This window comes from Gimesia sp. (assembly GCF_048262075.1).
Classification (GTDB): Bacteria; Planctomycetota; Planctomycetia; order Planctomycetales; family Planctomycetaceae; genus Gimesia.
This window is the reverse complement of sequence record NZ_JBLXFK010000002.1, coordinates 634,385-692,055: the sequence shown is the minus strand read 5'-3', so window position 1 is coordinate 692,055 and position 57,671 is coordinate 634,385. Positions and strand designations below refer to the sequence as shown.

Here is a 57,671-nt window from a genome sequence, read left to right as displayed (position 1 = left end):
AAAACAGCGATTGTGAGTTGTTTAAGTCATCGAATTCCTTCGTCCAGAGCGGTGTGGAGATGTCTCCATCCAGTTGCAGCAGCGAGACTCCATGGATCTTACGCTTACTGCCGAGTGGAATGAAATGACCAACGCGGGTATTTTGCGAATGGTAGGGGTAGGAAATGCGGTCCGAAACTTCGATCTTTCCAATCGTCTGACCAGCGTGCTTATTGATTACATGTAACTGCACCCCGGACTTCAACAGTAACTGAGAGATTTCCGGGGGAGGGAGAAACTTCCGTTCATAATTTTTGTATGTATTTTTGGTTTCCGGCGGAGGAGTTCCCAGGTCACACTGCCTGATGATCAGATGCGAAACTTCATGTTCCAGAGGCTGCATGGCTTGAAAGATGGTCCATGTCTGGGCCCCTCGATCAAAGCGGTTGACATACTGCTTGCCCGTGATTCCGGTATCCAGGGAAACTTGAGCATATTTTTTATCAAGTTCACCGAGTAAAGCGGCTGCTTCATGTGGCAGCCCCGCGGTCTGCCAGAGTTCCAGCAGTTCGTAAGTAGCGTTTGCTGCGATCTGTTCGTCGGGATGGCTGCGGTTAAGCATCAGCAGGAATTCTGCCTGTTGGATCTGACCCTGTTCCGTCAGACGGGCTGCCAGTGTACTGCTGACTTCGACTGCCTGAGGCCAACTGCCGTACGTGTCGAGGAATGCCTGCAACACTGGGATGGTGCCTTCTTTGAGTGCAGCCTGCTGATCCTCGGTGATTTTTGCATCAAGTGTTTCACGGTCGGCCCGATTTGCTTTCGCAGTCACTTTTTCCATCAGCCCAGCGACCAGACTTTTGGTGGTGACGAGGTGGTCGGTATCTCCCGCCATCGCCAGGGGAAAGTTGACATCTAGTTTCTTAAATTCGTCGGCGACTTCCATTAAATCCTGGTAGTTTTCCTGCTCAAGCAGATACCGGGATTTTCGTGAAAGATAGCGGCCCCGTTCCTGGGGAGTGGTGGCAAGTCGTTCCAGTTTAGCAAGTATCTGAAATTCATCCTGAGTTGATTGGTTCAGTTCGGCATACAGCAGTTCTCTTAAGAGGGATTCAGAACGTGTCTTTACGTTAGCTGTTGTGGGAATGGAGAGTAGCGTTTCCAGTCTGTGTTGCGCACTGCTTAAATTGCCCAGTGCCAGTTCCAACTCTGCTTTTAATAGATGGTCACTTTGATTTTGGGAGGAATTCAGACTCTCCTGATCGATGAGAGGCAAACTCGTCAGCATGGCATCTGCCTGTGGGAAAGCATCAATCTGCCAGAGCCCCAGTGAGATCACCTTGCCCTGATGGGCGATGAGATTTCCGGGGTACCAGTTATGCTGGGGGGGCTTATTGTTTGATTGCTGATTAAGATTCCGATAGGCATACGCTGCGCCCTGACGCAGTTTCTGTTTGAAGTGCCGGTTCAGAATTTCTGCGATCTGGGTGGTGTTGCTTAAGGTAAAACCCGATTCTTTTCCCGTGGGGACATGAATGCTGAGCACACTTCCTGATTTGATAGGCAGCAGATAGTTTTGCTGTGACAGGAATCCTTTGCCGGTTACGGGGCCTACGTGCAGATGCCAGAGTTCTCTCCCATCTTCGATGTGTCGGCCGCGACAATAGTCCGAACCGACAATCAGCACTGTGTCATCAACAACAGCGGCGACATATTCTGCATCTTCCCGGTGAACTTCTTCCCAGAGCGGGAGACCGGTGTTTAAGTTGACGCAATGAATATAAGGGGAACCAGTGGGGAGATAAAATACACGATGCTGATCAATTAAAGGGGCATTCGACAGGCCGGGATGACCGAAGGAGACAGGACGATAGTACCGCTTCTGTGAAATTCGACGGTGCTGGTGATCTCCGTCTCCATAGTAATAATTCCAGAGCAGATCGCCATTCGTTGCATCAATGGCAACCAGCGTATCCATCTGGGTTGTGCAGACCAGAACCCCCTGGCTGCTGGTCAGCGGGCAATGCATATAAGCGCGCGTCCGATCTGTAAAAATCGGTTGATTGACGAACGCGATTCCCTGTTTCCAGTGAATCGCTCCGTTTTGCGGGTTGATACACAACACGGAGAGTTGACTGTGATGTTCGGCAATGGCGTAAATAAAATTTCCCAGAGGCAATGGTGCACCTAGAAAATAGTAGCCTTCAATACTCCACGTGGGTCTGGTCTGTATTGCAGCCGTTTCGCTCGCTGCAGGCGACGCTGTATTTACAGTATTCTGGCTGTCTGCAGCAGGCTTCCTGTTTAAAGGGAGTGCCACAAGCCGGTTTCCTTTCTGCGAGACCAGTGGGAAATGGGACGTCGATCGGCGCAGTCCCACGTTGATCTGTGCAGGCGGCTGTGTATCTGGCAAATAGTCAATCGCAAATACATATTGACCATTACTGCTGAGCGAGCCATAAATTGAATTGTAGTTATAAAATTTTTCCAGTGGCAAATTCTGGGAATAAGTTGAGTGAGACTTTGTATGTTCTTCTAACTCATCAATCAACTGGCCAAGGCTGCCTGCACTCTGAAACAGCCAGGATGTTTGGCCGGAATCCAGGTTAACCGCACGGACCCCCTTGAAATCTCGATAAATAATCAGATCATCCACGGCGATGGGCTGGTTCACAACAGCGGTCGAGAGGTTTTCCCGAAACTGTTTGGTCTCCCAGTTTCGTAGGGTTTCGAGTGGACGGTCCTTGTCTGTCAATCCAATTGGATGGCTCCAGATCGGGTTGAGATAGGGCAGACTGGCGTTGACGGACTGGTTGCGTTTTGCATTACCCTGGGAAACAGGCCAGTCCGCTTTCTTTGGCGAGGAAGAACCAGTGACTGAAGTATCTAGAATCTGGAGCGCCTGATCGAGCGGGAGCGTTTTACCGGACACGATGACCTTTGCTGCCCCGTATGCTTCCAGAATCTGTATGGTTTTTTCGTGTTGTTGTGACTGCTGATAGGTCAGCGCGGCTTTCAGTAAATGAACCGGTTCCAGACGCGACTGTTGCAAACGGCTCTCAAGTAGCAGGTCCCAGTAGCGTGCAGCGAAATCGAAGTTTCCCAGTTCCATATAATGGGTGGCTAAATAGTTCAGAGCTTCAAAACCGGCTTGAAGGGGAAAAAATCGTAACGCCAGCAGTTCGTACATCCGCAAATCATTCGTTTCTCGTGCCTGTTGCAATAACTGGTTTGCCTGAGGTCCTGAGATCCGTTCATAGTCTGCCAGCGAGCGTGGCGAAAACTGCGAATACAGTTGACGGGTGCGTTCCCGGAAATTCACGGGGCGTGCCTGGTCATCGGACCAGAAGAAGTAATCTTCCTGGTGATCGAGAAGTTTTTCGAGTTGCAGCGCTCCTTCTGTGAACTCGCGATCCTGAAACTTCTGTTCCGCCCGATCAAACTGAGTCTGCAGATTCCGGTTTCTATAGATACGGTGGATTAACGCTTCGCGTTCTTCTGAGATCGACTGATCCGGCTCACTCTGGTCTGGTACTTCTTTTTGAGCTGGCGGGTCCAGGAATGCCAGCAGAGGGCGACTGTTCTGTTTTTCACCTGAGAGTAAATAGAAACAGGGATAAAACAGAACCACACCCAGGCAGAGCAAGATTCTGGTTGAGGCACTCTTCGGGAACTTCCATCCCGAGAATGGAGGAAATAATCGATTCATCCTGCGGATTCTCCTCGGATCAGAAACAGGTGCCTGCCATCAAGCGCGTCACCGAATACAGGCGGTAGCATTATAGCACAATCCAGGGGGACACAGACAGGCTAGTTTAAAAAGGAGGCCTATCGCTGTAATAAATTAAATCACTGCATGCCTTGTACAGGAAATAAGTTAGTGTTGTTTATTGTTGAATTGACATAAGTCATGTGAATCATCGACAATAGGAGAATAAGACTCTGGACAGATAATGGATAGCATTGAATCCTTCACTGAAGACTGTACAGTCGGGAGAGACAGATCCGCATGCCTTGCTTCACTCACTGCAGAATCAGACACAGATTCCTTTCTCAAGCTGTTTACGGTTTACTTGTGGGGGTTGGTCTGTCATTGACCACAGTGAGTATCGCTGAAACGAACAAGATTCCTGCCAACCAGGACGGGAAAACGCCTGTTGATTTCACGCAGGAAATTCAACCCCTGCTGGCGAAGCATTGTTACTCCTGCCATGGCCCTGATGTCCAGGAAGGGGGATTACGCCTGGACCAGCGCGAACAGGCATTCAAGAAACTGGAATCAGAGGCGACAGCCGTCGTACCCAATCATCCGGGGCAGAGCGAACTGATCGCGCGAATAATATCAAAAGACGAAGGTTTGCAGATGCCTCCCGAGGGGGAGCGACTCAAGCCGGAACAGGTTGCGGTCCTTAAACGCTGGATTCAGCAGGGAGCGGAATGGAAAAAACACTGGGCATTCCAGCCACATCAGCAGAAGACTCCACCTGAAACGAATCAGAGTCAGTGGGTCAAGAATCCGATTGATGCATTTATCCTGGCCGGGCTGGAAAAAAAGGGACTGACGCCTGCTCCTTCCGCTGATCGTGTGGCTTTGATCCGCCGCGTCTATTTTGATCTGACAGGACTGCCCCCTGCTCCGGAGGAAGTCGATCAGTTTGTGAATGATGCCTCTCCTGATGCTTATGAGAAGCTGGTAGATCGCCTGCTGGCTTCCCCCCGGTATGGAGAACGCTGGGCGCGTCACTGGCTGGACCTGGTACGTTATGCTGACACGAACAGTTTCGAACGGGATGGTGCCAAGCCCAACGCCTGGCGTTTTCGTGATTATGTCATCCGATCATTCAATGAAGATAAACCTTACAGTCAGTTCATCAAAGAACAACTGGCCGGGGATGAACTGGAACAGGTGACGAACGACACGATTATTGCGACCGGTTATTACCGTCTTGGTCTGTGGGATGACGAGCCGGCTGATAAATTGTTGAGTTACTACAATGAGTTGGACGATATCGTTTCCACTACCAGTCAGGTTTTTCTGGGGCTGACCTTGAACTGTGCCCGCTGCCACGAACATAAAATCGACCCTGTTCCTCACGAAGACTATTATCGATTTATGGCCTTTTTTCATGGTTTGAATTCATATGGAACGCGTGGAGATCAACTTTCATTCAACCAGACGGACATTACCACTCCGGAACTGGCGGCGAAGTATGCTAAATACGATCAGCAGAAAAACCAGCTGAAGAAACAGATGCATGCGATCGAAGAGGCCGCGATTAAAAAGATGCCCGGGGTAGATCAGCGGCGTTCGGAAACCCGTGAACGTGGAAAACTGCTCAAAGAAAAGCTGGCTGAATATCTGGAACCGGAACAAGATCAGATCTATCAGGGATTGAAGGACCAATTAAATCAGCTGGAAGTCGAACGCAAAAAACTACCGCCCCGCAAAGCAGCACTCAGCGTCAGGCGGAGTCGGAAAGAGCCTCGCGAAACTTTTGTACTACTGCGCGGTAATCCTCATGTGCGCGGTGACAAGGTGGAACCGGGTTTTCCGGAACTGTTTGGAGAAACCGCAGTGACAATCCCAGTGCCCGGGAAAGACCAGCTGACTTCAGGCAGACGTCGCGTGCTGGCGGAGTGGATCGCTGACGGGAACAATATGCTGACGTCACGCGTCATTGTGAATCGGATCTGGCAGCATCATTTTGGTCGGGGAATTGTACAATCACCGAATAACTTCGGGCAACTGGGCGTGCCTCCCACACATCCGGAACTACTGGACTGGCTGGCGCTCGAGTTTGTAAGAGGCGGGCAGCGATTCAAATCATTTCATAAGCTGATTCTCATGTCAAATACCTATCAGATGTCATCCCGATACTCAGAAGAGGCTGCTGCCGTCGATCCGGCCAATGACCTGTTCTGGAGATTTGATATGCGGCGTCTGAGTGCAGAAGAAGTGCGCGATTCCATCCTGGCGGTGAATGGCCGCCTGAATCTGAAAATGTATGGCCCTGGTATTTATCCATTGATTTCTCAGGAAGTGTTACAGGGACAATCTCAGCCGGGCAAAGGCTGGGGAGATTCGTCGGAAGAAGAGCGGGCCCGACGGAGTGTTTATATTTTTGTGAAGCGCTCACTGGTGACACCCCTGCTCTTCAACTTTGACTTTGCCGATACAGACAGCAGCTGTGCGGTTCGCTTTGTCACCACGCAACCGGCTCAGGCTTTGGGAATGATCAACGGCCATTTTGTCAACCGACAGGCGGAACTGTTCGCAGATCGACTGATTGAGGAAGTGGGAACAGAGTACCCCCAATTTGTGACACGGGCCATTCGTCTGGCCTATGGACGTGCACCCCAACCCGCTGAAGTGGATGACGGTGTGCAGTTGGTCAAGAGATTGATGGAAAAGCATTCCCTGGAAGAAAAACAGGCGCTGGATTATTTCTGTCTGACCGTGCTGAATCGGAATGAATTTGTCTATCTGGATTAAATAACCTGCGGATAAAAATACATCGTCCGTATGAGACTTAATTATATTTGAAGAGGACCTAGGATGGCTATAGAGCAATCAGCTAATCAGCAGAGCGGACATGCCCAGTTTTGTCGTCGCACACGTCGGGAATTTCTGTGGGAAGCCGGCGGTGGTTTTGCGTCAGTCGCCTTAACCGGGATGATGTCAGCAGATGGCTTTCTGAACTCACAGGCGCTCGCCGCCGACGGGGTGAGTCAGTTTCAGAATCCACTGGCTCCCAAAGATCCTCACTTCAAGCCGAAAGCCAAGAGTGTAATCTTTCTGTTTATGTATGGTGGTCCGAGTCATGTCGATACGTTCGACCATAAACCCAAACTGTATGGTCTGGACGGCAAAACCGTTTCCGTAAAAACAAAGGGGCGTGGCGGTGAAAAAAATGAAGGCCGCGTGGTGGGCCCCAAGTGGAAGTTCAAGCAATATGGTGAATCAGGTCAGTGGGTTTCGGAATTGTTTCCTCATCTGGCGACCTGTGTCGACGACATTGCTTTTCTGAAATCGATGACCGCGGATTCACCCATTCATGGTTCGGCGATGTTGATGATGAATTCCGGTCGCATCCTGAGCGGTTTTCCCAGTCTCGGTTCGTGGCTCAATTATGGTCTGGGGACTGAGAATGAGAACCTGCCTGGTTATGTGGTCATGCTGGATCCAACGGGAGGCCCGATTAGTGGCGCCAAAAACTGGTCGAGCGGATTTATGCCGGCAACTTATCAGGGAACTACCATGCGTTCCAAAGGCGCGCCGCTGATTGATCTGCGGCGGCCAGAAGGCATGTCTAAAGCGGTACAGCGGGAATTGCTGGATACCTTGAAAGCGGAAAATGAAAAACATCAGGCTACTCGAGCCGGGAATTCGGAACTGGCGGCACGTATTGCCAGTTATGAGCTGGCTTTCAAAATGCAGCAACATGCACCCGAAGCAGCTGACCTGGCTACGGAGACTCAGCAGACCCAGGAAATGTATGGGTTGAATAATCCCCGCACGGCTGATTTCGGCAGTCGCTGCCTGCTGGCACGCAGACTGGTGGAACGGGGAGTCCGTTTCATTCAACTCTACTCGGGGGGAAACCATAACGATGCGAACTGGGATGCGCATGGTGACCTTGTGAAAAACCACAGTTTTCACGCGGGCAATACGGATCAGCCTATTGCCGCGTTGATTAAGGATTTAAAAGCCCGTGGGTTGTTTGATGATACCATCGTTGTCTGGGGAGGCGAATTTGGCAGGCAGCCGACTGCTGAATATGCGAAAGGGACCGGGCGCGATCACAACTCTGCCGGGTTCACGATGTGGACGGCCGGAGGTGGGATTAAAGGCGGTCTCTCTGTCGGCGCGACCGATGAGTTGGGATCGGCAGCGGTCGAGAAACCATTTCATGTCAAACGCCTGCATGCGACAATTCTCAATCAGATGGGGCTTGACCCTAATCGACTCTCCTACTTTTATGGCGGTCTGGATCAGAAGCTGGTGGGAGTAGAACATACGGAACCCATTCACGAGATTATCTGATAATATTGTTAGTCTCGAGACCGCATCCCAATGATCCAAAACGTCTTTCGCCAGTATGCATCACATTTCAGTATTGCATTTCTCAATTTAATAGACTCGGGCCAAACAGACCTGGAGACGCTACAGTAAAACGGGACACAGTCTAGAATTCCTGTTTCCTGTGAACTGTAGAGGAATCGAGATCCTGGTTACAGGTTAACAGGAACGCTGTAACCCAGGAAATTCAACGATGACTTTGATGGCACCGTCTCGTCGATCCCGAAACAGTTCAAACGCCTGTTGGATTTCTGCCAGCGGGAACCGGTGGGTGATGATCGGCGTGACATCGATACGACCTTCTGAGAGCCATTGCATCGCCAGCGGGAAATCGAGGTTGAAATCCGGGTTCATGCTGGAATAGATGGTGATGTTTTTGAAGACCAGGTCGCGCAGACGCACCTGGTCGATCGTTTCCGGCGGGACTCCAAACACGAGAATACTGCCTGCCTGTCGGCAAAGGTCGATGCAGAGGTTCAACTGCTGGTCAGCATGACCGACGGCTTCGATGACAATGTCGGGTAGTTCTCCTTTCAAAATTTCTTTGACCGCTGGGATCGGATCTATATGCTGATTGCAGATGGTGGCGGTCGCTCCCATGGAGGGGCTGATCTGCAGCCGAGATTCGAGCAGATCAATGCCGATGATCTCTCGTGCTCCCATATTACTGAGGGCAGCATTCATTAATTGACCCATCGGTCCCTGCCCGACGACGGCGACCGTTTTATCCAGCAGGTTGGGAAGTTTTTTGAGAGCAAACAGCGCCGTTCCCAGTGGTTGTGCCATTAATGCATGTTCTTCGGGAATATTGGTGGCGATGGGAATGGTTCGAGTTTCATCCAGAATGAAACGTTCCCGCAACCCCTGCTGCATTACGGGAACAGCCAGGACTCGGTCACCTGTTTTCCAACGTTGACCGTTGGTCGCTGTGACTGTGCCGATCATTTCATGGAGCGAGTGACCGATTTCAATTTCCCATTCATCGCTACCTGTGAAGTAAGGTAAATCAGAACCGCAGAGACAGGTTGTTTCCGGTTGGAAGATGATTTCACCTTGACCAGTTTCGGCGCTGGTCGCAGGTGACAGTACGGGTTCGGGGACTTCGATGAGTTCGATTTTTCCGGGAGCGACAAGGTGGCTTGCTAACAATGAACTGATCCTGAAAAATGAGATGCCATGAATGTTCCTGAAAAATAAGCCAATTCTGGAAGCTGTCATGTGGAATGGGTATAGTAATATAAAATATACAAAATAGCTTCAATTGCAATGTTGAGCCGTTGCGACGCTGTAGCAAAGCATCAGTTGATTAAGGGAGCCAACGAATGGAGAGGCATATTACGGTAGCTGTGCTGACGAATGAGACGGGAGCACATTTAAGTGCTTACTTTGCAGCATTGAAGGAGATTAAGGCGGTTAAAGAAGTGGTTTTATCGGATCCCGGGCAGACTCAGGTAGAAGCGGCGCGAAGTCAGCTGGGTTCAAAACTGACTGCCGTATTTGATCAACCTGAAACATTATTTCAGCAGGAAAAGCCAGATCTGGTTTTAGTGACGATGCAAGCCAGGCAGGCCCCGCGGGCCATTAATCTGGCATTAGACAATGGCTGTCATGTGTTTTCGGAGAAGCCGGCATGTCTGAGTGTGCAACAGTTTGAGCCTCTGGTTCAGAAGGCCGAAAGCAAACATCTGCATTTATCACTGGCACTGGCGAATCGAACGAATCCGGAGATCCAGTTTGCCCGGTCTTTGATTCAGGGAGGTTCACTGGGAAAGATCTACGGTGTGGAAATGACACTTCTGGCAGATCAGACACGGCTGACAAATCCCGCATATCACAAGAGCTGGTATGCTCATCAGGATCAGGCAGGCGGTGGTTTTTTATCGTGGCTGGGAATTCACTGGCTTGATCTGTCGATGTATCTAACGGAGTCTTCCATTACGGATGTTGCAGGTTTTACTGCATTGGTGGGCGGACAACCGATTGACGTGGAAGACTCTGCAGCACTCTCATTTCGCTATGCTGCAGGTTTTCTGGGAACATTGACAGCCGGTTATTATTTGAAACAAGGCTATCAATCGATGATTAAAATCTGGGGGAGTAAAGGCTGGCTGGAGATGCTGCCTTTTGAAGAACGGCCTTTAGAATGGACGCTGAATCACAACGGTAAAACGTTAAAATTTGAAAAATCGACTGAGCCACGTGGCTATACTCCTGCTGTCGAGAAAGCGGTTTCAGCTGTCACAAATGATCAACCTCCACTGCTGACTACTCGCGAAAGTTTAAGAATCATCAGAACGATTTATGCCTTTTATGAAGCAGCTCGAACCGGTAAGTCTCAGGCGATTCCGCAAAACTGAAAGGCGTTGCTACTTAAATGTATTCGTCGTCGTCTTTCAGATCTTTTTCTGTGATGATGCGATGTCCCTGCTCTGATAAGGTTCTAATCCCCAGATCGATATCATCAACGCATAAGGCGATCGCACCTCTACCATGTCTGCGATAGAGCAGCGGATAGGTATAATCGATGTTGACCTCAGCCTGCAGCAGCGAAAGACAGATGCGCATATAAGGCTGTGTGTCGTCGGGAAGTTCAACACCGATCAGGTCTTTTTCGAAGAAGGTATAATTTGAAAGTTCGAATATCTCTCGGGCGTGCTCGTAATTGTCGAGCACGATGCGACTCATTGCCACATCGACCGAATCGACCGTACTTAAAGCAATGATTCTGAGGTCAAATTTTTCCAGCAGTTTTAAGAGTTGATGGAGATACCCGACCCGGTTTTCCATAAACACACAAAATTGTCGCAGGCAGGGCCACTCTTTGCCTGGTTCCCCGGTAGGGTAGGAAGATTGATCTTCGAATTCCATCTATTATTCTCTCCACGATGTGAACAAATCAGGATTGAAAGACGGCACAGATCATCATTCGAACCTGAACTTGCAGTGTGACAGGAACCAGAACAATCGGCTCTCATCAAGTTCTTATCTACCGGCAATTTAAGAAAATAACCCGATAGCGTCAATAAGAGGTCTATTCTCCTGTTCCCTGACTGTGTAAATAAGTCTCCACGAGCAAAACTCCTCTGGTATGAAGCAAGGAGATACTTATGATTTGCAGAAGCAATAGATCATCTCCCCGCCCGATCCTTAATAATCAGTCCAAATTCAGGAGTCACTGTGTTAATACGTACTTTTCTGTTCGATATGGGAAATGTACTCGCTTTTTTTTCACATGACAAGATGTGTGGACAAATGGGCGCTCTTTGCGGCAGGTCTCGGGCAGAAATTCAGAATCTGTTGATAGAATCCGGGATCCAGTGGGAATACGAGCGTGGTAAGCTATCTCCTGCTGAATTTCACAACTGGTTCGAACAGGCTGTAGAAAAAACAGTCGATTTTGATGCGTTGCAGACTGCAGGTTCGGACATTTTTGAGCTGAATAGTACCATCGTCCCCGTGCTGGATTCTTTAAAATCTCAGGGCTATCGACTGGTTCTCCTGTCGAATACCTGTGTATCTCACTTTGAGTTTATCTGGAAGGAATACGAGGTTCTGCAGCGATTTGATGACTACGTGACTTCTTATACTACCGGTGCAATCAAACCGGAACCCGCCATATTCGAATGTGCTTTGGAGAAGATCCAGTGCGCTCCGGAGGAAGCCTTCTATACAGATGATATCCCTGAGTATATCAGTCTCGCTCGTCGGCTGGGCCTTCAGGCAGAAGTATTTACAGACACCGAGACATTGATTGAACATCTGGCACAACGGGAGATCCAAATCTGAGAGAATCTGATCCGAAGGCGGAAAAGGTTCTCTCAGTGATGAAAGATCTTACATCGTGTTTTACAGAACGTTCAGAATTCTTATCTGCCTCCCCCTTTTTGTCTCAGGTTCTACGCGGTCGCTTCCATTCTTTGGAACGTTGTTTGCGGTATGATTCCGCAATCATCCGAGGTGCGCCCCCTGTTTCCTCGATTTTCAACGTTTATTTAGACTGTGTCCCGTTTTACTGTAGCATCTCCAGGGCAGTTTGACCCGAGTATATTAGATTGAGAGACGCTATCGTTAAATGTGATGCGTTCAGAACTTATCGTTCGTTACAAATAGTGGAAAGCATTATGTCGGTCGATTCTTTTCCAGAGACACTGGAGTCACAACATCCAGGCAGTGAGCAGCGGTCTTACCGTGAATTATTCTCGATGGGATGGCCTCAGGTAGTAACCTGTCTCTGGTTTGCATTGCTTTTTTTCTACTTTGGTAACGTACATATTTTTTATTCCGACATCTGGGGACATGTTTCCTACGGGGAATGGATTGTCGCTCATCAGAGTCTGCCCGTGTACGACCCTTTTCTTTCTCTGGCAGAAGGGGTCAAAAGTATTGATGCAGCCTGGCTCTCACAGGTTTTCTTTGCCAAAGTTTATGAATCATTCGGTGTACGGGGTTTGTCGCATATTTTTGCACTAACCGTATTCACAACCCATGTTCTATTCTGGCTGGCGTTTTATCTGAAAACCGGTCGAGCAGGCGTCAGTACCCTGGCGTCGTTTCTGCTGGTAGTCATTTCTTCAAGCCGTATCGCAATCATACGTCCAGAAATATTTGGAACATTGTGCGTTGCGCTGATGTTGGTGATTATGGCCTGGTCAGAGAAATATGATGCCTGGGATCGAAGAGCCAATCCAGGTAATGGTGCTCCGAACTCTGAAAAAAAAGCACCTTTGCCTTTGCTTTTGGCTCTCTATCTGGGAGTTCCGCTCATTTTTCTGGCATGGGCAAACCTGCATGGATCCTTTGTTGTCGGGCTGGCTATCCTGGGGCTGCAATTTCTAGGCAGGGTACTGGAAGTGGGCTGGCGAACAAGAAGCCTGGTTCAGGTCTGTAGTGATCCCTGGGTCAGACGCTGGCTGGTGGTAACCGAATTATCAGTCTGCGGGGCACTGCTCAATCCCTACCATATGGATCTGTTTCTGAATTCTCTGACGTTTCCACGGAATCCGAACCTGAAAGACGTACTGGAGTGGGAGCCACTCGAGTTCAGGGATGCCGAAGGAATCTGGTTCTGTACTTCCTGGGTGCTGATGCTGGGGCTATACCGCCACAGTCGGGCGACTATCAGAACAGCAGATGTCCTGCGGGTGGGACTGCTGTCTCTGGCTGTGATTGTGGGAGTCAGAATGATTGGCTGGTTTTCTGTTGTTTTTGTCTATGCCATGGTTCCTCATCTGGCAAATGTGATCCCACGGAAAGAGTTACTGGTTCCTGAATTGAATGCGGATTCAGAACAGTCCCTTTCCTTCTGGTCTCGAAAAACACCTGTTATTACAGCGGTTTGCGTATTGATCGTCTGGTTTGGATTTGCATTCTCCAATGTTGCGACCCCTTTATTTGGTGGAACGCCTCGTGCGCTGGATAAAATTTACAGTGAGGGAACTCCCCGTCAGTTGACGGAGTTTTTAAAAGAACATCCTCCCCAGGGGCAGGTGTGGAATCCTCAGTGGTGGGGAGACTGGCTGGTCTGGGATGGTCCCGAGGGAATGAACGTATTTATGACAACCAATGCCGTACACCTTACTCCGCCTCGGGTCTGGAAAGATTACCTGGGGATTGCCAGGGCCAATCGAGGCTGGCAATCGGTTGCGGAAAAGTATGCTGTCACCACTTTCATCGTCCATAAGGAAAAGCAGGTTCAGCTGAACAAGCAGGTGCGCAAGCTGGCAGGGTTTAAAGTGGTTTATGAGGATGATCTGAGTCTAGTAGTGTCACGAGAACCGGATTTAATAGCTGCTGCCAGACAGGATAAAACAAAGGATACGGACCAGTCAGCGAACGAAAAACAGGAGGTGCAACCATGAGTCCTCAGGTCATGTCGCTCAAATCCAAACTGAAAATAGCAGGGTTTCTGTGTTTCCATCTGTTACTGGTTGGTGCTGTGATCACGTGGGGAGCGATTCGATTCCAAAGTTGGGAACAGCAGAAGCAGTTGCCGGAAATACGATTAATTCCTTTGGCAGTGACCCCTCAATATAACCGGCCCGAGATTGTCGCCGACGAGGATCTCGTGAAGGTGCTGAATCGACTTAAACCTCAATTCAGAAGCAAGTCGCCGCGAATAAATCATGTCGATCATGCGCTGCGTTTCTGGGGAATTGAAGCTGAATTTGATGACCCTCAGTCACTTTCTGGTATCGAAATGAGGGATATCTTGCTTGATCATCGCCGGTTTGGAGATGTCTGGGGGGAAAAGACCGATCCACTCTTGGTTTATAACCAGTATGGAGTCAGGCCCCGCGTGCAGGAGGGGTTAGCAACATCGAGTCATGAAGATCATACACTCGCTACCCTGGCAGAAGTCGGCACCCCCGTCGATTATCCGGTTGTCACCTCTGAAGGAGAGACGACGCTGGCGGCCATGATCGAGGAGACAATGCGGTCATTCACGCTGAATCAGGTAGAATACGAATGGTCTGCTGTGGTCTTTGCTCTGTATTTGAATTCCTCTCGGGACTGGATGACAACTGAGGGACAATACATCAATTTCGATCTGATCTCAGAGCGGATCATGCGGCAGCCTCCAGTCAAAGGGGTCTGTTATGGGAATCATCGATTACATGCCCTTGTAATTTTGCTCAGAGTGGATGAGCAGGCTCCCATCCTGACAGAAGCTGGTCGTGAAAAAATAGTAAAATATCTTCAGGGGATAACCAGCCTGCTGGTCAAAAACCAGACAGAGGAAGGATTCTGGGATAAAAACTGGGATGGTCAACCTCTGGATCAGGCTTCAGAAAAGAAATTTGCTCCTGTCGCTCGCCGCGTTCTGGCAACCGGTCATGCCATGGAATGGTGGTCACTGGCTCCTCCTGAGGTATTACCTCCGGAGCAAACCCTGCAGAAAGCCGGTCACTGGCTCGTGAAGACCATCCAGCAGATGCCTGAATCTGAGATTCAAAGCAGCTATACCTTCCTGTCTCATGCAGGACGCGCTCTGGCGCTTTGGCGGGGGAAATTTCCCTACCAGGTTGATTTGTCAGGTCAGAGCGCCCAAGACCTTTGATCGTGTTTTCTCGCGATCTGAAGGCAGGCTCTCGCTTCTTATTCCCTGCTTTACTTGAGATGAGCATCTATTTAACTCAGCTTGTGCATCATGGGTAACACTTTGTTTCAGAGTGTTAACTATTGGAAACATGGATGCGTCGTAACATTCTCTGGTGAATGGTCAACTCAAATTTTATCGGAATTAGCACATAAACCGATGGTTGAGGATTTTACCGGTGATGATGTTATTTCCAGTTATTGTGAGAAGGCGCAAGATGCAATGTGGAGTGGAAATGCGAAAAATATGTATTGTGGGTCAAAATGGCACATCGTCTGCTGTATTTTTGCAACGTCTGCGCAGGGCGTGTGCAGGCGAGTTAATTTACTCGGATGTTGAGAACTGCATTTGCTTGCGGTGCATCGAGTAGGCATTAACCATTTGATCTATGTGAGGAGTACGAATGAAGATGTTTCAGCAGTTTTGGAATGATGAAAATGGTTTCGTCGTTTCAACAGAATTAGTGCTGATCGCTACTGTATTGGTTCTTGGCATGATTGTCGGACTGACTACATTGCGCGATCAGGTAATCGCGGAACTTGCAGACGTTGCCGCTGCATTTTCTAACAGTAACCAGAGCTATTCCTTCTCAGGAATCACAGGTCACTCTTCCAGCACCTCGGGTTCGTTTTTCAACGATAACACAGACTTCTGTGATCTTGATGCACAAACCGGTGGTAGTTTTGCTCACTGTATTCTCATTATCGATGCTGAGCCAGAAGGTACTTAAGTTTAGGACCTTTTCCAGGGGTGATTGCTCACTCCAAACTTAGCGAATCTACTACCAATGTTTAATGTGGGATTCGTTGAGACTGATGTTTCAATTTTCTTTCAAAATGTTCAATTGAACTGTTAAATCAGTTCACAAAATAATGAGGAGTTAGAATGAACATGCTTTCTAAGTTCTGGAATGATGAGGCCGGTTTTGTTGTCTCGTCTGAACTCGTACTGATCGGCACAATCCTGGTTCTGGGCGTTGTCGTTGGTCTGGCTACCGTTCGTGATCAGGTTGTTCAGGAATTGGGTGACCTTGCATTAGCTATTTCAAACATTAATCAGAGTTACAGTTTTTCAGGTGTAACCGGACACACATCCAGCACTGCTGGTTCAATGTTCAGTGACCTGACCGACTTCTGCGATACCAACGTTGATGGCGCTGGTACAGAACCTGAGTGTATAAACGTACAGATCGATGCTGTCGAAGGTGAAGGTTAAGCCTTAGCTGCTTGAAATTCTATTATCTGTTTCCGGAGACGCCCCTCCGGAAACAGATGATTTCTAAAGTGATTCGACTTTGGCACATAAGATGCCTGAAGAGTAAGTGGTTATTAAATTTCAATCTCGATTTTATTCAGACGGGATTCGTGCAGGAATGAGAATTGCTTGTCAATTATGGAAGGAAGAAGGGGGGAGTGTTTCTCCTTTTGCGACAGTTTTGTTGATGACAATTCTGCTTTTGGGCCTTCTGCCTGGTGTTGTAACTCTGCGAGATCAGATTGTTCAGGAGTTTGGTGATGTAGCCGTTGCGCTTGAGAGCTTCGATCAGTCTTACAGTTATTCTTTCAACGGTGTTACCAGCGAATACATTGACTCCAGTAGTGTGAGTGATCCAGTGGATGAAGCACCTGCCGGGCTCGATCTTACAATATCAGCAACAGGCGAATAAGCAGAAAAGCCAGATACTGTTTTTAGAATGAAACAGTACTTAAACATAGAGTGTATTTCATCTGAAGTCTGGTGAAGGCCGACGACAGTTGATATCAAACAAAAAAATCAAAAACCGAAGATTTCAGGGAAGTTAGCGTGGCAAAAATTAGTCCAGGAACGATGACGGCAGCGATTTTCGCAATCCTACTAGGTCTAGGTGCAGCTTATACTGTGAGACAGTTTCTGCATGAGAAGCCAAAACCTTTCGTACTGGCAGAAGATCCACCAGCAGGACCCAGGAAGATACAACTTCCGATTGCTTCACGTGACCTGCTTCCGGGGCAGACACTCTCTCTCGACGATATTTCCATTCTGCAAATCTCTCCCGAGCTGCTTGCGAAAGATTATGATACTAATGGAAAACAAAGGATTATGACCACCCAGTATATTACTGGGCGAACACTCAAGACGGCGATTAAAGCAGGTCAGCCTTTCCATACGATTGAATTGTTTGCCAATGGAATGGGGCCCGGAATTTCAGAAATATTGGAACCTGGCAACCGTGCTGTTACGGTGGCAATACACAAAATTGGTAATGTGGCTGGTTTTTCTCGTCCGGGAACTGTTGTTGATGTACTGTTTCGTTCCAATGCAACGGAAGGTATTCCAGAAACTACAATCACTCTTCTGGAAAAGGTACGCGTTTTAGCTGTGGGAGATCTGGCTGTACCCGGACACAAAGTAGGAGGCGGGGCAAACGCTGACTATCCTGTGACACTTGAGGTTTCTCCTGAACAGGGCAAAGTACTTAAGGTGGTTGAAGATCATGGCGTATTAAGTCTGGCTTTACGGCACCCCAATGAAAATACAGAAGTCGTTTCAGCTGGTCGTGCCAGTGATCGACTGACGCTTTCAAATATTCTTGGCTTCATTCCGAACCAGCGCATTTCCAGCATGGATATCTATCGTGGGGGTAGCCTGAATACAGTGCATTTCAAAGGTAATCGTGCATTCAAAAGTCAGAGTTGGATTGATGCAATTGAGACACCTGTAGCTTCAGAAGTGATCCCCTCCGGCAAAACAACGACTACGATGAAACCATCCGTAAACAAAACTTCAGAGATTTCGACACCTGTCAGTGGGTTGTAATATCTGACAGGGTTGTCTGTAATTCTCGACTCGACATCGGATGATCGTAGGTAGCGGCTTTGGTAGATTAAGTTTCAGCTTAGCTCCATGTAACAGTCAGGGTGCGCATCGACTTCAAGGACTGCAGAGTCAATTGATATGGAATTCGATCCAGGCGATTGGTTTTCAGTCTGGATAACAAATCTTCAGACATTTAGGTTTTAGCATGGAATCACTTGGTACAAAAAAACTTTTTGTGGAACCGATCAGTTACATTCCTGAAAACAGGGAAGCTGAACTTCGATTTCAGAAACAAAAAGTACTCATCCATCAGGAACTGGTTGATTCCCTTGATCTGTCCATGCTGGCCCAGATCTCTGAGAAAGAACTTTCCGGAGAAGTGCGTGCCGTCGCAATGGAAATCTGTGATGATCATGCTTCAGTGCTTGAAGGGATCGACCGCGAGCGGCTTCTGGGTGAATTGTTAAGCGAGGTTTTCGGGCTGGGACCACTTGATAAACTCATGCAGGATCCTGATGTAAGCGATATCCTGGTCAATCATGCTTATGAAATACATATTGAAAAAGGGGGGCAACTTCAGGAGTCGGATGTCATTTTTGCTGATAACCAGCACCTGATGCGAATTATCCAGAGAATTGTGTCACGCGTTGGACGCAGGATTGACGAGGTCAATCCGATGGTTGATGCCCGGCTCCCTGATGGCTCCCGTATCAATGCCATTATCCCTCCACTGGCTTTAAATGGGCCATCGTTATCGATTCGACGATTTGGAGCAAAGCCTCTTCAGATCGATGATCTGATAGAAAAAGAATCTGTCACACCGGAGATCGTTGACTTCCTGGCTGCTGTGGTTGATTCCCGGATCAGTATGTTGATTTCAGGTGGTACCGGCAGTGGTAAAACAACAATGTTGAATGCCCTGTCAAACTTTATTCCGCGTGAAGAACGACTGATTACAATCGAGGATTCCGCTGAGTTGTTGTTGCAGCATAAACACGTTGTTCGGCTGGAAACCAAAGTCGATAATACCGAAGGAGTGGGAGAAATCTCCCAGAGGCAACTGGTAAAAAACAGTTTGCGTATGCGTCCTGATCGAATCATTATTGGTGAGGTAAGAGGTGCTGAAGCGTTGGATATGCTTCAGGCGATGAATACAGGTCATGAAGGTTCTCTGACTACCGTCCACGCCAATGATACCCGTGATGCACTGGCCCGACTGGAGATGATGGTGGCCATGAGTGGGTTTGAACTGCCTTTGCCTGTGATCAGACAATATATTGCAAATGGTATTGGAATTATCCTGCACGTATCTCGTCTGAAAGGTGGACAGCGTTGTGTGACGAAAGTATCTGAGATCGTCTCACTGAACAGCCAGGGAGACTACAAAGTAGAAGATATTTTTGGCTTTGAACAAACGGGAATTGATGACCAGGGGAAGGCACAGGGTAAATTTTATGCCACCGGTTATCGCCCAGAATGTCTCAAACGTATGGAAGCATCCGGAATCAAATTAAGCCAGCAGATCTTTGAGAAAAGATAAGAAATAACACTCGGGGACTTTTGCCCCTTGTTTGTGTATTGTGTTTTAAAAGTAAGTGGAGAACTCCGGAAGTGGACAGTTCATCGATCGCATTGATTTGTTTTGCTGCAGTAACAGTTGCTGTACTGGCAGCTTTTCTGTTTATCCGTGATTTGTCTGGAGTGGCCGGTTCCAAAGGTGAGACTTTTTCAAAACGGCCTCGGCTGCGTAGAATTCATAATGTGTTTGATCAACAGCCAGCGACCAGCCTGCTGGGAAAATTCGATCAGAGTTTTGATCGGCTGGTGCTTGAGAACGGCTCAGATTTTACACCATTCAGTGCTTTTCTCCTGTTGATTGCCTGCGGTCTGGTGATTGGTGGCAGCGTTTTCATTTACTCGAACCAACCTCTGGCCGGGATTGCCGGGATGATTGGGGGCATGATTGCCGTATTGATCGTTCTGCACCTTCGCCGAAAAAAACGCATGCAGACCATTCAGGAAGAACTTCCGGAAATGATCGATTTACTGGCTCGATCGACGCACGCCGGAGCCAGTCTCGAACAGGCGATTTCGATTGTTGGAGAAGAAACGAAAGGTCCATTGAGTTTTGAATTCAGACGCTGTGCACGTCAGCTCGATATGAATTTGTCTGTTCCCGCTGTGATGAAGTCACTTTCCAGCCGAATTCAGTTGATTGATCTGAAAATATTAACGTCCACGCTGATGCTGTATCGTAAAACGGGTGGTAATCTGCCAGCCAACCTGGAACGAATGGCGGATGTGATTCGCGATCGTATTAACTATCGCCGTCAGATGAAAGCTTCTACAGGGGCCGGTCGTGCCTCAGCTCTATTGATGACGATAGTGGCTCCCGTGGCATTTGTTGTGTTACTGGTCGCGTTCCCTGATCATGTTTCTAATCTCTATACTGATCCCATTGGAAATATTCTGCTACTGATTGCAATTGTTCTGGAAGTAATTGGGGTCCTCTGGGTTTCGACACTCTTAAGAACAGATTATTAAGTGTTGATTCGAACTTTCTCAAGCTGGTTGACTGTCAAAATGATGCTGGTTTTTAATTAAAGAGACATCCATGTTTATTGAAATTGTCACTGTTGCCACTTTCCTGCTAGTCTGTTTTGTAATCTTCCTGATCGGAGATGCCATTTCAGCGGGGCACCGGGCAGGCAGAAACAGGAATAAGAATTCAAACTTCGATGAGCGAGGGGCCAGTTATTATAAAACATCAAAAGTTGGTGTTTTCAGCCGTGCGCTTTCTGGAGTGATTCCACAATCCAGCGAGGAAATCAGTAAAATTGAACTCGATTTGAAACGGGCTGGTTACTATCGCTCAACAGCACTGGTGGAATATCTGGCAACCCGAAATATGCTGGTTGTCATCGTGTTAATCGGGACGGGAATTGGTTGCGTATTAGCCGACCCAGGTTCGAATGTTCCGGAAATTATTCTGGTAGCAGGATTACTTATTGCCGGCGCAGGTTATGGCCTGCCTCGTATTGTCCTGCATAACCAGGCCAGTCGTCGTGTGCACCGGATTCAGAGAGGTTTGCCTGATGCACTTGACCTGGTGATGATGTGCCTGACAGGTGGAGTGCCTTTACGAACGGCACTAGAGCGTGTCACCGATGAAGTCCGTTTTTCTCATCCGGACATTGCCGTCGAGTTCGAAATAATTCGCAGGCATGCGGATGCAAATTCGATGGCAGATGCTTTAAAGCAGTTTGCTAAACGTATCGATGCTCCTGATGTGAACACCTTGTCTTTAATGGTTTCTCAGACAGAACGGCTGGGAACGAATGTCTCAACGGCTTTAATTGACTTTGCAGATGGAGTACGAAGAAAATACCGGCAGCGGGCTGAAGAGAACTCCAGCAAAACGAGTATCAAGCTGTTGTTCCCCATCATCTTTTGCATGGCGCCACCCATTTATATTTTGTTCTTCGGACCGGCAGTTCTAGAACTGCGTAACTTTTTGATCCGTGAACATCAACCGGGGGGGATTCTTGAACCAAATACTTATGGGGACTCCATCAGTACTACATCTGAATCAGTCCGTCGGCAGTCTGAAAATGGCAGTCTGTAAAATAAGAATTTATTAAATTCAAGAGCACATCATATTTAACCATGGCGTCTTTCAATCTAATATACTCGGGCCAAACAGCCTTGAAGACGCTATAGTCAAACTGGACACAGTTTAGTGCGGGATCAGAGAAGTTGAGTGGAGTGCGTTTTCAGAAAACACACTACTCCAAACCCGTTTTAATTCTCGGCCTGAATTTTCTTCATTGAAGAAGTTTTTGATTGTTCCAGCATTCCATACTTGCGCATTTTCTTATAGAGACCTACTCGGCTGATCCCCAACGCTTTCGCAGTAGCTGTTTTTCGGTATCCATTCTCCGAGAGCGATTTCTGAAGTAAATGTTTCTCGCTGATGGCTACCTGATCTGCCAGAGATTTGCTCTCCATGTCCTGGTGCAGTTCTTTCTGGCTACAGCTGCTGACTTCTTCAATAATATTAGGAGAAAATTCATCAGAGGTCAGTTCACCGTGATTTGAAAACAGGACTGCTCGTTGAATCTGGTTCTTTAATTCACGCAGGTTTCCTGGCCATTGGTATCGTTTGAGCATGTCTGGCACACTGCGATGTATTTTTGTAATCGTGATTCCATGTTGCTCACAGCATTCTGTAATAAACTGAACAGTGAGCGGGATGATATCATGCGGTCGCTCGCGGAGGGCTGGCAGCCGAAACTGGAGTACATTCAGTCGATAGTATAAGTCAGAGCGAAATTTGTTATTACGAGTCAGTTCATCCAGTTCTACATTTGCAGCAACAATTAAACGTGCTTCAGAGATACGGGACTCTGTGGATCCAACAGGCTCAAACTGACCCGTCTCAATGACTTTTAGTAACTTAGCCTGGTCTTTGGATGAGAGAATATCAATTTCGTCCAGAAGCAGAGTCCCCTTCCCTGCAGCTTCGAACCGACCGATTTTGGAACGATCAGCGCCTGTAAACGAACCTCTCAAGTGGCCGAAAAGTTCGCTCTCAATTAATTCGGAAGGGAGTGCACCACAGGCGATGTTCTGGAAAGGTTCTGAGCTTCTTGGTGAGAGTTCGTGAATCATTGATGCCAGAGTCGTTTTACCAGTACCTGTTTCACCAACCAGAAGTAACGTAACATTGTGTCGAGCAATTTTTGTGATCTGATCAAGAATTGGGATCATTGCCGCGGTGTAGGTTGTAACATGCTTATTTTGATCAAAAATATGACGCGATTCAGGCAAGTGAGATGATTTTACCACTGGATCGATGGCATCCAGATCTTCTGAAAGTATCCGGATTTCATCGGAAACAGGTGGGTATTCCAGGTAGCTGTCTGTCAGAAAATGGGCTGACTCCAGTAATTCGAGGGGAATAAACTGATCAATGATTGAAACGACCTTAACAGGGGTTTCGCATTGATTGCGTAGGTATAGCAGGACTGATTTCCGATCCTCAATTTCAGGAATGGACTGATCAGCACGCAAGTCAATGAATAATACAGTCTGACTTGATTCCTGAAGTGCATGTTTCAGATCCTCGTGACAGGAAACTGTTGTTAGCTTTAGATTGATTTCATCCAACTGCTTACTGAGTTTCAAACCAATCTGGGAGTCCGACGTATAGAGAATTCCAAGAGGGTGCATCACGGATCCTTTTTTACTCAATCAATCAAGCGATGAGCCAAAACCAACTGTCTAAATAACCTGTTCATTCAGTACGCGATCTGAGAATGACTAAAATCAATCAAATGAAAAAATGAGTCGAATAGGGTGAATGTAGTGGTTAAGAGGACGGCGTTACGATAACAAATGTTATCACTAGAAGCAAATATGTAACCAAGGGTAAATAGGATGCTGTAGACAATTGCTTTTATGGTAAAGATTCAGACTGATCTAAAGCCAGAACGAAAATAAAAAAAGCACTGATTGATTCAATTTGACATGTGTATAAATGTTAACTTTCCGGAGCTGGTATACCATAGGGGGGGCCTTATAAGTGTGATTTTCAGGAAGGCCTAAACAAACTACTACAGAATGGGTTTTGAGAGCTATACTTCAGTGTATCGCATCGCTGGTCCAATTAATCCATTCGTACCAGTTCGTCGATCACTGACAGAAATACATCTCGTTTGTATTACAACGCTGCTAGAAGTTTTTGAAATCTATCACTTAGATTCTGTCGACTTAGTAAAACAGGAAGTTCGAGAATCAAACAGCATGGATCGCTCTATCGAAGTCCAGAGGTTCTTTTCCTGGACCTTATCCATTCTGGTAATTAAGTATCCTCATGAGCGATCGAATTCATTTCTGTATCAGTTGTTTTGTGCTGCTGTTCATGGTGGGACTAGTCATCGCTCCGTCCGGTTCACAGTCACCATTAACCGAACCGCCATTGGATGCTCACACCAATTTTAAGCCTCAACAGACAGTTCAAAAATTTCTGGATGAGGAATCCGAGCAGACAGTACTTGTGAGTATCAATGATGACCTGCCGGAGAATAAACACAGGGATATCAAGCATTTCATTCCATTAAATGTCGTACCTCAGATTATGGCGGGTAAAACAGAGCAACAGTCACCCGTGAATGCACCCAAGCCGAAGAATCAGCTTCAATATCAAAAACAGCTTACAACTCAGTCAGCATCGCGTGTGCTGCGACGGAAGCTGGAACAGACAGTTACGACAGCTAATAATTTAATCAACCAGACTGAGAATTCTTTTTCACGGGGATTGCTTCCTCTGGCAGACTACAATCTGGCATTGAATCTTGCTTACGCTACGAAGATCAAGGTAGCTGAGGTACAGAATCAGGATCGTGCCAAATTACAATTATTAAATGAGAAGCGAAACCTGATTCAGATAGCAGTCGAAAAGTTACACGCCTTTAATCAGCCCGCCGCTCAAGGTTGGTACGGAGATCTGGTACATGCCAGGCTGATTCTGGCTCAGAATGATTATGAAATAGCTGGTGTCTCACGAAACCGCGATGGTCAACAATCTGCCCTGAGGCAGATAACTCAGCTCTCTGATGAATATTATTCCGTTCGCGAAGATGAATTTGGAGTGGGAGAAGCGGGGCTCACAGAATATCGGCGTGCTTCTCGTGCTGTAAATCTTGCGAGACAGGAACAGAATATCTTCCATGGAGTGAAAAAAGATGCAACGAGTCTGATGGATTATGCACAGGACCTCCGTCAAATTGAGTCTACTGTAGAGTGGTTTTCTTCAAAGGGGGCAGGTTTGGGTAGAGCAGATCTGGTGGATTTATCGAAAGCGCATTTTAATTATGTTCAGGGAAAATTCTATCAAAATCAGAATCAGGAATCAGAGAGTCAGAAGTTTTTCAAAGACAGCTTACAACAGTCGAAAGCTGCCTGGGAGTTGAGGATTGATCAGTATTATCCTCGGGGAACAGCGAGTCTGCATGATATCACCACATCCTGGTTGTTGTGGAATGCTTCTGGTTCTGAGCTTACAGAGCTAAAATCCAGCGAGTCTGTTATGATCAAGCAGACATTGACTGCAGGTCTGGATCGGATGGTCAATACCGCAGATCAGATCACGGATCGCAGGGGAAGAATGGCCGGCGATATCAGTATGGTTCATTGTCTGAAAAACTCGGAATTTCTGGTCGAACTTGAAAACAGCCAGAAAAAATAAATTGTAGCCGAAAGTGTCAGCGCAAACAAAAACAGCATCCTTGAGGATGCTGTTTTTTATTTGAAGAGGCGCCGCCCGGATTCGAACCGGGGAATAACGGATTTGCAATCCGCCGCCTTAGACCACTTGGCTACGGCGCCTGGAATTTTCTGTTTCTCACTACAATAAGCTCTTATCTATCCAGAGTTTATTGTGTTGAAATTAGTTAATCAACAGAAGTGATACAGACATTATTCGACTCTTCTTCGTCTGGATTTGACCGAATCCTAATAACCGATCGAAGTTAGGTCAAGCATTCAGCCACTGATCGGTAAGATTTTTGTAAGCTTCCCAGGTTAACAACTGGGTGATCAGTGATGTCTTGAGCAGTTTACAATACTTTTGCTTGCAGGAAATAGGCGAATATGGCTTCTGGTTGAGTAACTGTTCCGCTTTGGTGGTATTCCACGCCAAATCCGTGTAGCATCGAGCCTAGATCTGCCCTGCACTTTTCAAGAGTCGTTTCAGTGGCGATGGTTCATAATTTCTCTTCTCAGTTTTCAAAAAAGCAAATGGATTGAGGAGAGCTTTTTCGTTTCCAGAATAGACCAGTAGAAATATTATGATTGATCATACAGATACAACAGCAAAAATGACGGAAGAACAATTAATTGATCGTGCCCGGGAAGCCTTGAGCGACAGTAGCTGGGTGATTGGCGAATGTGCTGCACAATGGACAAAAAAATATGCCAAGGGAAGAACCGATGCTGATTTTGGCGCAATGGTCGGATTGAGTGGCGATCAGATTTATCAGCGGCGAAGGGTCTGGGAAACATTCGGGGATGTTCGGGAACAATATCAGCATCTCAAGTGGTCACACTACTATATTGCATTGACCTGGGATGATGCTCCGGAATGTCTACAGTGGGCGGAAGAGAATCAGGCGACTGTGGCCGAGTTGAAAGCGTGGCGACGTGCTGTGAATGGAGAAGATCTTTCTATCTCCGAACCGTTTGAAGAATATCCCGTCGATTCCGAAGTAACATTTGTCTCAGATGAACCGATCTCGGTTAAAGATCCCTCTGAGTATGATCAGCTGGAGCGGGGAGAATCAGGTTCCCGCGAGCAGGCTGACTCCCCTGCTACGGTGGGGGCTCATGCACGAGACGTTGGTGGTTCCGGCACCGACTATAGTCCTTTCCGTTCTGGAGCTGGTGCACCCGCGCCTCAAGGTTCGAGCTCAGAAGTGGCTGTCGTGGCGAAACCTGAAATCACTCCGGAGCAGGCAATCAAGCGGATCTGTTCTGCTGTGGAACGCTGTCATAAGATGTTAAGTCCCGAAGTGATTTCCGCATTCCCGGAATTATCTCCCAAGCTCAAAAAACGTTTTATCAAAGCAGTCAGTGAATTGAATTCTGCTGCAGCCAGGTTGCAGTAATCAGCATTCTGGGAGTGCCGACTGGGGAAACAGCGGTTGCGATTCGAGAGTGTCCTGACCTAAAATGGGAGTCCTTCAACTCTGTACTCAACCTCTATTGATTGCAGTGAAAAAATCAGGTTATTCATTCAGAAACAGGGACAGACAGCTTGGATTCTCCTTCCAGAAAATCTTCAGCGATCCAGCGCTGGTTAATTCTTATTTTAATCGTTCTGATTGTCCTGATGTCTGGTGAATTGATCAGACGTCAATTCCGCCAGACATCGTATCAGTTTCCGATGGCACCAGATCTTACCCAGTCTGAAGTCAGAACGATCGATCTCTTTCGAGAAGCATCACCGTCGGTGGTACATATCCGAACATCAGAGATTGCATTTGAACTGGGACGTTTCAGTCTGAATCAGCAGAAGACGCCCCAGGGTTCTGGTAGTGGATTCATTTGGGACCGGGGGGGACATATTGTTACCAACTTTCATGTGATCCAAAACGCGGATGAAATGACGGTAACCCTGGCTGATAACTCGACATGGACAGCTTACCGTGTCAGGGTTGCTCCCTCTAAAGACTTGGCAGTATTGAAAATAGATGCACCTGTGGAACTATTGAAACCCATCGAGATTGGAGCTTCTTCCAATCTGCAGGTAGGACAGACCGTCTTAGCGATCGGAAACCCCTTTGGACTTGACCAGACCCTAACCACTGGAATTATCAGTGGGTTAGGGAGGGAAATAATTTCGGTAACCGGAAGATCAATCCGAAACGTGATTCAAACCGATGCTGCTATCAACCCCGGAAATTCAGGGGGGCCGCTTCTGGACAGCTCTGGACGATTAATCGGGATGAATACGGCGATCTACAGCTCATCACACGTTTATGCCGGTATTGGCTATGCAGTGCCGGTAGATTTGATCAGCCGATTCGTTCCTCAATTGATCGAATATGGAAAGATTCAGAGTCCCAGTCTGAATTTTACGGGAGTCGATGACTTCGTGACAGGCAAGCTCAAAAAGAATGGGGTTTTACCACCTTCAATCCAGGGGGTGATGGTTCAGGATATGCTCAAAGGTGGTGCCGCGGACCAGGCTGGTTTACTAGAAATAAGGCGGGACAAGAGTGGAAATATTGTCCTGGGAGATTTGATCTTGCAAATGGATGAAACACCAATTGTGGGTTCAAATTCTCTACTGGATGCATTGGAAGCTCATAAGGTGGGTGACACTGTGACCCTCACGATATTCCGTAATAATCAAAAATTGAAACTAAAAGCCGAACTGCAAGACTGGAAAAACGAACAATAACACCTCTCCCCGGCATTTCCTAAGGAAACGTGCATGATTCTGGGGGGAGTACGTTGAGGATAGCGTGTTGATAAATATTCGGTTTTAATAGACTTGCGTCGATAGATCTTGGACCGCGAATCGGATTTCTTGGTTGACACTTTAGTGAATTGGATTACTATGTGTAGGTTCCTTTGATGTCCTCATCTGAATTCAGAGAGGCCTTTTGCAAATGACGCTCTAGTTGACAGTTCTATTATGCCTGCTGATTATCCCCCGGAAATAGTCAAAGAAGGTCAGGTCACAGTTGTGGCTTTGGGGCCTGAATATGAAAACCTGGACGAACCCAGGCTGGATGCCTTGACGGATGTTCTGTTACAGGTGGCAGAGACTGCATCTCCCCCGATCGTGGTACTGGATCTCTCACACACCTCATTTTTCGGGTCTGCTTTTATCGAAGTGATTTTCCGAATGTGGAATCGCCTGAATCATAGAGAAGGTGGCAAGTTTACGATTTGCGGTTTGAGTGAATATTGCACCGAGGTGCTGGAAGTAACTCACCTTGATCAGCTTTGGGAAACCTTCGATACCAGAGACGCAGCAATCAAAGCCCTTAACTCTTAACTCGCTGAGGCGTTGTTGTCTCAGTCTCTCGAGTTCCTATCTCATGTAATCTCCTGGAAGCCTGGTTAACGCAAGTGTTTCTGTTTGTTAACACTTTTGCGATCAACTGCCTCTCTTTCTTATCAGGTTCGACCCCGCATTGAAAAAGTCGTTAGCCCTGTTTGCAGCAGGGGTCATGCCGTTTTCAGTTGGATTGGCCTGCTTGTTACATTCCGGTTGTAGAATCGTAAGATTTCGAATGATTGGTACAGGTTGTGCATATCTCAATGTCTGAGGATTTTCTATCTGGACATATGAAAGGGCGACCTGTGTTTCAAAAAATTAAAACACAAACCAAACTATGGAAGCAAAAAGTTCGTGGTGCTGTGTTTGTTGAATATCTGCTGCTGCTTACTATTATTGGCATTGGAGCTATCGCAGGTCTTACCACATTGCGTAGTGCTTTAATCAATGAACTGATGGATCTTGCCAATGCGATCAACGCCATCAACTCATAGAGATTGATACCAGCAAAGAGTATGAAGACATCAAATGGTCTGGGCTAATAGCTCAGGCCTTTTTTATTTGCGTAAGCTGTTTAAATTTCGCTGTTTTCCTTTTTTGTTGCAAAAAGATTGAAATAAACCGAAGGAATTGAATATAATAGATACGATGAATGTACAAACTGTAGTTGTTCTCAAGTAAATGGATCGGATGAGGCAGCATCATGAAAAAATTATTGATTTTAGCCATTATTATGGGTGGGTTTTATCTCACCATGACTGGGTTCAGTTCTGCAGAGCAGAAACCTGAAGCTCCCGTTGTTCAGGTAAGAGACACCAATCTGCAAGATTCAGACTATCGGGATTATGATCGTGATGATTTAAAGACAGGTCTGGTCAGAGCTTTTTACGATGCATTGGGCGCAGCTGAAAATGAATATCAAGAGAACGGTGATATTGCAAACAATGGATTAGGCACAAATGAATTAAATAATAATGCTGTCGACAACAGAGGTTTGATCCAACGGCAGAAATATATTGGCCCCGATGGGAAAGAACATACTGCGTTCGAGGAAGCCCGTCGAACGATTTACCAGGCAGATCGGATTCTGGCTCGAATCAAAGCAGAGAATAAGGTAGCCCTGCAGAAGCTCCGAAATCCACCTCGTCGAATTCTGCCTGGACAGGCTCGGCCTCCCAAGGTTAAAAAAATGCCTGCTCAGCAGACTTTAAAACAGCAGATTGAGGCTCAGGAAAAGCAGGTGCAGCAACAGCAGCAAAAGTTGCAGTCTTTGAAACAGCAACTGGTAAACAGTTCTGAAAAGAAATAACCTGTTTCGATGATTTGAATAGAAAGCCGTGACAGAAGATTTATTTCTGCACGGCTATTTTTTTTGCAGATCGAGGCAGAGCAGTCTTTTTTCATCACGCAGATAGAGTCGGCGATTAGCCAGCGCAGGGTTTGCCCAGGCCTTGAAACTCAGTAGACCGGTCAAGTTTCCTTTCTCTCGATATTCTGTGGGATTGGCTTCCGCCAGAATCAGTGTCCCCTGCTCTGTCAGGCAGATCAGATGACCCTCTGCGGCGATCTGTGTGCACTTACCAACGCGTCGTGTCTGCCATTGAATCTTCCCTCGTTGCATATCCAGACAGCGATAAGAGACACCAGCCAGATCTCCATGTGGTCCGTAAATATAGCCGTCTTTGATGATGCTGGTCGCAAACTGATTTTGAAGTGAAAGGCTTTTCCATTGCGAGATCGGACGGATTTCTTCATTCTGACGAAATAAAGCAAACCGCATGCAGCCCGTGCCATAAGCGGAAGAGATGAAAAGTGACTCATCATTCCAGACGGGAGTCGCGCAATTACAGTTGTATTTGTTTCCCCAGACGATGCGCCAGAGCATTCTTCCCTGCTCTGGGTTTAATGAAAGGATTGAGGATCCGGTCGGCACAATAATTTGTCTCTGTTCAAGTGTGTCCACCACAATAGGAGAACCATAACCGGGCGGATCACTGCCAGCTCCCCAAACCAGCTTACCGGTATCCTTATTGACGGCGATCACCGAATTATTGTTGTTTCCGCCAGGCTGGAGAATCACCAGATCTCCTTCGATCAGTGGGGAAGCGGACATACCCCAGTAATATAAAGTCTGTTCTTCCTGTCGTGGAGCTCCGCTGAGCTGAAATATATTGACATTCCAGAGGACCTTGCCAGAGATCGCATTCAGACAAAGTAAATCACCCGCAGGTAGCAGGCAGTACAGTTTGCCCTCATGGTAAGTCGGCGTGGAACGTGGCCCGCGTGCCTGTTTTTGGTGATCGATATAAGTGGGAGCAGCCACAGTAGCCCAAAGTTTTTTACCAGACTGAGCATCGAAGCAAACTACAAAATCATTCTTCAGATGTGTTGCCATGGTCCAGAGACGGCCCTCGGCGATGACCATGGATGAATAGCCACTCCCCAGAGGAACACGCCACAACACAGCTGGTTTATGCAGGTTCCAGTCCAGGTTTAGCCCCGTTTCATCGGAAATTCCATTTCGGTGATTGCCCAGAAACGAAGTCCAGAGGCCTGTTTCTCGGTTGGAACTGGATTTTTTCGCGGGAGCGACTGTTTTTTTGGGTGTTTGAGAACTTTGGGGGTTTATCTCAGGTAACTGCCCATATACAAAGTTCGTCGACAGAATCAGGGCAATCAGGAAGACGCAAGTTTGATTCAGCCCCGGGATCCTGGAAATCGACTTGGTATCCCTCTTCGTTTCAGGCCAATTCATCTTGAATAATCCATTAAAAGTGGCATTTAAACTGATTTACCATCCATTATCTTCAGAGGATCGTTTATTCGACCTCCACCCAGAGTGCCAGTTGAACGGCTGCATTTAAAGGCATTTCCGAGATGCCCAAGGCAACGCGCGTGTGCTTGCCTTTGTCGCCAAAAATATCTGTTAACAGTTGCGATGCGTCATTCAGCACGTAAGGTTGCCGATCAAATCCAGGTGCCGAATGCACATATCCTTCCAGTCGGATAATACGTTTGATATTTGAAAGTTCGCCTGTGATCGATTTGACCTGCGCCAATGCATTGAGCAGACAGAGACTGGCGGCATTGGACCCATCATCCTCGTGCAGGTGATCGCCTACTCTGCCCTTGAACATCAATTCGCTGCCAATGAATGGTAACTGTCCGCTGGTAACAATGACATTTCCAAACTGGGTGGCGGGAATGTATGATCCTACCGCCTGAGGAGGAGAAGGCAGTGTGTGCCCCAACTCCTGGATGCGTGATTCCGGGGTCTGGCTCATGGTGAGTGAAGTCCTCTGAAGGTAAATTTGGTGTTTGCGTCGCAGTCATCACTGCAGCGGAATCATAACATATCTCAAGACATCCCGACCAGCAGAAGTTATAGGGAATCAACTGAATTTCCCGCTGAAAGTACGAACCAGTCCATCAGAAATCGAAGACATGAATCCAGAGCGCGCAGCCAGTCAGGAGAGTCAAATTAGACAATCTACCAGTCGCGGTCTGCGAGCGTCATTTCAGGTCTGGCTGATGAAAGTATTGATTCTATTGATTTCCGTCTTCTGGTGCCTGGCCATCGCAATTCGTTTTACAGTCCGAGATTCGAGTAGTGTTATTGCGACACTGATTTTTTATATGTCTCCTTTAATTCTGTTAAGCGTGGGGGCCTTTATCTTATTTGTACTGGCCTGGAAAGTTCATTGGCGGCGGATTGCAGTAATCTGGTTTCTGCTTTCGATCATGACCGGAATCTGGTGCTGGAATACGCAGTTTCAAAGCGAGACAAGTGAGAACAGAGTGACGCAACAGGAGCAGTCGCTGAAACGGGTCGTATTCTGGAATATTGGTGATCGGCTCTGGGGCATGGAACATGTAATCAACGAATTACATCAACTGGATCCAGATCTGGTCGGCCTGGTTGAAGCGGGGGCTGATTCTGCTGAGATGAAGCAGTTCTGGAAACAGTCATTCCCCAGTCATCCGTATCAGGTTGTTCAAAATGGATTCGTTTTCCTGTCACGTCTTCCGATAGAAGATACTTCAGCTGGCAGACTGGCAAATATGGGGCATTATCTGAAATTCCGTCTGCAGGCTGACCAGTCAGACGTCAGAGCTCCTGCTGTTTTCCTTGTGGATATCTACAGTAAAGTCCTGAAATCAAGAAAAGCGGCTCTTAAAGAACTGTCAGATCAGGCATCTCAACTGAACCAGCATCCGATTCTGGTGTTGGGGGACTTTAATACTCCCGGAGATTCAGTGCACTTTGAACCACTGAGAAAGAGATTAAATAACAGTCTGGAAATGAAAGGAGACGGGTATCTGGCGACCTGGCCTCTACCGGTTCCTGTACTCGATTTGGATAGTATCTGGGTGAATGAATTCATTAAATTGCATCGTGCAGAGAATCGCTGGACCTGGGTTTCTGACCATCGACCTGTGTTCATTGAAATGTCTTTCAAGACACAAAATGAAAAATGAACTCTGAATTGATGTTAAATACTGTAAATTCTTTCGGATGCGATTATGAGCAAACATTTTCAATCTCCGACAATTCTGGTTTCCTGCTTCATACCGAAAGTGGATCACAGTATAATCGATTCCACTTAGCTGATTATAAAACGCCAGAACTTGTTATCCGGTTTCCCTGAATCAGAAGGAATTCTCATGCGATCTATCCGTCGATTGAGTTTGTTTGTATGTCTGTTGGCGATCAGCTTAAACAGCAGAGCCGAAGCGGCTATCTTCAGCGGAGAAATTAAATCCATTTCCGCAGCACAGAAACAGGTGGTTGTAAAATCGAGCCAGGGAAAAGAAAAAAGTTTTCTGATTCCCCAAGATATTCCTGTAACCTTCAACGGGAAACCTGCTGGATTCGATCAATTTGAAATCGGCCAGAGGGCTACTGTTTTCACTTCTTCGAAAGGGGAAATTACGCGTTTTTCCGTTCGCAAAGCAGTGGCAAGGAAATCAGGTGAACCTGTCAGCCGTCCGAAAAAAGCAATGAAGGAACGCCAGGGCGCAGCGGCATCTGGAGGGGGACCGGCAGCTCAGGCATGGACGCAGTTCCGCGGTCCTGATCGACGAAATATTTCCTATGAAACCGGCTTGAGTAAGGATTGGAATCAGAATCCGCCCAAACTGTTATGGACCGCACGAGGTTTAGGCGAAGGTTATTCATCGGTTTCTCTGAGTGGAAACCTGGTGTTTACAATGGGGACAAAAGCGGACGAGGAAACGGTGATGGCCATTGATGTCAATACTGGTGAAATAGTCTGGACGCAACCGAATGGCCCCGTGTTTAAAAATAATCAGGGAAACGGGCCCCGTTCGACTCCTACTATAGATGGTGATCGACTCTATGCGTTGGGAGCAAATGGAAATCTGGTCTGCTTGTCAACTAAAGATGGTAATATGGAATGGAGTAAAAATATTCTCCAGGAGTTCAACGCGCGGAATATCGTCTGGGGAATCAGTGAGTCACCTCTGATTGATGGAGATCAACTGATCTGTACCCCGGGGGGACAGGGGGCAGCCATGGTTGCATTGAAAAAACAGGATGGCAGTCTCATTTGGAAATCTGCCGTACCCGGAAATCCACAGGCTGGTTATGCCTCTGCTATTACCATAAATGTGGGAGGTCTCAGGCAGTATGTGAATTTTACACATGCCGGCTTGATGGGAATCGAATCAGCCAGTGGCAGGCCTTTGTGGGGCAATGAGAAAGCAGCAAATAAAACAGCGAACTGTTCTGCCCCCGTTTTCTTCGCTGAAAAGAACGTTATCTTTTATGCTTCCGGGTACGGAACCGGTGGTGCACTACTACAGCTATCACCTGTTCAGAATGGTGTGAGTGCGCAACTGGCATTTTTTACTCCTGAAATGAAAAATCACCATGGCGGAATGGTGGAAGTGAATGGCTTTCTGTACGGAACCAGTGATCCTGGCGTATTGACTTGTATCAATTTATTGAACGGTCAGACTGTCTGGCAGAATCGTTCAGTGGGAAAAGGTGCCCTCACTTGTGCTGACGGGCATCTCTATTTGAGAAGTGAAAACGGGCCAATGGCTCTGGTTGAAGTGAATCCTAAAAAGTATGTGGAAAAGGGACGTTTTGATCAGCCGGATCGCAGTGGAAATAAGGCCTGGCCTCACCCGGTCGTGGCAGATGGAAAACTGTTTTTACGGGATCAGGACCTGCTCTTATGTTATGATTTACGCAGCAAATAAGACTGTTTTCTCGATCAGCAAAACCTCAGATCCAGTATTTGTTAGAACGTGATGCTGTTTTGAACCTTACACAACCAGATTCTTAACAACTTTTGATTTGAAAGAAAAACATATGCGGTTTCGAAGTGCTCTGCTGAATCAGTTGAAATGGAGTTTGTTCTCTTTATGTGCCATTTGCATGGTGTTTTTTTCAGTCAGTGTCTCTGCTGCGGAATCTGAACTAAAACGCCCGAATATTCTCTGGATCACAAGTGAAGACAATGGTCCCCATCTGGGCTGTTACGGGGATGAGTATGCGGATACTCCCAACATTGACGGGCTGGCTGCGAAAGGCATGATATATCTGAATTGCTGGTCGACCGCGCCCGTTTGTGCCCCTGCACGAACGACGCTGATTACCGGCATGTATCCGACCTGCCTGGGAGCCGAACACATGCGGAGTATGGTCAAGTTGCCTGAGAGTATCAAACTGTACCCACAGTACCTGAAGCAGGCTGGCTATTACTGCACGAATAACAGCAAGGAAGATTACAATGTGGAAAAATCGGGTGAGGTCTGGGACCAGTCGAATGGAAAGGCCCACTGGAAGAATCGAAAGCAGGGACAACCCTTTTTTGCGATTTTCAATCACACCATCAGTCATGAAAGTAAAATTCGTAATCGCCCGCATACGTTGATTCATGATCCCGCCAAAGTTCGGATTCCTGCTTACCATCCTGATACCCCCGAAGTCCGCCATGACTGGGCGCAGTATTATGATCGAATCACCGAAATGGATGCAAAGGTCGGCAAAAATCTCAAGGAGCTGGCCGAAGCCGGGCTCACTGAAGAAACAATTATTTTCTACTATGGTGACCATGGCTCTGGAATGCCGCGCAGTAAGCGCTGGCCTTATAATTCAGGTTTGCAGGTTCCCCTGGTGGTGTATATTCCCCCTAAATTTCGCAAGCTGGCCCCCGCTGATTATCAGTCCCAGGGGAAAACAGATCGACTGGTAGGCTTTGTTGATTTTGCACCGACTGTCTTGAGCCTGGCCGGTATTAAGCCACCTCAGCATATGCAAGGCGATGCCTTCATGGGGCAGTACGATACGAAGCCACAAGAGTATCTGTTTGGCTTTCGGGGCAGAATGGATGAACGCTATGACCTGGTACGATCAGTCCGAAACCAGCGTTATCTGTATATCAAGAACTACATGCCTCACAAAAAATATGGTCAGTACCTGAATTACATGTTCCAGACACCGACGACTCAAGTCTGGAAGAAAATGTATGATGCCGGCGAACTCAAGCCGCCCCAAACTTATTTCTGGGAGACGAAACCTGCTGAAGAACTGTACGACTTGCAGGCAGATCGGGACGAAGTCAACAATCTGGCTGATTCAGCGGAACATCAAGAGGTTCTAAAAGAACTGAAGCAGGCACAGCATAAAAAGATACTTGCCATCAGAGATCTGGGTTTTCTGCCGGAAGCAGAGTTTCATAGCCTGGCTGATGGCGGGGCTCCCTATCTGGTTGGTCAGAATAAAGAGCTGTATCCGCTCAAGCAGATTCTGAAGATGGCGGACCTTGCATCGTCGGGAAAACCCTCTGGTATGGACCAACTGATCAAAGGGCTCTCTAACCAGAATTCAGCCATCCGTTACTGGGCAGCAATGGGACTGTTAATGCGTGGCGAAAAAGCCGTTTCGCAGGCACATGAGCCACTGCATAAAGCTCTGGAAGATCCATCTGAATCAGTGCGTTGCATCGCTGCGGAGGCACTCGGAAAATATGGTGACCAACAAGACGTCGAAAACGCTGTTGATACCCTGGTGTCTCTGTCCAATCAGAATCAGGACGGAGTTTATGTGGCCATGCTGGCTTTAAACGGACTGGACAAACTAGGCAGTAAAAAAATTGCCCGGGTGCAGGACCAGATCGCTAAGTTACCGCTCAAGAATGATCAGCTGAATCGGCGACTGCAGTCCTATGTGACCCGCCTGGTCGAACGTCTGCAGGAACAGCAGGTTAACGGGAAATGACATTTTCAAAGGAGCGTAAACACGCTATCCGTGTTTACGCTCATCTCTGAATCAGGATGATGACTTTTCAATCCGGAGAGTCACCTTGCTGTTACCAATCGAAACTTCTTTACTGTCATCGGTCAGTTCAGATTGTTCCAGCAGATCTCCCAGCGTTTCACCGAGAATATAGTCCGACCAGGTCGTGACTGCTTCTTTAACCTCGGTCGCATTCTCAGGATTAAAGAAAATTTTGATCCGGTCTTCAATCTCCAGGTCAGCTTCCTTACGCAACTGCTGAATCTGCCGCACGAAGTCGCGGGCCATGCCTTCCTGTTCGAGTTCAGGTGTGAGCTTGGTGGAAACAGCAATTTGAATCCCCTGCTCGTCCGCACACACCCAGTCGGCGGCCTGCTCTGTCCCGACCAGAACGTCATCAGGTGCGAGATCAATCTGATTTCCCGAAAGATCGATGGAAACCGACTCACCTCGTCTGAGGGGGCCCAGTACGTCGTCCCCGACCTCAGGAAGCTGCTGACGTAACTTTCCCAGCAGCTTACCGTATTTCGGTCCCAGCGTTTTCAGGTTTGGCTTATAAGTGTAGCTGACCAGATCATCCAGGTTCTCACAGCGCGTCACCTGTTTGATGTTCAATTCCTCTTCGATTGTATTAGCCAGGTTCTCGATGGCATCTGCCTGTTGTGTCGTCTGGCAGGCGAATCGTAATTCAGCCAGTGGCTGACGGACCCGCTGATTGGATTCATCACGCAGCTTATGACCCAGCTTAACAACGATTTGTGTCTGTGCCGCCCGGAAATTGAGTTCTTCATCGAGCAATGTGACATCGCATTCCGGAAAATCACAGAGGTGTACACTGTTGGGAGCAGATTCGTCCCAGCTGCTGACCAGGTTCTGATACATCCGCTCGCTGAGGAACGGAATGCTGGGAGCCAAAGCTTTGGAAAGCGTGACCAGCACTTCAAACAGAGTCTGATAGGCGGCTAACTTGTCGGTGTCGTTGGCATCCTGGGACCGCCAGAAGCGACGTCGATTGCGTCTAATGTACCAGTTCGAGAGATCGTCGATGAATGCCGTGGCATTTTTCAGGAAACCGGCGAAGTTATATGCTTCGATTTCCGTTTTCGCGGAAGACAGTAACGCCTGCAGATTTGATAAAATCCAGCGGTCAATTTCCGGACGATCGGTGACAGGAATTCGTTCTTGTGCAGGATCAAACTCATCCAGTCGGGCATAGTTCACGAAAAATGCATAAGAGTTCCAGAGCGGAATCAACACCTGGCGACGGATTTCATCGGCGGGTTTACTCTCTACCAGGCAGGTGGGGGCACCTTCCCGGGTCTCACTGATTGGTCCTTCCGGGGTTTCCAGAGTCACCTGCTGATCGGGATTTCGCATGCCGAATCTCAGGTCAGATGCGGGATTGTGAGCCAGATACATCCAGCGCATGGTGTCGACACCCAGTTGCTCTGCCGCTTCTTCGAACCAGATGGCGGTTCCATCTGATTTATGCATCGGCTTGCCTTCTTCATTCAGCACCAGTCGATAACCGAGCAGCGTTTTGAACGGAGGCGTGCCATCCATCATGGTTGCCATCGAGAGCAACGCGTAGAACCAGTTACGGAACTGTCCGGGGAAACATTCGGTAACCAGATCCGCCGGATACCATTTTTCCCACTCCGATTGATTGGTATTGTACTGCATGGTTGAAAAAGGCACGATGCCCGCGTCCAGCCAGGGATTACCGACATCCGGGATCCGCGACATCAGATTTCCCGTTTTCGGGTTTTTGAGTTTGACTGCGTCAATCCAGGGGCGATGGGGGGTGTGCCCTTCGAGTACTTCCCAGCCTTCGACTGCGCGCTCTTTCAACTCGGCCAGGGAGCCAATGACTTCGAAGTCTCCGGTTTCTTCATCAACCCAGATTGGCAGCGCCAGTCCCCAGAAGCGTTTCTTGGAGACCATCCAGTCCCGCATGTTGGTGAGCCATTCCAGTTCGTGTTGCTCACCATCGATGCTGGATGGAACCCAGTCTATCTGACGGGTGACATCTTTAATCTCTTCACGCCAGTCCATATTGATGAACCATTCATCGACCAGTCGGAAGATCAGTTCATCGCCGGTTCGCCAGCAGTGGGGGTAGATATGCGGGTATGATTCAACAGAGACCAGCAGTTCTTTTTCTTTTAAGCGTTCGAACACCAGTTCGGGAATCGCAGGATCGATGGCTTCTCTGCCCGTGAACTCACCAAAGCCTTCTTCGAAGCGTCCATCCTCACCCAGCGGCGCGATCGCGACCAGGCCCAGCTGGATTCCCAGTTGATGGTCGACATCACCACAACCAGGCGCGGTGTGTACGATACCGGTACCTTCACCGGCAACGACATGTGGATTCCCTTTGAAGTCTCTTCCACCGTCAACCACTTTGTGGCAGGAAATGCCTGATTGATCCAGTAGCGCTTCGTCACTGGGATGACCGCCGGGAGACTGTTGCGCGGGCAGATCATCAAAGGGGCCCGTGTATTCCCAGCCTACCATCTGAGCACCCTTGATGGTTTCGAGGATTTCATAGCCCCCCTGCTCTTTAAAGATCTGAGCCAGGGTTTTCAGTTTGGGAACGTTTTTAGGCCAGGACCATTCAGGCTTGCCGAATCCTTCTTTGAATTCTCGACTCAGTCTCTGGTATTCCAGGTTCTCTTTGGCAAAGTAGTAGATGGCGTCATCTTTTTTCGCTCGGAGTTTGACATAATCCAGATCGGGATTAATAGCAGCGGCCACATTGCTGGTGAGCGTCCAGGGAGTCGTGGTCCAGATCAGCAGGTATTCATTTTCCCGGCCTTTAAGGGGGAACCGTACGAAGACCGATTTATGGACAGACAGTTTTCGTCCGTCAGCGACTTCCATCTGGCTGTAGGCACTGCCTCCGCGACCGGACCAGGGCATGACATCGTGACCACGATAGACTTTGCCCCGTTCAAAACATTTTTTGAGAAACGTCCAGATCGTTTCATTGTTTTCGGTTGAGAACGTGAAGTAACTGCCACCCCAATCCGCGTTACCCAGACGTGAAACCAGCATATCTGCTTTGTCTGTGATCTGTTTTCCGCTGGGCGCTGTGAGGGTGACTTCTGTGTCTTTACCGACATACTCAGCCAGTTTTCGCAGCTCATCCGGATTGTCCCAGTCCATCCAGTAGCCCAGGCGCACCGACTGTTCCGTCTGTCGGGCGGCGAATCGCAGCACCCGCTTTTTGCACTCATTGACAAATTTGTCGATTCCGTGTGAAACGACTTCCTGCTTTGTGCCATACCCCAGTTCTTTTTCGACTTCGACTTCGACCCACAGACCCTGGCAGTCAAAACCGTTCTGAAACCGAAGTTCGTGTCCGGTCATAGCGTAATAACGCTGGTAAGCATCTTTGTAGGCTCTACCCCATGCATGATGAACTCCCATCGGGTTATTGGCGGTCATCGGACCATCAATAAAGCTCCATTTGGGTTTGCCCTGATTCTTTTTACGGAGCTGGTCAAACGTCCGGTTCTCCTCCCAGAATTTGAGGATTTCGTGTTCACCCTTGATAAAGCTGGCGTCAGTAACTTTTTGAAACATCGGAAGATCTTATTGAGTGGTATTGTTTGAAAATGAGTTTTGAGAAATTAAACGCGTCCAATTTCACTATGGCGTCAGACAGACTAAGATATTGAATTCAACAATCCGGGTCGCGATATGTCCTGCCGAGCCCATCCTGAGACAGAAGTATAATAACGGGAATGTGTTAAGTATTACATAGACAGCACTTTCTTACGAGGCATGTAAATTCGTATTTGTAGCTGTTTTATCATAATTTTTCCAGTTTGAGAGTCAGAATGTCAGAGTCGAGCAAACCTTTATTCCACGTTGTCCTGTACCAGCCGGATATCCCTCAAAACACAGGGAATATCGGCCGAACCTGTGTTGCCGTCGGTGCCAAACTGTGGCTGGTGCGTCCGCTGGGATTTCAGCTGGACGCCAAGCATTTACGACGTGCCGGCATGGATTACTGGCAGCACCTGAACTGGGAAGCCGTGGATAGTCTGGCTGAAGTCCAATCGCAGCTACAGGACAGGACATGGTGGAAACTGACCAAGTTCGCAACCCGCTTTGTCTGGGATGCGAAGCTGGAACCCGGCCAGGTATTCCTGTTTGGCAGTGAAAGTAACGGCCTGCCCCCCCGGATCCTCGAAGAAGATCCTGATTCCAACCTGAAGCTGCCGATGCATCAGGAAGTTCGCAGCCTGAATCTGGCCAGCACCGCGACCGCCGTCATGTATGAGGCAATACGTCAGTTCGGGGGACTGGCCTGAGCAGATTATTTCCCCCGCCCGGTTACGGGGTATTGTGGATCCTGAAAGCCTTTGCCACTATGTTCTCCTGGAGGTACGAGAGAGTCGATGAAGGCTTCGTCTTCGGCTGTGATCTCCACATCCAGACAGCCCAGGTTGTCGTCGAACTGTTCCATGGTGCGCGGACCGATGATGATCGATGTGAGAATCGGGTTGGCCATACACCAGGCCAATGCAAAATTCGTCATGGAAACCCCTTTTTTGTCGCAGTAAGCTGCAATTTCCTGGGAGAGTTGAATACTCACATCACGCAGTTCGGCTTCTTTCATGCGTTTATCATCGCGCGAGGCACGGCTGCCCTCCGGGAAAGGCTGATCAGTGCGGTATTTCCCCGTGAGAATACCCCGGGCGAGTGGGCTGTAGCTGACAACGCCGATTCCTTTTTCCTGGCAGAGAGGCATGAGCTCCACCTCAATATCACGGTTCATGATGTTGTACAGAGGTTGCACACAGCTGAATGAATACAGGTTTCGGACATCGCTGGTCCACAGCGCTTCAGCCAGTCGCCAGGCCCGGAAATTGGAGCAGGCGATGTAGCGTACTTTTCCAGAACGGACCATGTCATCCAGGGTGCGCAGGGTTTCTTCTATCGGTGTCTGATAATCCGGAGTGTGGACATAATAAATGTCGACGTAGTCAGTGTCCAGACGCTGCAGGCTGTGATCCAGCTCACGCATCAAGTGGACCCGGCTGGCTCCGGCGTCATTCGGGCCGTCACCCATCGGTGCGCGTCCCTTGGTAGCCAGAATGACTTTATCGCGTCTGTCTTTTAAGGCCTTCCCTACAACCAGTTCGGATCCACCGGTGCTGTACATGTTGGCGGTGTCAAAAAAGTTGATACCCTGATCAATGGCTTTATGCATAATGGCGATCGAGTCTGCTTCACCGGTCGGGCCACCAAACATCATTGTGCCCAGGCAGACGGGGGAAACACGTACGCCAGCTTTACCTAAGTTGCGGTAATCCATAAGTAACATCCTGAAGAGTAAGGGGGTGTAAGTCGGTCGAAAATTTCAAGAGTTCTATCTTCGGTTTTTATGACACATTTCTCAAGGGACCTTAAATTCCTTGAACAGACGTGGTTGAAGATTCTCGCTCAGCCTGTTAAAGTAACTCTTTGCACCTTGGGGTTAATATGTGGCCCGACTGATTCTGCAATAACTGTTGGTGGTTAAGATGAATAATACCAATGGTTTAGGATAAAATGAATTCAACTGAACTTACTTAATCTAGAAGCAAATACGAAAGGCATTTCTTCGAATGGGAACCAAGAAGACAGGTAAAGGTCGTCGAAAAATTGGTCGTAAGAAACGACGTGCACGAGCTAAGATCAGGCATCGTAAGGGTTAATCCCTGTTCTCGCCTGGCATTCAGGTTCTGGCTGGCTCCTTGAGGTTTATGCTTTAAGGTCCTGATTTTTTGCGTAATCAGTGAAGCATCGCCGGAACTCAACTACAGGATTGCCAAACGTCAGAGACAAAAAAGGGGCTTATTTGAGCCCCTTCTTTCATTGATGGCATCTACTCTACTGGTCTGGTGAGTGAAGTTTACCAGTATTTCTCGAAGTGGATATTTCCCGGGTTTTTGGGAGTCGAAAGCTTGTATCCCTGCTCTGTGAGCAGTTCTACCATCCCCTTGGAATCAGGGAAAATCAATTCCCCCTTTTCATTTTTTTCGGGAAGTCCGATCATGGAAGGATTACCACAGAGAAACACGTGTGTTTTATCCGGGGCGGGTGACCACCCAAACGTTTCCTGAAATCGTTCGGGGCGAATGATATCCTGAAGATACTGTTTTCCCACATAGGACGGGTGGTTTTCATCCATATTTTCCGGCTCGCGTGTGGTGAAAGCACCGTAGCGGTAGTTGGAAAACAGTTTTTGCAGTTGTTCCTGCTGCTCGAGATATCCCAGATCACCTTTGTAGCGTACACAGGTCATGGAAACAATGCGCCCTGTATGGCCGCGTTTTAACAATTCGATACTCATCGAATTATGTGGCGCTTCACCGGTTCCTGTACCGGCAAAGATCACGTTATCGCCAGGTTGAACGGGTTTCAGTGTATATGTTCCTACGGGTTTTTTTCCCAGATGCAGACGATCTCCCTCGTTGAGACAAAACAGACGCGGGGTGAGTGGAGGATCATCGCTATCGGGACGTAATACCAGTGTGATGTAAAACTCCAGATAATCAATCTCGTTATTAGCCAGGATCTCTCCCTGCAGATCCAGCATCGGACAGGAGATCGAATACGCGCGTCGAATGAGTTTCGGCTTTTCTAACTCGGCGAGTGGGCCGCCATCAACGCGGTGTTCCCAAGAGCCCAGCCCCAGCGTTGTATACTGACCACCGGAGAAGCGGGGAATATCATCGTCTGGTTTGATGCGCACAATCATCAAATGATCGTGTGGCATACGCAGCTCCATTACGGAGGCGTTATAGTATTTGTTTCGTAGTTCTTCAATTTCTGGAGTCGATTGCCCGGTCGGAGGATTCATGACTCTCCCTGTCGCGAGGGTTACCACCAGCGTAGATGGTTTCTTGATTTTGAATTGCGGAACTACCAGCTCATCAGTTGTAGAACCACAAATAATTCCACATCATTCTCTGTTCGATTTCAGATTGAACTCAATGAATCAAATGGATAAAAACATGATGTTCTCTCTAATCGTGTTTATCCTCTATCACTTTTTCCGTTCAGAATGTCAAGTCAGATCCTGAGTTTAATGACAGCCTGATCTATTTCAGATCGATCAGGGGCAGGCTGATGTAATTAAAAAAACCTTAGCGAATCTGGTAAATTCGAATATCTGGTTTGGAGAAAACAGGAAATAAAATACGGTTTCGTCGGTACTGTCATCTCTCAGTTCGTGTCATTTGAGGACTTGGTTCCCTGGATATTTACTCCACTGCCGATCAGAAGATTGTGGTGATAACACCAAAGATAGAACCGCCCTTTTTTTTCCGGCGGCAGCACTTTCAGATTTTCGAATCCAGCCTGCTCGAACCATGATTTGAGTTCTGCGGTTGTATGGTGGTATTGATAGGCAGGGGCAAACCAGTCAAAGGTATCGCAGACGCGATTTTCCCAGTTCGGGTGGTTGCTGAAATTGATGACTTTATTAAGAATCTTGTTAATGACTGGTAAACCGCCCAGCCAGGCTCCGAGACGGCACCATGGTTCCAGCTTTTCTGGAGTCATTCGCGTTGTGATTTTTCGTAACCCGCTGTTGATCCATTCCTGCCACCACTGATTCCTGCGATAGAGCCAGACGGAGTACTTGCCGCCAGGTTTGACCATGCGGGCAACTGCGTCAAAAACAGCACGGGTGTCTTTATCGTGATGCATGACCCCGATGGAAAACACGAAATCGAATGATTCTGGCTCAAAAGGCAGATGTTTCAAGTCAGCCTGAACCAGGTTTACATGTTCAAGGTGGGCGTTCAGCAGTTGTGCTTTCTCGACGGCAGTGGTGTGGTCTGCACCAAAGACAATCCCTCCTGCTTCGGCTGCGACTTTGCAATAGCGACCGCCGCCACAACCCGCATCCAGAATTTTCAGTCCGTTCAACTCATCCAGTTTCATTCCAGTTTTGGCGGTGAATGTGGCCCGGTCTTCGTCATCGTGTGCAACTTCATATTTGTTCCATTGCAGACCAAAGCTGGAAAGGTGTTCCTGTTCGACAAAGCGGGGAATCCCTTTGGTGACCGGGTATGTCTGACTGGTCTGGGAATCGAACAGTTGTTGTTGAGGTGCATTCCATTCGAGAGGATGCTGCGTGTTGGGGGTTCTCAATGCATCCAGTAGTTCCTGAGAAAGAAATGTGTTGGGTGAGGTTTCTTTCGTCATGACTGGTCGTTGCTTATCTGAAGAAGATCAAAGAATTGAGAAAGATTTTCGATGGTTAAAATTCCAGTTCCATCAGATCCTCGCCCAGAATTGTATTGGGAAAGATCTGTTGAGCGACTTTAATCCCAATGGGATCGTCGCCAGTCTTTTGCGGATCGATGTGTGTCAGGACCAGCTTCCCTGCGTTAGCATCTCGTGCGAGTTCGGCTACCGGAGTGGTGTGGCTGTGGCCGGTTTTGTCGGCCCATTCAGCCATGTCATCCGGAAAATAACATTCATGGATTAAGAGATCGACGCCTTTGACAAATTCCAGATGTTGCCCGGGATTAGCTGTATCCGTGATGTAGGCCAGGGAATGGCCGGGCCAGTCGATGCGATAACCGATCGATCCACCTGGATGCTCCAGCGGAATGTGTTTCAGGATCCCCTGCTCTGGGACTGATACGGTTTCGGGAAGTGGCGTGAAATCGTAATCGGGCAGCAGGGGAAAGATTTCATCACAAAACAGGTGCGTCTGAATGGCAGAAAGCTTGGATGCTTCACCATAAAGTTTGACGGAATCAACCTGGTCAGTGAGCATGGGCACCAGAAAAAATGAGAGCCCGACAATATGATCAAGGTGGGCATGGGTGAGGAAAATCTGCAGATCCCGTGTCTGGAGATACTGGGGGACGCGAAAAAAACTGGTGCCGGCATCGAAGATTACACCCAGTTCCGGGAGCATCAGACAGGCAGTGTGGCGGCGTTCATTCGGGTGATATCCACCAGTTCCCAGCAAGACAATTCGCAATGTTCCACTCCCCCCGCGATTGGGTTTCCCTGTTAGCCGATTTCGTCGTCAATCTAGATGTTCAACTCTCGGCTGGCCTGAGAAGCAACGTGCTGCATCAGATTCCAGTCTCTGTAAAACGTGCCCGTTAATCAAGTTGTGATACCTGATTAACGGGCAGAAAAGCAAGTTGACTACAATAAAATCTGATCGCAATCGGTCACTGATCCTGTCAGGGGATTATGAATCCAGACGGCGTTCACGAATCCAGTCGGTGTGGAAAGTTCCTTCCTTATCCGTTCGCTGGTATGTGTGAGCGCCAAAGTAATCCCGTTGTGCCTGCAGCAGGTTGGCAGGCAGACGAGCCTGGCGATATCCATCAAAGTAGCTCAGAGCGGCAGTGAAACTGGGAACAGGAAGACCGAGTTCTACAGCAGTAGCGACCGCGCGTCTCCAACTGGGTTGAGCTTTTTCGACAGCATTACGGAAGAAGTCATCCAGCAGCAGGTTTTCCAACTGCGGGTTTTTGTCAAAGGCTGCTTTGATATCCTGCAGGAAGGTGGAACGAATAATACAACCACCCCGCCACAGCAGGGCGATATCCCCATTATTCAAGTTCCAGCCAAAGTGTTCGGCGGCGGAGTTCAGTTGAACATAACCCTGGGCATAGCTGCATAATTTCGATGCATAAAGTGCCTGGCGTACGTCTTCAATGAACTGATCCCGGTCCCCTTCAAACTTTTTGTCTGGTCCACTGAGAATTTTCGAAGCCCGGACGCGAGCGTCTTTCTGTGCGGACAGGCAGCGTGCATATACAGCTTCTGTAATCAGTGTGGTGGGAACACCCAGGTCCAGAGCATGCTGGCTCATCCACTTTCCGGTTCCCTTCTGCTTGGCGGTATCCAGGATTTCATCGACCAGGTACTCGCCTGTTTCTTCATCAATCACGGTGAAAATATCACGGGTGATTTCAATCAGATAGCTTTCGAGTTCACCCTGATTCCATTCATCGAACACTTTGTACAATTCCTGGTTAGTCAGTCCCAGTGCGTGTTTGAGAATGTAGTAGGATTCGCAGATCAGCTGCATGTCGCCGTACTCGATCCCGTTATGGACCATTTTGACATAGTGGCCTGCGCCAGCTTCACCGACCCATTCGCAGCAGGGAATATCGTTGTTTTCGCCTACTTTTGCGGAGATATCCTGCAGGATTGATTTCACGTGAGGCCAGCCGGCGGGAGATCCACCAGGCATGATGCTGGGGCCTTTGAGAGCGCCCTCTTCACCACCGGAGACACCGGTTCCGATAAACAGCAGACCAGCATCTTCGACTTCTTTTGTGCGTCGGTTGGTGTCATCGAAGTGAGTGTTTCCACCATCAATGATGATATCACCAGGGCTTAGCATGCCTTTCAAATCGTTAATGATGGAATCGACGGCAGGTCCTGCTTTGACCATCAGCATGATCTTGCGGGGGGCTGCGAGGTTATCGACCAGTTCTTTCAAGGTATGGTAACCGGTAATGTTCTGTTCGTCGGTTTTGCTGCTGACAAATTCGTCAGTGACACTGGTCGTCCGGTTAAAAACGCCTACTGAATAGCCATGATTGGCCATATTCAGTACCAGATTCTGTCCCATCACTGCCAGACCAACCAGGCCGATATCGTGTTTTGACATTATTAATTCTCGTTCACTTCTGATGTGTTGTGGTTAATAAATGAGATTCATTTCCGCTGTTCCCAGAGAAAACGACCAGGGAGCGATTATCGTTTCCAGGGAGGTAACTCAGGAAGATAACTGTCGAATTCCGCGATGATTTTCTGCTGGTATTCGCCGGCAAACTCGCCATTGAGGAACTTGTCACAGGCTTCACCGATGAAGCGTTCCCAGCTGGCTTCTTCTGCTCCGGGATTAATCGGATAGAATAAAGCGCCCACTGCTTCTGCTGCTTTCATGTCACCGGGAGCATCCCCGATCATTAAAACTTTGTCAGACTCGTATCCGCAGGCTTTGGCCTGTCCCAGTGTCTCTTTTTTGCTGCCCGCTTCCTGTCCGCAGATGGCATCCACGTACTGAGCGATGTCGTGTTCTTCCCACTCTTTGTTGAGTGCTTCGTTCGGAGTCGCAGAACAGACAATCATGTCGGCTACCGGATCCAGCTTGATGAGGCTCTCTCTGACGTTGGGATAGGGAGGCACATCGTGAACCATGTCGGCAATCATGTCATTGACAGCCAATGACCATTTCAATGCAAGTTCCAGATCAGGGTCTTTGGTCTTTTCTACTTCAGCGGTCAACGTGGGATTACCCAGTTTGGTTTCCCGTTGAATCCAGTCGCGGACTCCCTGTAGTTTAGGAATCTGCACATTGCGGGACAGGACTTCCGGTCGTTCTTCCAGCAGGTCTAATGCCAGGGTGTAGGAGATAAACCGGTTGGCGCCACGCCATTTGGAGTACAGGTTTGTGAACTCAGCTGCTTCACGGGCATATTTTGAAATGGGTTGCAGGCCAAAGTAATTGATGAAATTCGGAATGAAACACTCTTTGTGTTTAATTTCCATAGAATCAAAAGCACAACCATCTGAGTCAATGCCTATCAAAAACTCGCTTTTTTTCTCAAAGCTGGTGTCCAACGGATTATCCGACACAATCTTCTCCCGAATGTTTATTAAAAGTCTGATACAGTGATTCAATTCAGTTGACCGCCAGTTCAGCGATCAACACTTATGCTGACAGGCGTTCTAATTATCTGTCAGCCTGCGGTACATATTTCGGTAATTTCTGGTCTGAGAACAGCGGCTGTAATTGAGCCAGTCGCATACGGCCATTGATCATCGGAATACTGGGCCAGTCGTTGCCCACCAGTGGCTTACAGTATTTGACGAAATCGTCAGTGACATCCATCCCGTCAGCAGTAATCCAGTTCTTGGGGAAGGTGCGTTCGCTATTTGCTACTTCAGGTAATGGCACTTTGTCATATCGGATATTATAACCAGGACCTTCTGCCCGCAGGATCGTGGACATATAGCCCGACTCTCCTGCCGCAGCCAATAAGGCAGCTTTCTGCCCTGCTCCATAGGCTTCGTCCAGGTCGACAGTGGATGCATAGGCGATATTATGACGCTGGTCAGTACCTGGGATATTGGCCCGGGCTGCGCCTTTGACAGCCAGTCCACGCTGATTTAATTCATTGACGAGCAATTGGGCTACAGTCAGCTGGCTGGAGCTGAACTGGGTATGACCAAAGGAGTCCTTGGTTTCGCCGATATCACCCAGTGAAAGACCTTCGCTGACGACTACGATCAATCGACCATCTTTTTTGAGCTGGTCGTTGACCTGGGCATGAATTTGCTCAATGCTGACCGAGTTCTCTGCAAGATAAATCTGCATGGGGATTTTTCGTTGCGGGTCAGCCAGACGGGCAGCAGCGGGAATGAAGCCGATTTTCCGTCCCATGGCCTGCAGAACCAGAACCGGGTCAGCCGGGCAGCTACCACGGTTTTCTTCATTGGCCATCTGTACCATGCTCATCCAGTACCGGGCTGTACTGCCATAACCGGGAGTGTGGTCGATCAGTTTGAATTCGCTGTCTCCCACATCGTTATCGATGGTTTTGGGCACGCCGATTCCGACGATGTCTACGCCTCGTTCGGTTGCCATCTGGGCGACTTTATTCGCGGTATCCATTGAATCATTTCCGCCGATATAGCAGAAATATCCGATGTTATGGGCCTTAAAGACTTCCACGATGCGGTCAAAGTCTTCGTTTTGATGTTCTTTCAGCTTATAGCGACAGGTTCCCACAGAACCAGCGGCAGGTGTGACTCGTAACAGGGCAATTTCTTCTGGTGACTGACCACTTAAATTGAGAAGTTCTTCTTTGAGAACTCCTTCAATTCCATGCCAGCCCGCATAGATTGTGCCGATTTCCGGGAGATCCCGGGCTGTTTCGACCAACCCTCGCAGGCTGTTATTGATGACTGGTGAAGGACCACCAGACTGTGCCACAATCATGTTCTTAGGACTTGCCACGTTTTCTCCTCACTCTGTTGTTATATAGATGTTTTGTGACCCACGGGGGTACAGAACATATTCCTCTGTTACTTTGGGGCCCTTGTCTCTCTGTAATGAACCAGATCTGATTCCAGAACCGAGACCGGTATGTTACGAATCAATTCGGGCGAGTACGAACGCTTCCCACAAGGTCCAGGGCGATTATTAGAAGGCTATTGTTGATAAGGTGTTACTTAGTAACTATTTATCGTTAACTTTTCATTGCCTGAGTCGGCAGAAAATAGCCTATGTTCAGTGTGGGCGGTTATGTTTTACAGACTCACAAAGACTTGTATCAACTCACTTAGTCGGGATATTACCCGATTTTGTGCTCTAATTCAAAGTATCGCCATGCTGCCAATGCAGAAAGTTCCGGGAAAGTTTGACTATGAAAGTTAAATAATTGACCGGGGTTGTTTATTTCTGCGGTGTCAACGTAATTTTGACCCCCTGCATTTTATAGTCCAGTTTAAAAGTGCTGAATAATGCATCAAAAAACTCCTGGGCATCTGCATCGACAACCGTAATATCGATCAGTTGCAGAAGGTCAATCTTTGCCTCGGCAAGTTCCTGTCTGTCATATTCGAACTCGATTCCCGACTGTTCCAGTTTCTGCATGATCGCCAGAACCGGAACTTTTTTCACCCGCAGTGTAAACTTTCTTCTGTTGAGTGGTACTGTGTTCCCCACGCCAGATCGCACAGGACGCGCCGCCCTTTGAGGATTCAAAAGTAGATCAATCTGGTCTTGAACGTCCATGGCAGCCTGAACGGACAGGAGTTTCCCATTGATGGTCAACTCTAAATCCGGAAACTGCTCTTTCAATCGGCTGGTGATCGAGTCGATCGATTTACCTCGTAACGAATACGTTTTTTGGATCAGAACTCTTTCCGGAACTGTTTCGAGTTGGATACTGGTAGCCTGCTCTACCCACTCATAAGTCAGATCAAATTGAATCAAGATCAGAGATAGCGATTCATTGGCATTCACAGAAACCATTGAAAAGTTTGACCAGAGATCGTGGGGAACCAGTCGTTCATTTTTGACCTTGATCTGATAAGTATTGGTGATGTTCTGCAGGATCTTCGCTGGAGTTTCCAGGTCCTGAAAGTGAAATGATTGATTTCTTGAAAGCTGAAATACTCGTGAATTGAGCTCTTTCTGTGAAGCAGCCAGCTCGCGAAGGGCATCTGATTTCAATTCAAGTAGTGTTTTCAATTTTGAGACTGCCGTATCCGGGCCAATAAAAACATTGCTGCCGACAATTATGATTCTGGCATTCGCCAGTTCTGCGATTTGAGCCAGCGCCTCTTCCAGTGTCTGATTCTGAAGATCAATTTTCAGCGGATGGGAAGGATCAATTCGACGATCCAGGATGACGGAGATGTTTTGCGTCTCCCTGATTCTCTGAATGATCGCCCGAATTCCGACGTTGGACCAGGAGGCTGAGAACGGTTGTGTCAGAGCCTGCCGGAAATTGCGCTCAGTTTTATAACGGGGTATTTCCCGATTGAGTAAAGCGGGGGATTCGCTTGGAGCTTGATAGGCGTATCCCCTCTGATTCGCTGTGTTTCTGAACGAAAACAGCATCATGCAGATAATTAGCCAGAACTTCAGGGATGTCAGTTTTCTCACAGATCGAGACTTTTCCGCTGGTCTGAATTTTTACAGTAAAGGCCGGATGAAAAACCGGAATCAGGTGCTGGAGTGTGACCGGGAACCATGATACCATATGGGTACGGTCCTTTCCTGTCATATTTTATCTATCCTTGATGTGATAGTCTAATGTAAAGAGAGTCAGTGTTTTATGCAGAAAATACAGGCAGTTGGCATCGATTTAGGAACTACGTATTCCTGTATTGCACACCTCAATGAGCATGGGGAACCGGTTACGATTCCCAATCAGGAAGGTGAACTGTCGACTCCCTCTGTTGCCATGTTCGATGGTGCGGAGGTTATTGTCGGCACAGAAGCGTTGCGGCATGCGATTGTGAATCCCCGGAATGTGGTCCAACATGCCAAGCGTTTTCTGGGAAAACCGAATTTTCGCTGGGAAATCGATGGACGGTATTTTACGCCGCGGGATATTTCGGCGTTTGTCTTGAAAAAGCTGCTGGCGGCAGCAGAAGAACGAATTGGTCCTGTCGAATCGGCCGTCATTACGGTGCCCGCTCAGTTCAGCGATCTGCAGCGACAGGAAACGATTGCCGCGGGAAAACAGGCGGGGCTGAAACAGGTCGATCTGATCAATGAACCAGTAGCAGCTGCATTGTGTTATGTGCTCGGATCAGAAGGAATGTGGTTTGCTGAACTGGCTGAAGAACAACGCATTCTCGTGTACGACCTGGGGGGCGGTACCTTCGATCTTTCGCTGGTAAAATATCAGAAGGATGAGGTCAATGTCATCGCCAGTGGGGGGGATTTGAAGCTGGGAGGGATTGACTGGAACAGCAGACTGCAGGCAACGATCGCCGAACAGTTTCTGGGTGAATTCGGCGTCAATCCTGCGAATGATCCGGAAAGCCTGCAGTACCTGGCGAATGAAGTGGAACAGGCAAAACGCAGCCTGACTGTCCGGCCCAAAACGACACTGGCCTGCCAGGTGGGCTCTCAGCGCAAAACGTATCAGATTACGCAGTCACAATTCGAACAACTTACCAAAGAACTCGTCGATCAGACCACCAGCATTACCAAAGCATTACTAAAAGATAACAGCATGGGCTGGGCTCATGTGGATGTCGTGCTGACAACGGGGGGCTCCTCCCGGATGCCGATGATTCGTGATGCCTTGAAACAAGCCAGTGGAACCACGCAGAATCTGTCCTTGCCTCCCGATCAGTCTATTGCGCATGGGGCTGCTTATTATTCCGGGATGCTGTTGAGCAACCGTGAATATGCAGAATCCATTCTGACCTCTGAAGCAGCCAGTCGTCTGGCGAAGATGAAACAACACAGTGTCAACGCCCGTTCTCTGGGATTTCTGGTTCGAGAGCAGTCCGGACAGCAACGTATCCCTCACTACATTTTGCCTGCTAACACCAAGCTTCCAGCATCGGTTAAGCATACCTATGGAACAGTCTCACCCAATCAGCGGCGCGTGCATCTGAAATTAATCGAGAGTGGTGCTTCTCAGGATGAACCTTTTGTGATTCTGGGAAATTGTGTGGTCGAGGGATTGCCTGCTGATTTACCCGTCGATTCAAAAATTGAAGTCTTAATGGAATACGATGCAGAGGCCCGGGTACATGTTTCCGCCAGGGACTGTACAAGCGGAAAAGAAGCGAAAATAGAAATTACCCGCGAACAGAATCTGGTGCAGCAGGCTCTGGATGGTGCAACCCAGGAAGACCCAGCATCTCAGTCTCTCGTGGCGGCCTCAGAGCCTCTTTTACTGGACGATATTCTGGATCAGGCCGAATCCATCAATCAGCCGCAGCAAACGAGGCCCGTTCCAGAGCAGCAGCCTGAATCCCCACAACCAAAGCCGACTACCAGGGGGCTGGACAGTTCTGAACGACCGATAGCGCTGTGTAACCAGTGTGGCGAACCACAACTGGGGCCACCCGCCGCCGATTGTTCTACTCCTGAAAAACACGCGAAGGGAGCTCTGTCCTCACGACAGCCTCGTACCCAGAAAAAAAAGAGAAACCAGCAGACGTCTAAGCGAGGAGCACAGAATTCTTCACAGTCTGCTCGTAAACAAAAAACAGGCTCTCGGCGATCTGTATCAAAACCACCTGCGGGAAAAAATCAGACGCAGTCGAAGCCAGCCAGTCAACTGGATGCTGCGGAGAATGAATTCTGGGATCTGCTTGAGGATGCCTGAAACTGGTCTGGTTCCCGTCGTCAATGAATCCCGAACTCAATCAACAACTTAGGATGCAAGAACTCAGATGAAAATTGAACGGATTGAATTGTATCATGTGGCAATGCCACTGATTTACCCGTGGCGGACCGCATATGGCGAAGATTCAGCCATCCATTCTGTCCTGTGCCGTATGATCAGTGGGTCGGTGGAAGGCTGGGGAGAAAGTACGCCGCTGGCCGCTCCCTGCTACAGTCCAGAATGGGCCGGTGGTGTGTTTCATACCGTCTCTGAATGGCTGGCGCCGGCCGTGATCGGTCAGAATTTTGAAAGTGGGGATGCCCTACAGGAAACGCTGTCACTCTACAAAGGTAATTCGTTTGCCAAGGCTGCTCTGGATAATGCCTGGTGGAGCCTGCACAGCCGCATTTCAGGTATTCCTCTGCATACTGCATTAGGAGCGACACGAGACGAAGTTCCCGTAGGTGCCGACTTCGGAGTCATGGATCATCTGGATGATTTAATCGAAGCCGTGGGTACTGCGGTTGCAGAAAAATTTCCCCGTATCAAACTTAAATTTCGACCGGGCTGGGATATCCCCATGCTGAAAGCGGTGAGAACAGCTTTTCCTGACGACACATTTCACATTGACTGTAACAGCGGCTATCGTCTGAGTGATGCTGCCCTGTTCCAGGCGATTGACGAATTTCAGCTGGCGATGATAGAGCAGCCACTGCAGCATGATGATCTCACAGATCACCGCGGGTTGCAGAAACTGATTCGCACCCCTGTCTGTCTTGATGAGAGTATTACCAATCCTCTGCGTGCCCGGCAGGCGGTGGATTTAAACAGTGCCCAGTATATCAATGTAAAACCCGGGCGTGTTGGTGGGCTGACGAATGCCGTCAAAATTCACGATCTGTGTCAACAGGCAGGCATTCCCTGCTGGGTGGGAGGCATGCTGGAAAGTGCAACCGGTGCCTCACATTGTGCGGCTCTGGCGATGTTGGATAATTTCACTTATCCGGCTGATATTTTCCCCAGTGAAAAGTATTACCATGAAGATCTTGCCCAGGTTCCTTTATCACTGTCAGTAACGAAAGAGGGGGTTCCGGGGGTGAAAGCATTTCCGGAATTACCGGATCCTGATCTTGATCGATTACAGTCACTGACCATTCAGAAAAAGTCGATCAGTTCCTGAAAGATACTTTTTCATGATTTGTTATCAAGTGTTCATTGTGAGGTTTCGGTCTTTGATTCGAATGCAGCCGAAAATCAGGAAAACTTTCAATAAAAGGATCTTATTGGGGAATAACCTGTATTGTTTCAGTATCTTTCTACTTAGAGAGTCAGGTTATGTCATTATCGAATCCTAACAATTCAGATGAACTGACAAAACTGGTTGATGAGTATTATCAACTACTGTTTCGTTATGCGTATCGTTTGTCGGGTGAAAGAACTAGTGCCGAAGATCTTACGCAGCAGACTTATTTGATCGCCCAGAAAAAATTGTCTCAACTGCGTGATCCGAAGCTGGCGCGGTCGTGGCTGTGTACGATCTTGAGAAACCTGTTTCTGAAAAAAGTGGCACAAAAGAACAGTGCCGTTTCTTTAGGTCTGACATTTGATCTGGCTTCTGAAGAAACGGCAACGCCGGAGCTGACATCTCAAGAGTTACAGAAAGCCCTGGATGAACTGTCCGACGAATTCCGGGTTCCTTTATTGATGTACTATTTTGAAGAGCGATCCTATAAAGAAATATCCTCGGAATTATCCATTCCAGTCGGAACTGTGATGAGCCGGTTGTCGCGAGCAAAGTCGTTTTTGCAGGGACGGTTTTCAGAGCCATTACAAGATGTCACAGCGATTCACTCGTAGAAATTACACAGGAAATTGGCTTCATCATGAATACGTCAGAACCATCAAGGTCATCAGGCTTTCCTGAATCAGAAAATACTGATTCAGGTCATAACGCTGCTGATCCGGTTTTTGACGCACAACTGAAACGTGTCCTGTGCGATGTTAAAGTTCCGGATGGACTGCGGGACAGGTTACTCCTGTCTCTTGCTGACCATGAATCTGCTGCGACTGCCAATGATCTGCGGATGATCGTTCCCCGCAGACGTTTTTTACATCATCCGACGCTACTGGCGGGGCTATCAGCCTGTCTGGTTTTCGCGGCTATTCTGACCTACTTCTGGGCTGCACAAGGACCTGTCATTGATTTAGCCCGCTTCGGTCCCGAGCTCAACCTGGACAGTCGTCTGCTGCCTGAGTTCGATCAGCATTTTACATCTCATCTGCCTGCAGAAGGGGGCTGGAACTCCCGCGGGCAATTAACCATCTACAACAAGACCTATGGTGTCACTGCAGGAACTACCGGATCACAAGATGCCGCTGCTCGATTTTTTCGACTCCGTATCGGAAATAGCCGGTCTGTTTTTGGCGCGCTATTGCAGATTCCCGCCTCACAGGTCTCTCCCCTGCCCACTGCTACCTCTTTCGATCCCGGTCAGGTTGAATATTCCCAGTTGAATAAAGGGAACTTTGCGACTGTCAGATGGATCGAAAATGATCAGGTTTATGTGTGTATTGTTTTCGGTGGCGCGCGGGAGCTGGAAGCTTTAGGACGTGCCCTGCAATCCACTTCCGCTTGAAATCAGAACCCTGACCGGCTCTACTGATAGAGAGTTGTCTTTACTGGTCTGATACAAATCATTTTTTCCATAGGGGGCTGTCATGCGCGTTCTACTTCAATGTTGTCTGATGATGATGGGGGTTTGTATGTTCTCTGAGGTTCCCTGTGAAGCGGGAAGTTATGTTTACATCTCTCTGGGGGGAGAGAAAAAAATTGCCATCTATCAGCTGAATGAAGAGACGGGAGCTCTGACCCATTTGGAAGACGTTTCTCTTGAAGGAGGCCCCGGCTGTCTGGAAGTCGATCCACAAAAGAAATATCTGTTTGCCTCCGTCCGGACCGCATCGAAATTTATGAGTTTCTCCATGGATCCGCAAACCGGAAAGTTGAAACTCATTTCCAGTATCCCGGCGGGGGGCAACGCAGCTTATATCGCGACTGATAAGTCAGGCGGATATCTATTCTCGGCGTATTATGGCGAAGGAAAAGTGGCCGTCCATCGCCTGGGAAAACAGGGAGAGATTCTGGAAGAAATTCTGCAGACCATTCCAACCGAGAAAAATGCACATGCGATTTTACCAGACCAGAAAAATCAGTTTGTGTTTGTTCCTCACACCGGCCCGAATGCGATCTATCAGTTTCTCTGGGACGAAAAACAGGGAGTTTTAAAAGCAAATTCTCCCCCCAAGCTCTCGGCTGCTGACGATCTGGAGCCCCGCCATCTGGCGGTATCGCAGGATAATCGTTTTCTCTATTTTGATAATGAAAAAGGAAGTTCTGTTACTGCTTACAAACTGGATCCTGAGGCAGGAACTCTAACCGCCTTTCAGACCGTTTCGACGTTACCCGATGATTTTAATGGTAAAAACACCTGTGCTGATATCGAACTGTCACCATCGGGTGAATATTTATATGCCTCAAATCGGGGGCATAACAGTATTGCCTGTTTTGCCGTCGATCAGAAAACCGGGCGGTTGAAGTCGATCGGTCAGGCTGCTACGGAAGATACGCCGCGCTCTTTCAATATCGATCCGACGGGCCGATTCCTGTATGCCGCAGGACAGAAAAATGGCAAGCTGGCTGCATATAAGATCTCGCCTGAAAATGGGACTCTGGAAAGATTTGCGACGTATGAAGTGGGGAAATCTCCCTCCTGGGTGGAGATTGTAAAGTTTCCCTGATCCGCAAAATTGCCTCAAAAACGAAACGTACTTTCAGGTTTAGAGGGAAATCGTTCAGTGCGATTGCAGAGTGAGTCGATGAACTTCAATGGATGGATTCATTGGTAGAGTTCGTCTGTGCGCAGCGTTTGTAGCGCTACGTTTACTATTCATCGACTTCTTCTGTTCCCGTGAAGAGAGAGGCTCATCATGCGCTTTTCTATTTTCTCTTTGATTCTGACTCA

General features: G+C 48.1%; 44 protein-coding genes and 1 tRNA gene (2 of these 45 running past the window's edge). 29 read left to right on the top strand and 16 right to left on the bottom strand.

Features of this window, described 5'->3' with window-relative positions:
• Positions 1–3,688 carry the 5' portion of a PQQ-binding-like beta-propeller repeat protein gene (locus ACN0YH_RS06300; RefSeq protein ID WP_417378711.1) on the bottom strand. The gene continues 992 nt to the left of window position 1, outside the view, so the window shows 3,688 of its 4,680 coding nt (coding positions 1–3,688); its start codon is at positions 3,686–3,688; the stop codon falls past the left edge of the window.
• A 393-nt stretch (positions 3,689–4,081) separates the two neighbouring features.
• On the opposite strand from ACN0YH_RS06300, the gene ACN0YH_RS06295 reads away from it, so the two are divergent.
• Together ACN0YH_RS06295 and ACN0YH_RS06290 are read left to right on the top strand one after the other, a co-directional pair.
• Positions 4,082–6,472, top strand: coding sequence for a PSD1 and planctomycete cytochrome C domain-containing protein (locus tag ACN0YH_RS06295; RefSeq protein WP_417378929.1), 2,391 nt, complete (start codon positions 4,082–4,084; stop codon positions 6,470–6,472).
• A 63-nt stretch (positions 6,473–6,535) separates the two neighbouring features.
• The gene (locus ACN0YH_RS06290; protein WP_417378710.1) at positions 6,536–8,023 is read left to right on the top strand and encodes a DUF1501 domain-containing protein; all 1,488 of its coding nucleotides are present in this window, start codon (positions 6,536–6,538) and stop codon (positions 8,021–8,023) included.
• Between the two features lie 195 nt (positions 8,024–8,218).
• Here ACN0YH_RS06290 and ACN0YH_RS06285 read toward each other — a convergent pair whose 3' ends face one another.
• Positions 8,219–9,208: a zinc-dependent alcohol dehydrogenase gene (locus ACN0YH_RS06285; RefSeq protein ID WP_417378709.1), complete on the bottom strand. Its 990-nt coding sequence runs from the start codon at positions 9,206–9,208 to the stop codon at positions 8,219–8,221.
• 173 nt (positions 9,209–9,381) lie between these two features.
• Here ACN0YH_RS06285 and ACN0YH_RS06280 point away from each other — a divergent pair, with 173 nt between their 5' ends.
• A complete protein-coding gene (locus tag ACN0YH_RS06280) occupies positions 9,382–10,416 on the top strand; it encodes a Gfo/Idh/MocA family protein (RefSeq protein WP_417378708.1) in 1,035 nt (344 codons plus the stop codon).
• A 13-nt stretch (positions 10,417–10,429) separates the two neighbouring features.
• Here the strand turns inward: ACN0YH_RS06280 and ACN0YH_RS06275 are convergent, their stop codons facing one another.
• Positions 10,430–10,927 (bottom strand): acetolactate synthase, encoded by a 498-nt coding sequence (locus ACN0YH_RS06275; protein ID WP_417378707.1) that lies wholly within the window; start codon positions 10,925–10,927, stop codon positions 10,430–10,432.
• 309 nt (positions 10,928–11,236) lie between these two features.
• Here ACN0YH_RS06275 and ACN0YH_RS06270 point away from each other — a divergent pair, with 309 nt between their 5' ends.
• From ACN0YH_RS06270 to ACN0YH_RS06225, 10 genes are all read left to right on the top strand, one after another.
• Complete coding sequence (locus ACN0YH_RS06270) at positions 11,237–11,845, top strand: HAD family hydrolase (RefSeq protein WP_417378706.1); 609 nt, start codon at positions 11,237–11,239, stop codon at positions 11,843–11,845.
• A gap of 335 nt (positions 11,846–12,180) precedes the next feature.
• On the top strand, positions 12,181–13,917 hold the full coding sequence (locus tag ACN0YH_RS06265) for a hypothetical protein (protein ID WP_417378705.1): 1,737 nt from the start codon (positions 12,181–12,183) through the stop codon (positions 13,915–13,917).
• Entirely contained in the window at positions 13,914–15,116 is a 1,203-nt protein-coding gene (locus ACN0YH_RS06260) for a hypothetical protein (protein WP_417378704.1), read from the top strand. The genes ACN0YH_RS06265 and ACN0YH_RS06260 overlap by 4 nt, the downstream gene beginning before the upstream one ends.
• A 442-nt stretch (positions 15,117–15,558) precedes the next feature.
• Positions 15,559–15,885, top strand: a complete 327-nt coding sequence (locus ACN0YH_RS06255) for a Flp family type IVb pilin (RefSeq protein WP_417378703.1) — start codon at positions 15,559–15,561, stop codon at positions 15,883–15,885.
• A 155-nt stretch (positions 15,886–16,040) separates the two neighbouring features.
• Positions 16,041–16,370 (top strand): Flp family type IVb pilin, encoded by a 330-nt coding sequence (locus ACN0YH_RS06250; RefSeq protein ID WP_417378702.1) that lies wholly within the window; start codon positions 16,041–16,043, stop codon positions 16,368–16,370.
• A gap of 106 nt (positions 16,371–16,476) precedes the next feature.
• Complete coding sequence (locus ACN0YH_RS06245; protein ID WP_417378701.1) at positions 16,477–16,821, top strand: hypothetical protein; 345 nt, start codon at positions 16,477–16,479, stop codon at positions 16,819–16,821.
• A 137-nt stretch (positions 16,822–16,958) separates the two neighbouring features.
• Entirely contained in the window at positions 16,959–17,951 is a 993-nt protein-coding gene (gene cpaB, locus ACN0YH_RS06240) for a Flp pilus assembly protein CpaB (protein ID WP_417378700.1), read from the top strand.
• 205 nt (positions 17,952–18,156) lie between these two features.
• Complete coding sequence (locus tag ACN0YH_RS06235) at positions 18,157–19,491, top strand: CpaF family protein (RefSeq protein ID WP_417378699.1); 1,335 nt, start codon at positions 18,157–18,159, stop codon at positions 19,489–19,491.
• 71 nt (positions 19,492–19,562) lie between these two features.
• Positions 19,563–20,495, top strand: coding sequence for a type II secretion system F family protein (locus ACN0YH_RS06230; protein WP_417378698.1), 933 nt, complete (start codon positions 19,563–19,565; stop codon positions 20,493–20,495).
• 70 nt (positions 20,496–20,565) lie between these two features.
• Positions 20,566–21,576: a type II secretion system F family protein gene (locus tag ACN0YH_RS06225; RefSeq protein ID WP_417378697.1), complete on the top strand. Its 1,011-nt coding sequence runs from the start codon at positions 20,566–20,568 to the stop codon at positions 21,574–21,576.
• Positions 21,577–21,752: 176 nt separating this feature from the next.
• Here the strand turns inward: ACN0YH_RS06225 and ACN0YH_RS06220 are convergent, their stop codons facing one another.
• Positions 21,753–23,183, bottom strand: a complete 1,431-nt coding sequence (locus tag ACN0YH_RS06220; RefSeq protein WP_417378696.1) for a sigma 54-interacting transcriptional regulator — start codon at positions 23,181–23,183, stop codon at positions 21,753–21,755.
• Positions 23,184–23,826: 643 nt separating this feature from the next.
• Here ACN0YH_RS06220 and ACN0YH_RS06215 point away from each other — a divergent pair.
• A complete protein-coding gene (locus tag ACN0YH_RS06215; protein WP_417378695.1) occupies positions 23,827–25,200 on the top strand; it encodes a hypothetical protein in 1,374 nt (457 codons plus the stop codon).
• A 66-nt stretch (positions 25,201–25,266) separates the two neighbouring features.
• Here the strand turns inward: ACN0YH_RS06215 and ACN0YH_RS06210 are convergent.
• Positions 25,267–25,340, bottom strand: a tRNA-Cys gene (locus ACN0YH_RS06210).
• Positions 25,341–25,801: 461 nt separating this feature from the next.
• Between ACN0YH_RS06210 and ACN0YH_RS06205 the strand changes: the two genes are divergently transcribed.
• The 5 genes from ACN0YH_RS06205 (at position 25,802) to ACN0YH_RS06185 (ending at position 29,830) form a co-directional block, all read left to right on the top strand.
• Positions 25,802–26,617: a hypothetical protein gene (locus ACN0YH_RS06205; RefSeq protein WP_417378694.1), complete on the top strand. Its 816-nt coding sequence runs from the start codon at positions 25,802–25,804 to the stop codon at positions 26,615–26,617.
• A gap of 224 nt (positions 26,618–26,841) precedes the next feature.
• Positions 26,842–27,915, top strand: coding sequence for a S1C family serine protease (locus tag ACN0YH_RS06200; RefSeq protein ID WP_417378693.1), 1,074 nt, complete (start codon positions 26,842–26,844; stop codon positions 27,913–27,915).
• 237 nt (positions 27,916–28,152) lie between these two features.
• Entirely contained in the window at positions 28,153–28,518 is a 366-nt protein-coding gene (locus ACN0YH_RS06195) for an STAS domain-containing protein (protein WP_145224876.1), read from the top strand.
• Between the two features lie 266 nt (positions 28,519–28,784).
• Positions 28,785–29,015 carry a Flp family type IVb pilin gene (locus ACN0YH_RS06190; RefSeq protein ID WP_417378692.1) on the top strand — a complete coding sequence of 77 codons (231 nt, stop codon included), beginning with the start codon at positions 28,785–28,787 and terminating at the stop codon, positions 29,013–29,015.
• A gap of 209 nt (positions 29,016–29,224) precedes the next feature.
• Positions 29,225–29,830, top strand: coding sequence for a hypothetical protein (locus ACN0YH_RS06185; protein ID WP_417378691.1), 606 nt, complete (start codon positions 29,225–29,227; stop codon positions 29,828–29,830).
• Positions 29,831–29,884: 54 nt separating this feature from the next.
• Here the strand turns inward: ACN0YH_RS06185 and ACN0YH_RS06180 are convergent, their stop codons facing one another.
• Both ACN0YH_RS06180 and ACN0YH_RS06175 read right to left on the bottom strand, forming a co-directional pair.
• Positions 29,885–31,276: a PQQ-binding-like beta-propeller repeat protein gene (locus ACN0YH_RS06180; RefSeq protein WP_417378690.1), complete on the bottom strand. Its 1,392-nt coding sequence runs from the start codon at positions 31,274–31,276 to the stop codon at positions 29,885–29,887.
• 64 nt (positions 31,277–31,340) lie between these two features.
• Complete coding sequence (locus tag ACN0YH_RS06175; RefSeq protein ID WP_417378689.1) at positions 31,341–31,805, bottom strand: RidA family protein; 465 nt, start codon at positions 31,803–31,805, stop codon at positions 31,341–31,343.
• 160 nt (positions 31,806–31,965) lie between these two features.
• Here ACN0YH_RS06175 and ACN0YH_RS06170 point away from each other — a divergent pair, with 160 nt between their 5' ends.
• From ACN0YH_RS06170 to ACN0YH_RS06160, 3 genes are all read left to right on the top strand, one after another.
• A complete protein-coding gene (locus ACN0YH_RS06170) occupies positions 31,966–33,000 on the top strand; it encodes an endonuclease/exonuclease/phosphatase family protein (protein ID WP_417378688.1) in 1,035 nt (344 codons plus the stop codon).
• A 186-nt stretch (positions 33,001–33,186) separates the two neighbouring features.
• On the top strand, positions 33,187–34,749 hold the full coding sequence (locus tag ACN0YH_RS06165; protein WP_417378687.1) for a PQQ-binding-like beta-propeller repeat protein: 1,563 nt from the start codon (positions 33,187–33,189) through the stop codon (positions 34,747–34,749).
• A 112-nt stretch (positions 34,750–34,861) separates the two neighbouring features.
• Complete coding sequence (locus ACN0YH_RS06160) at positions 34,862–36,772, top strand: sulfatase-like hydrolase/transferase (protein ID WP_417378686.1); 1,911 nt, start codon at positions 34,862–34,864, stop codon at positions 36,770–36,772.
• Positions 36,773–36,823: 51 nt separating this feature from the next.
• Here ACN0YH_RS06160 and ACN0YH_RS06155 read toward each other — a convergent pair whose 3' ends face one another.
• The gene (locus ACN0YH_RS06155) at positions 36,824–40,378 is read right to left on the bottom strand and encodes a class I tRNA ligase family protein (protein ID WP_417378685.1); all 3,555 of its coding nucleotides are present in this window, start codon (positions 40,376–40,378) and stop codon (positions 36,824–36,826) included.
• 257 nt (positions 40,379–40,635) lie between these two features.
• On the opposite strand from ACN0YH_RS06155, the gene ACN0YH_RS06150 reads away from it, so the two are divergent.
• Entirely contained in the window at positions 40,636–41,112 is a 477-nt protein-coding gene (locus tag ACN0YH_RS06150) for a tRNA (cytidine(34)-2'-O)-methyltransferase (protein ID WP_417378684.1), read from the top strand.
• Positions 41,113–41,117: 5 nt separating this feature from the next.
• On the opposite strand, the gene ACN0YH_RS06145 is transcribed toward ACN0YH_RS06150, so the two are convergent.
• The 8 genes from ACN0YH_RS06145 to ACN0YH_RS06110 all read right to left on the bottom strand — a co-directional run bounded on the left by ACN0YH_RS06145 (position 41,118) and on the right by ACN0YH_RS06110 (position 51,416).
• Positions 41,118–42,119 carry an aldo/keto reductase gene (locus ACN0YH_RS06145; protein WP_417378683.1) on the bottom strand — a complete coding sequence of 334 codons (1,002 nt, stop codon included), beginning with the start codon at positions 42,117–42,119 and terminating at the stop codon, positions 41,118–41,120.
• 579 nt (positions 42,120–42,698) lie between these two features.
• A complete protein-coding gene (locus ACN0YH_RS06140; protein WP_417378682.1) occupies positions 42,699–43,649 on the bottom strand; it encodes a ferredoxin--NADP reductase in 951 nt (316 codons plus the stop codon).
• Positions 43,650–44,014: 365 nt separating this feature from the next.
• Complete coding sequence (locus ACN0YH_RS06135; protein WP_417378681.1) at positions 44,015–45,001, bottom strand: methyltransferase domain-containing protein; 987 nt, start codon at positions 44,999–45,001, stop codon at positions 44,015–44,017.
• Positions 45,002–45,056: 55 nt separating this feature from the next.
• Positions 45,057–45,791, bottom strand: a complete 735-nt coding sequence (locus tag ACN0YH_RS06130) for an MBL fold metallo-hydrolase (protein WP_417378680.1) — start codon at positions 45,789–45,791, stop codon at positions 45,057–45,059.
• 219 nt (positions 45,792–46,010) lie between these two features.
• On the bottom strand, positions 46,011–47,447 hold the full coding sequence (gene gnd, locus ACN0YH_RS06125) for a decarboxylating NADP(+)-dependent phosphogluconate dehydrogenase (RefSeq protein ID WP_417378679.1): 1,437 nt from the start codon (positions 47,445–47,447) through the stop codon (positions 46,011–46,013).
• 86 nt (positions 47,448–47,533) lie between these two features.
• The gene (locus ACN0YH_RS06120; RefSeq protein ID WP_417378678.1) at positions 47,534–48,418 is read right to left on the bottom strand and encodes an HAD family hydrolase; all 885 of its coding nucleotides are present in this window, start codon (positions 48,416–48,418) and stop codon (positions 47,534–47,536) included.
• Between the two features lie 97 nt (positions 48,419–48,515).
• Positions 48,516–49,802 carry a diphosphate--fructose-6-phosphate 1-phosphotransferase gene (locus ACN0YH_RS06115; RefSeq protein WP_417378677.1) on the bottom strand — a complete coding sequence of 429 codons (1,287 nt, stop codon included), beginning with the start codon at positions 49,800–49,802 and terminating at the stop codon, positions 48,516–48,518.
• 438 nt (positions 49,803–50,240) lie between these two features.
• Positions 50,241–51,416: a hypothetical protein gene (locus ACN0YH_RS06110; RefSeq protein WP_417378676.1), complete on the bottom strand. Its 1,176-nt coding sequence runs from the start codon at positions 51,414–51,416 to the stop codon at positions 50,241–50,243.
• Positions 51,417–51,630: 214 nt separating this feature from the next.
• Here ACN0YH_RS06110 and ACN0YH_RS06105 point away from each other — a divergent pair, with 214 nt between their 5' ends.
• The 6 genes from ACN0YH_RS06105 to ACN0YH_RS06080 all read left to right on the top strand — a co-directional run.
• Positions 51,631–53,649 (top strand): Hsp70 family protein, encoded by a 2,019-nt coding sequence (locus ACN0YH_RS06105; protein WP_417378675.1) that lies wholly within the window; start codon positions 51,631–51,633, stop codon positions 53,647–53,649.
• 67 nt (positions 53,650–53,716) lie between these two features.
• A complete protein-coding gene (gene menC / locus ACN0YH_RS06100; RefSeq protein WP_417378674.1) occupies positions 53,717–54,829 on the top strand; it encodes an o-succinylbenzoate synthase in 1,113 nt (370 codons plus the stop codon).
• A gap of 155 nt (positions 54,830–54,984) precedes the next feature.
• Positions 54,985–55,506, top strand: a complete 522-nt coding sequence (locus ACN0YH_RS06095; protein WP_417378673.1) for an RNA polymerase sigma factor — start codon at positions 54,985–54,987, stop codon at positions 55,504–55,506.
• Positions 55,507–55,532: 26 nt separating this feature from the next.
• Entirely contained in the window at positions 55,533–56,285 is a 753-nt protein-coding gene (locus ACN0YH_RS06090; protein WP_417378672.1) for a hypothetical protein, read from the top strand.
• Positions 56,286–56,367: 82 nt separating this feature from the next.
• On the top strand, positions 56,368–57,447 hold the full coding sequence (locus ACN0YH_RS06085; protein ID WP_417378671.1) for a lactonase family protein: 1,080 nt from the start codon (positions 56,368–56,370) through the stop codon (positions 57,445–57,447).
• Between the two features lie 189 nt (positions 57,448–57,636).
• Positions 57,637–57,671: the beginning of a hypothetical protein gene (locus tag ACN0YH_RS06080; protein ID WP_417378670.1), read on the top strand. It continues 367 nt past the right edge of the window; only the first 35 of its 402 coding nucleotides appear in the window; it begins with the start codon at positions 57,637–57,639; the stop codon falls past the right edge of the window.

Coding starts and splice junctions, on each gene's coding strand:
- ACN0YH_RS06105 (WP_417378675.1), top strand. CDS start 51,631: ATGCAGAAAATACAGGCAGTTGGCATCGATTTAGGAACTACGTATTCC.
- ACN0YH_RS06265 (WP_417378705.1), top strand. CDS start 12,181: ATGTCGGTCGATTCTTTTCCAGAGACACTGGAGTCACAACATCCAGGC.
- ACN0YH_RS06085 (WP_417378671.1), top strand. CDS start 56,368: ATGCGCGTTCTACTTCAATGTTGTCTGATGATGATGGGGGTTTGTATG.
- ACN0YH_RS06290 (WP_417378710.1), top strand. CDS start 6,536: ATGGCTATAGAGCAATCAGCTAATCAGCAGAGCGGACATGCCCAGTTT.
- ACN0YH_RS06215 (WP_417378695.1), top strand. CDS start 23,827: ATGAGCGATCGAATTCATTTCTGTATCAGTTGTTTTGTGCTGCTGTTC.
- ACN0YH_RS06275 (WP_417378707.1), bottom strand. CDS start 10,927: ATGGAATTCGAAGATCAATCTTCCTACCCTACCGGGGAACCAGGCAAA.
- ACN0YH_RS06160 (WP_417378686.1), top strand. CDS start 34,862: ATGCGGTTTCGAAGTGCTCTGCTGAATCAGTTGAAATGGAGTTTGTTC.
- menC (WP_417378674.1), top strand. CDS start 53,717: ATGAAAATTGAACGGATTGAATTGTATCATGTGGCAATGCCACTGATT.
- gnd (WP_417378679.1), bottom strand. CDS start 47,447: ATGTCAAAACACGATATCGGCCTGGTTGGTCTGGCAGTGATGGGACAG.
- ACN0YH_RS06195 (WP_145224876.1), top strand. CDS start 28,153: ATGCCTGCTGATTATCCCCCGGAAATAGTCAAAGAAGGTCAGGTCACA.
- ACN0YH_RS06185 (WP_417378691.1), top strand. CDS start 29,225: ATGAAAAAATTATTGATTTTAGCCATTATTATGGGTGGGTTTTATCTC.
- ACN0YH_RS06155 (WP_417378685.1), bottom strand. CDS start 40,378: ATGTTTCAAAAAGTTACTGACGCCAGCTTTATCAAGGGTGAACACGAA.
- ACN0YH_RS06095 (WP_417378673.1), top strand. CDS start 54,985: ATGTCATTATCGAATCCTAACAATTCAGATGAACTGACAAAACTGGTT.
- ACN0YH_RS06260 (WP_417378704.1), top strand. CDS start 13,914: ATGAGTCCTCAGGTCATGTCGCTCAAATCCAAACTGAAAATAGCAGGG.
- ACN0YH_RS06165 (WP_417378687.1), top strand. CDS start 33,187: ATGCGATCTATCCGTCGATTGAGTTTGTTTGTATGTCTGTTGGCGATC.
- ACN0YH_RS06280 (WP_417378708.1), top strand. CDS start 9,382: ATGGAGAGGCATATTACGGTAGCTGTGCTGACGAATGAGACGGGAGCA.
- ACN0YH_RS06235 (WP_417378699.1), top strand. CDS start 18,157: ATGGAATCACTTGGTACAAAAAAACTTTTTGTGGAACCGATCAGTTAC.
- ACN0YH_RS06225 (WP_417378697.1), top strand. CDS start 20,566: ATGTTTATTGAAATTGTCACTGTTGCCACTTTCCTGCTAGTCTGTTTT.
- ACN0YH_RS06110 (WP_417378676.1), bottom strand. CDS start 51,416: ATGATGCTGTTTTCGTTCAGAAACACAGCGAATCAGAGGGGATACGCC.
- ACN0YH_RS06090 (WP_417378672.1), top strand. CDS start 55,533: ATGAATACGTCAGAACCATCAAGGTCATCAGGCTTTCCTGAATCAGAA.
- ACN0YH_RS06250 (WP_417378702.1), top strand. CDS start 16,041: ATGAACATGCTTTCTAAGTTCTGGAATGATGAGGCCGGTTTTGTTGTC.
- ACN0YH_RS06170 (WP_417378688.1), top strand. CDS start 31,966: ATGAATCCAGAGCGCGCAGCCAGTCAGGAGAGTCAAATTAGACAATCT.
- ACN0YH_RS06145 (WP_417378683.1), bottom strand. CDS start 42,119: ATGGATTACCGCAACTTAGGTAAAGCTGGCGTACGTGTTTCCCCCGTC.
- ACN0YH_RS06140 (WP_417378682.1), bottom strand. CDS start 43,649: ATGAATCCTCCGACCGGGCAATCGACTCCAGAAATTGAAGAACTACGA.
- ACN0YH_RS06135 (WP_417378681.1), bottom strand. CDS start 45,001: ATGACGAAAGAAACCTCACCCAACACATTTCTTTCTCAGGAACTACTG.
- ACN0YH_RS06220 (WP_417378696.1), bottom strand. CDS start 23,183: ATGCACCCTCTTGGAATTCTCTATACGTCGGACTCCCAGATTGGTTTG.
- ACN0YH_RS06205 (WP_417378694.1), top strand. CDS start 25,802: ATGATTGATCATACAGATACAACAGCAAAAATGACGGAAGAACAATTA.
- ACN0YH_RS06175 (WP_417378689.1), bottom strand. CDS start 31,805: ATGAGCCAGACCCCGGAATCACGCATCCAGGAGTTGGGGCACACACTG.
- ACN0YH_RS06255 (WP_417378703.1), top strand. CDS start 15,559: ATGAAGATGTTTCAGCAGTTTTGGAATGATGAAAATGGTTTCGTCGTT.
- ACN0YH_RS06150 (WP_417378684.1), top strand. CDS start 40,636: ATGTCAGAGTCGAGCAAACCTTTATTCCACGTTGTCCTGTACCAGCCG.
- ACN0YH_RS06180 (WP_417378690.1), bottom strand. CDS start 31,276: ATGAATTGGCCTGAAACGAAGAGGGATACCAAGTCGATTTCCAGGATC.
- ACN0YH_RS06190 (WP_417378692.1), top strand. CDS start 28,785: ATGTCTGAGGATTTTCTATCTGGACATATGAAAGGGCGACCTGTGTTT.
- ACN0YH_RS06200 (WP_417378693.1), top strand. CDS start 26,842: ATGTCTGGTGAATTGATCAGACGTCAATTCCGCCAGACATCGTATCAG.